Here is a 57,671-nt window from a genome sequence, read left to right as displayed (position 1 = left end):
GTTATATCCAGTAGATTTAGTATCGAGCGAGTTATCTTGTGGATCCAAGTATACGCCCAAACCATAAGTATCGTCAGTAGCAGTAGTTACGCGACTAACACCGTTACCAGCGCCAGCAAATTCAAAACCTTTTGGCAAAGTTACTGTGAAGGATGCGCCAGCAGCGATGGAAGCTTGGCTAATGCTAACTCTTGCTCTACCCAATGTAGCGTTAGATTGTGCACTAGAACTAATGCTAGGAGTGCTCAGAGCTTGGTAGCTAGAAGCAGCGTGGATTGCAGTTGGAGCAGTCAAAGCCGCGATTGGAGCTGCAACACCAGCAACCAATGTTGCTGTTGCCAGCACGTTGATCATTTTTTTGTTAAACTTTGTCATAACCTTTTTTTCTCCTCCTTGAATATAAACAGAAATATTATTTTTGTCTTTTTGTCGGATCTTGTCACTCATCAGTCGTTACACCTCCTTTCCGAGCTTTATGAGAACCCTTATAAAATGATATCTGTGACAATATCACAGAAGCTTGGAATCTAGTTGAAAGAAAGCGTCCATTTATGACGTACTCCAGTATTATACAATGTGATAACAATACCGTAAAGATATTTTTTAGCGAATTTTGTCTTTACGATTTGTACCCCTTTGTTTCATACTCACCCAATTAGACGTAGCATGGGTCAGAAAAGTTGCGTCCGTTTCAAAAAAAAAATTTATTTTTTTTGATTATGTATTCCGCCTTCGACAGTCATAATTATACTAATAAACCTGTTTCTCCGTCACCCTACAACTTTTACCTTCTCCACTTTGAATGTACAAGGATTATCCACATGCTTTAAAGCTCTTCTAATGGAGTATATTCATCGAGAAGTTCCCATAGAATATGCAAAGTATATAAAGGCCAAAGATACCCTTGACTCTTACACACTTTAAGTAGTAGGAAATGACGGAGTAACGGAATTTTTCGGATACATAACAAAAAACAAATTACTTCACTATATTAACCTTCGCACCATCTGTAAGCAGACTTATTCCTTTGACAGCAATAGTCTGCCCTTCGGTAAGACCTTTGGTAACTTCAACTTGTTTGGCACTCTCCTGGCCTGTCTGTACCTCTACCCGCTTGGCCGTGGATCCCTCAATCACATATGCATACTTTTTCCCCGCCTGCTCTGTAATTGCATCCTGCGTTACGAGAATATTGTGTGCAGCTTCTGTTTTCATATAGACATTCACAACCATACCGGATTTGAACTCTCCAGATGGATTGGGGACAGATACTTCGACAGGATATGCCTTAAGATCATTATCCATAACTGGATTGACCGCTGTCACTTTAGCCTCAATTCGCTTGCCTAACGAGTCAACCCCTACAGTTACCATGGATCCTACATTTAGCTTAATCAAATCCTCCTCAGAAACATTGATCTTGGCAAGAATCGGATTGGTATTTGCGATGGTAACAACAGCTGACTGAGGGCTGACCATTTGCCCTGTTGTACCTGCCACTACAGAAATAGTGCCTGACATAGGGGCTCTGACTACAGCGTTGACAAGCTGACTACGCGCCGTATCCAAAGCAGCCTTGGACTGATTCACCGAAGCACGCGCCACATCAATACCTGTTTTCTGCTGTGCAAGACGTAATGATTTTTGAGCATTGCTGTATGTTGTTTGAGCGCTCTCCTTGGAAGTTTGGGCATTATGAAGTGCAATTTGAGCATTTTCCAGCGCAGTTTGAGCTTTTCTATACGCTATTTGAGACTGTTCTAATTCAGATTGTGAAACAGCACCAGCACTAAAGAGTTGCTGATTCCGAGTTAGCGTGCTTTGAGCATCGCGTACAGAATTTTGAGCATCTACCAGCCCATTCTGAGCTTGTGTAATAGAGTTATCCTGCTGAACAAGTGCACTTTTAGCTTGGTCTACACTGGTCTCAGCCTGCTGCACCGATTGTGCTGCTCCAGACTCCGCCTGTTTTAAATTAGCCAGTGCTACCTGATAAGATTCTTGATTTTGTGTAATTGTATCCTGAAGGTCTTTTTGATCAATCGTAAACAAAATATCCCCTTTGTTTACCTTTTGCCCCACTGTCAAATTAATCTTCTCTATTTTCCCGCTTATTTTCGGAGAAACCTGAGTCGTATCTTTGGGCGCAAAGCTGCCTACAATTCCTGTTGAATCGGCTATACTGCCCTTAGCTACTTTCACTACCTGAATTGGAATTGCTTTTTCGACAGCAGGGGAAGCAGTGGGGGCCTTCCCCCCACCGCAGCCTGCCAACGCGACTGAAAGAAGCAATGTCGTGGCTATTAGAGCACTTTTTTTATTCATTATTTCTCTTCACCCCATTATTAAATGTGAACATTCTTTTGTTGCAGCTTTGTTTGTTTTTTAAGCTCTCTCTTCGCTTGTCTTTTCAACTTCCGTTCTTTACGCTTTTCTATTCTGTTATCCATGATAACGTAGACAACCGGAATAAGAATCAGTGTAATCAGAGCTGCAAAGGATAACCCGAACACGACAACAACAGCCATTGGCGCTTGTGTATCGGAACCCTCTCCTGTAGCGAATGCCATTGGAATCAAAGCAAGCACAGTAGCAAGCGTAGTCATCAAAATTGGGCGCAACCGTTCAGATGCACCATGAATAATGGCCTCATCCCGATCTTGACCTTCTTTTCGGAGCTGAATAATTAAATCAATCATGACGATGGCATTATTTACGACCAGGCCAACGAGCATAATATAACCAGTCAGAGCTGATACACTTAGGCTAGCTCCTGTTACAGCCAAACCAATAAGCACACCTATTAATGTAGGCGGAACCGAGAACATAATAACAAAAGGTGTAAGCAACGATTCAAATTGCCCTGCCATAACCATATAAATCAGCACTACAGATAGTAGGATAGCTATGGCCAGATTGGTAAAGGACTCCATCATTTGCTCATTTTGTCCGCCCCCGGTATCTACACTGTAGCCTTCAGGGAAATGAGTGTTTTTCAAAAGAGCGTCTATTTTTTGGTTAACTGTAAGGATGTCGCCTGTTCCGTCTATATCAGCAGTAATCTGCACTTGACGAGACTGATCTTGACGACTAACGGTGTCAGGAACGGCACGCTTATCTATGCTTGCCACCGACGACAAAGGTACGTCAATACCTTGTGCGGTTGTAATACGCAAAGATTGCAGGTAGGACAAGTCATGACGGTCCTGCTCCGGCAAGGATATTCTAACATCTATCTGATCTTCACCTGTGCGATAAGTTGTAGCGACAGACCCATTAAAGGAAGTGTTCACATTCGACAAAATTTGAGTTGCCGACAAACCATATCGGCTGGCAAGTTCCCGGTTAACGTTGATCTCGTATTCTTCACGCACTGCACTCAAGCTGCTTTTTACATTGACTACCCCTGGTATGCCTTTCACTTCGGTCACAATATTGTCTGAGAGTTCTCTTAGTACGTCAATATCGTCACCTTTCAGGTTAATCTGAACAGCAGACCCGCTTGAAAGGCCAGTTGCAGATTGAATTCTAATTTCAGCATCAGGAATGTTATCGAACTTCTTCCGCAGTTCAGCCACTACATCATCTGTTGGCTGAGTATGTCCATCCTTCAATGTGACGGATAGCTCCGCCGAGTTAGTTGGAGTCGCACCTGAGTAACCCGAATTGCCCCCGGCGCCAACAGTCACCGTCATTTTATCGAGTTCTGGGATTTTCATAATTTCTTTTTCTATCCCTTGAACAACCTTATTCGTTTCTTCCAAAGCTGTACCGTTAGGCATTTTCACCGAAAGTGAAAACTCACCTGTATCCGTTTCCGGAAAAAATTCGGCCTTAACCATAGGGATCAAGAAACCTGCTGCAATAAACATTAATAAAGTAATGACCAGCACAGATTTCCGATGGTTAATGCCCCATTTGAGCAAATGACGGTATCCGCCTCTAAGTTTCTCAAAACCAATGTTAAACCAGATAATCGGGTTAATTCCTTTATAAGTGCCCGAAAAATATATTGACTCATCTGGTACAGTAGGCAACCAGCGAGAACTCAGCATAGGTACAATCAAAAGCGATACTACCAAAGCGGCAATATGAGAGAAAATTACAGTTAAAGCCAGCGGCTTAAAGAGGACACCAGCAATTCCATCTACAAATACAACTGGCAAAAACACTACGATCTGAGCAAGAGCAGATGCCATTACCGCATTGCCCACTTGTTTGGAGCCATCAATAGCACCCTGTAGCATACTCTTGCCTTCATGTCGTTGCCTAAAAATATTCTCGAGAATAACGACGGCAAAATCGACAAAGGAACCTAGCCCCAGCAGCAAACCACTTAATGAGATGACGTTGATGGTTTGTCCGCTGAAATACATCATCATAAACGTCGCTACAAAAGAGATTGGAATCACGATAGAGGCAATAATGGTAGAACGCGCACTATTCAGGAATAGTAACAACACGATTGCAGCTATAACAAGTCCTAAGATAGCGTGTTCTACTAATGAATTTACTGATTCTCTAATAGGCTTGGAAGTATCCGAGACTAATACCAGTTGAGTTCCAGAAGGCAGTTCCTTCTGAATTGAAGCCAAACTGTCCTTCACGGAATTGGCGATTTCTAAGGTGTTTCCCCCTGTAGCTTTATTAACAGAGATATTAATACTAGGCTTTCCATTAAATGTAGAAATGGTCGTGGCTTCCTCCGAGGAGTCTTCAATTGTAGCAATATCTTTTAACTTCAGATTTCCCTTCCCTACAGGGATTGGTGTTTCACCCATTTCTGAAACAGCTTTATATTCTCCCTGAACCCGAAGTTGGATTTCTGTATTACCACGATATACAGAACCAGCAGAGCCAGCTACATTATTAGCTGCTAGCGCTTGGCTGATTTGGTCCAGCGTGATGCCATAGCTTTGGAGTTTAGCTTGATCTACCGTAATTTTTACGAGCCGGTCTTGCCCACCTGACATGTTGGCCGAGGCTACTCCAGAAATTCTTTCAAGACGTGGCTGAATAATATCTTTAGCAATAGACTTCAGCTCGTTAATATCCTGATCCCCTGTAAAAGCGAGAGTAACAACTGGCGTTGCGTTAAGATCGACTTTAAGTACGCGCGGTGCATTTGCTGCCTTTGGAAGAGACCCTCGAACCCCATCAACTTTATCCCGCATGTCCAGGGTTGCTTGGTTCATATCTACTCCCCAGTTAAATTGAATCATGACCATAGATGATCCTTCTGAGGATTCGGACATAATCTTGTCCACGTTCTCAATCGAAGCCAGACTCTTTTCAAGAGGTTTGGTCACCAATTCCTCAACCTCAGTAGGCGTTGCATTTGGAATACTGGTCACCACTGCAGCGTATGGCAGCTTCATATCCGGCATAAATTCGACAGGAAGCCTTAACGCAAAAATACCGCCCCCAATTAGCAAAGCAACAATTAACATAAATACTGTTACAGGACGGCGTATCGAAAACTGAGACATCTCATCACTCCCCACTCATTTCTCTATGTAATATTTAAGCACACTAATCCTCTACTACGAAGAAATAGACGTAAAGTTTCAGATAAATGTGTAAAAAAATATATAAGCAGATAATAAACGCATTTTGAGATAAATAGTTAAAAAAAAGATGTTAAATTAAATGCATTTGTAGTAATTCATAACGAAAATTACAGTAAACATTACCATTGGTTATCTGCTCATTGCTATTATGGCATAGGCCCTTAATCCCAGTCAAATAGCTGATTTATAAAAACATCCCTCGCATGTATATGAAAGGGAATTCCCATTTTCGCATGGAGGGATGTTTAATAAATTCAGCTTTTTTAAGGATTAGATTTTAGGAAGCAGCTTTTTATCCGCCATAACTTTACCAATAATAATGGCTGCATCGCCACGCAAGGTCAGTGATGTAGGGTTAAACATATTCCCTTTCTTCGGATCACTTGCATCAACAGGCGAACCTGTGATGAAGCCCTTGTTGGCAATAGCCAGCACAGATGCTTGTGCGTAATAATCAATCTTGTCTGCATCTTTGAAGGTTTTGGACAGACTCTTCATGATCTTGTCATGGTCTGTTTCCAGCTTCAAATCCAATGCCTTGGCGATAATGACCGCTGCATCTTGACGGGTGATTACATCTTCCGGCATAAAGATTCTCGGTTGCGAGCCTTTTATAATGCCGGCCCGTGCAGCCGTTTCAATATAACGATAATCATAAAGAGCATCTGCTGATATCGTATTTGGAATGGTCACGTCGTCAAAATGCTTGGCTCCGCTGAAATTAAGAGGAATTTGCAGGCCTTTAACAATCATGGCCGTGAATTCGCCTCTCTTGATATAGCTGTCAGGTCCAAAGCTATTAATCGGATCCATCGGATTCATGACACCTTTAGCCAGAATAGCCTCAATGTAGTCTCTGGCGTACTTGTGCTTAATGACATCACTATACGTTTCTCCAACCTTAGCGACGACATAATAACCGAAACGGTCAAACGGTACTTTAATGGTATGTTTCTTCGGATCTACCACACCACCGATGTTCTGCCAATCTTTAATATCAGAATCAAAGTAGAACACCGTCATTTGTTTCCCTGCATCCTGAGCGATACTATTATCATACGTCAGCGTTAATGTACCGCGCTTGGAAGGCACCAATTCGTTAGCTGGATCACGCCAGTAGAAATTTTTGATCTTACTGTCGTCATTTTGCGACTTATTAGCCAATTGGTAAGGATCCGCACCATAAGTTACCGGATCATACTTATCTGTTTTAATATCATCTGCTACACCTGGGTCAATCCAGAATACCGGACTCGACATGTTAAAGCGAGTTGGGAATTCTCTGTTAAAGTATTTACTTCCATCAGCAATCAGGCTCTTCATATCCGACAATGCTTTTTCAGTTTCAAATTCATGACGGTCCACTACACCATCTTCGCTATTTGCTATTGCAAAATACAAGGTATGGCCAGAGAACACCTGATTTTTGAACTGTTGAGGCTGATCGTAATCCCGGCGGATCAGACTGGTTCCTTTTGCAAAGGAAAGTGTCAGATTGCCATCAAACACTTTGTGTGATGTTTTCATGGCTTCCATGTACTGCTCGCCAGGGATATTCGTAGGCACATATTTAACAGTGATAGTCTGCTTCGTTTTTTCCTTACCTTTTGTGACCACCACGTCAATCTTAGTATCTTTATTGGCTTTTAGACCCGTAAAGATGGCTTTATAAGCTGAAGGGTAATCAACAGTGCCGTCATAATCAGAGTCAAATCCCTCTTGAACTGCTGTTTCCTTACCCACTGTAACACTATCCGCATTAGGTGCATTCACAATAACTTGTACAAAGTTTTGATTCACGATTCTCTTTTCAGGGAGCGGACGTAAAATATCAAAAGCTGTGGATTGACCGGATACTTGCAGTCGGAAAGTAGCAAATGGTCCGTTCTTGCCACTGTTGTACAAGGTAATATTATAAGCTACCGGTGTTCCATCTTGCGGAACGGTTTGGTTTTTCAACACAAAGCTGAAATACTTTTTATCCGGATGATAGTACACAAGCAGGTCCTTTAAATCTTTGCTTGTAAATTTATCAGTAGTAGCGCCGGAGTTGTACGCTGTCTTGGCATCTTCTGATGAGAAAAACTCATTATTCAGCGTCCAGTTCATCTCAGTGCCGTCCGAGCCCTTAATCTCCAGAATATATTGATCTTTATTCGCAATGTCACTTAATGAACCATTTACCTGATCTGCTTTACCCAAATCAGCTATACTGAAAGTACCAAATACATTGATGTTTTTCAGAGATGTTTTGTAGTTCGTGTCATCTACCTTAGTGAAATTAGCATCTTTTGCTTTCGGTGCAATCTCGCTATATTTTGGCGTACTGCTCAAGCCGGTAACTGGTGTAAAAGGGATAATTCCTTGTGTATTAGGCACCGGAATGACCGGGATATTCGTCTGTGTAAAGTTTACTTTTACTGTATTGGTGTACTCAATACCTGGCTTATACACAAACTTGATTTCATTATTCCCGTTCGCCAGCGCATTGGCTGCAGCTGCTTCCGAGGAAGACGCCAGCTTAAAGTTCACACCTGAGCCATCCAGATCAACCAGCACATTGTTGACATATAAGAATACATTGCGGTTAGCGCCAGTGTAATGAATATCTGCTGTGTTGCTTACATCAAGCAATTTACCTTTGAAGTAACCCAATTGAGTCAGTTTATAGGAATTCAGGTTTGCACTTGAAGTATTCAACGGAATTTGTTGCCCGTCATAGATAGTATCGTATTTCATAAAAGGACCCTGCAATAGGTTTACTGTTGCATTAACCAATTTGCCTGTGTCGCCATTCAGGTAGAAATTCAGTACGTTTTGCCCTTCTTTAGGCAGAGTATCTACATAAGCAACGATTTTTTTCACTTGTGTTGCCTTGCCATTGATTGTCCGGATCACATCTTGAGGCGAACCCACCGGATGAACGGATACACCGGAAAGTTCAGCAATCGAAGAAGGAGCGCCGTTAACAACGATAAACTCCATACCTATAGGCACTGAAGGAGCATCCGTAGTCTTGTTCTTCATAGAGCTTCCGGTCAATTTCATAGCTTCATCCAGGGCAGCTGCTTGATCAGACCCGCTACCCTTAATTCTGTTTAACAATTGATTATTAAAACCAGACAGATAATTCACATCATCAATGTAAGGCTGAGTACTGCTGCGCAATGTAAATTGGACAGCCGATGCACTTGAATTTGTGCCATCCGCAAAACCAACACTCAGGGCTGTTCGAATTAAGTGGTCCGTGACGATACCATCAGGTACGGTCACCTGGAATGGATAAACTTTATAGCCATTAGATGTAACAACGTTTGCAGTATCAATCGTTGCATCAATTCCATTGGTATCACCAATTGCACTGCCATTATTGCTTACATCCGTAAATCTGGCATTAATTTTACTGACTGTTGGATAAGAAGCACCGGATGGAGCGAGCACTTTACCCTTTAATACAATTCCACTCGTAGATGAAACGGTGAAGTCAGGCGAAGTGGCCAAATCGGCAGAAACATTTCCATCCTTGTTCAGACTCAAATCGGAAAATTCAGGTTTGCCCGTATAAATCGTAATTTCGCGCGTAACTGTAAGGGCCTGTGTTCCGTTGCCTACTTTAATAGTAACTATATTCTTACCTGGACTGAGTACGACACTACCTGTCAGTTTATAGCCGGTAAATGAAGTAATGTTATACGAATTACTGCTTTTTGTAGAAGTGAGCGTTACACTGTCAGCATTAGGCGCCGTACCTTGAATGACTACTTTAACGTCATCCGATCCGCTATTACGCGCGTCAGTCAGTACAGCTGTTTGATTTTCTATCAACTGCTCGGTTACACCATTCAGCGTAGCAGTCAAATCATACAGCTTCGGTCCATCTTGATACTCAATATAAATAGAGTCCTTCATGTCCGCCGAGTTTTGGCTGCTTTGGAATGTAATTCGGTTCAAGCCGGGAAACAGCTTAATGTCTGTAACATTCAGCGTCGAGCCACTGACTGTAATTCCGCCTTTTTGACTCTCATTCTTATTAACTACGTTAAGGTCCGTTCCATTTTTGGAGAGTTGGAATACACTATAAGATATCGTGCTTCCGTTCACTCCATTTATCGTACCGTTCACTGTAACACGGTCCGTGTTTACTACTCTGGCCGAATCAGCATCATATTTCTCATTCGGAAAAATAAAATAAGTTCCCGTTGCAGCATGAGCCGTACCTACCAGGGCCGCCGGCACCAAGCCAATGATGAGACCAACCGTCAGCAACATGGATAGCAATCGTTTCAAATCATTGTCCTCCTTTGATTCTGTCGCACCTTGGGGTACGTAATTGTTCAATACTTTTTTTATCGGTAGTGAACATACAAAAAATTAGTAAATCCTCAAAAAAGGAGGTAGTTTTTTATAGCAATCAACAAAAAAGCCCTCAAACCTGCGGTAAATCGCAAGCTTGAAGGCTCATTTTAAAATAAATTTTTATAATTTCGATCGTGTCTGAGAATCCGGCTTAGCTAATAACCGAATCAATGTATTAATAACCGGGCGCTTGGTTTTGCCTACCAAACCAATGATCTCTGCACCAATCTGTAGGAAAAACATCATAATACAAATCACAACAAAGGTAACCCAGTTCGCTTCATTTAGCGCAGCAGACGATTGAATCACGGCTAATATACCGAAAAATGCAGCAATACCATAGATAATCAATACGGTCTGCCTGTGGCTGAAACCTAGTTCGCGCAAACAATGATGCAGATGGCCTTTATCCGGTGAGAAAATCGGTTTTTTCTGTAGCTTGCGACGAATAATAGCAAAGAATGTATCTGATAAAGGTACACCGATAATGATCAAAGGCGTAATAAACGATACGATAGCAATCTGTTTGAAACCAAGCATGGATAACATAGCCAGACAGAAACCTAAAAACAATGACCCTGTATCACCCATGAATATTTTTGCAGGATGAAAGTTAAAAAATAAAAATCCGATAATACTGCCCAGCAGCACCAGGCACAGCATAGCTACCATGTAGTTGCCCATTAAAAGGGACATCACAGAAATGGTTCCAATCGCAATTCCTGAAACTCCCGCAGCCAGTCCATCCAGACCGTCAATTAAATTGATGGCATTCGTTACACCTACAATCCAGAAAATCGTAAGCGGAATGGAGATCCAGCCTTCCAAAGACGAGTATGCATCCTGAAAAGGTACATTCACAAAATCCACACGAATATCAAAAGCAAATACAACCATACAAGCAACGGCAATTTGAGCCAAAAATTTCAACTTTGCATTGAGATCAAAACGATCATCGAGAGCACCAATCAATGTAATCAGCGTTCCGCCAATCAAAAAGGCAGCGATAAAGTTAATATCCCGCGAGGACAGCATTCCGTCAGGTACAAACGGCAAAATCGCCAATAAAGACAATAGAAACGCCAAGAAAATCCCTAGTCCGCCAAGTCGAGGCATGATTCGGGTATGTACCTTTCGGGCATTCGGTACATCGACGGCTCCAACTTTCACAGCAAATTTCTTGACGAGCGGTGTTAACAATAGCGCAAGTCCTAATGCTATGATGAAACCAGTAATATAGATCAATAGCATTTGATCATTCGACCCCCAATTTTAAAGCAATCCCTTTTCAGATGTAACCGCATTGAATTATACTCTGATCAAAAATAAATACCAAGCTTCATATTCTGGCAAATTTGCTGGTTTTGAAGGCAGATTCAAGCTATTTATCACGCTTTTGTGACGTTTTCTTTTTCACGCATCACTTTCACGGCGAATTTCGGCAGTGCAAGCATTCTTTTGTACCGGCTCGGCTCTTTAATTAGCCTATACAGCCACTCAATTCTCAGCTTTTGGAACAATTCAGGAGCACGCTTGGTTCTGCCGGATATTACGTCAAAGCTGCCGCCAACCCCCATCATCACTGGTACGCCCAATTGCTCCTTATATTTACCAATCCATGGTTCCTGCGTGTCTGCTCCTCGTGCTACAAACAACAAATCAGGATTTGCTTCACGAATGGCTGCAATGACTCCCTCGTCCTCTTCCGGGCCAAAGAACCCATTGCGTTGGCCACAAACCGTAATTCCCGGATAAAGCTCTTGTACCCGTTGTGCAGTCGCTTGAATCACCTCGGATGTTGACCCGAGCAAATAAACTTTCCAATGATAGTTTTCTCCGGCTCTAAGCAATTCATGTAACAAGTCAAAACCAGCCACACGCTCAGGTACTGGATGTCCTACATAGTTTGCGGCCCAGACCACACCAGTTCCGTCTGGAACAATTAACTCCGCCTGCTTCATTACCGACATGTACTTAGGATCTTCCAATGCGGCCATAACCATAATCGGATTGGCAGTGATCACTTGATGGGGCCTGCGAGACTCCACTGCCTGGATTAGCACATTTAACGTTTCTTTCATATTAAGCCTTGATACCCGAACACCGAAAATCGGAACGGTAGGCACATTCGTAACCTTATCAGCTATCACTGTATCCATCATCCTTTGCGACACAAGTAGTTAATGATATGCTGTGCCGGCAAACGGGCCTCGCTCTTCAACAAAGCAATTGCCGCGCCCTGGCTCTCAATCCATTGATCCCGGTCATTCAGCAGTCGTATAGCCTCATCAGCCAACTTTCGTCCATTCAGGGCTTCTGCAGTGCCTACAGGCTGGCTACCAACACGGCTAAGGAAATGATCAATTTTGGGATCGTAGGATATTCCCAATGGAGGTACTTGATGGGACGCTGCATAGATCAGACTGTGCAGTCTCATCCCGATCATCAAGCTGCAACGGCTGACTTCCAAAAGCATCTGCTGAGGATCGGTAACCTGATTACACATACTGACACGGCTTCCTGTCCCCTTAATATCCCCTAACAAATCCATTACCATCTTTGAAGCCTGCTCATCGTCAGGTAAGTGGAAAGGCAAGAACCGCAGGTGTACACGACGCTCAGCAGCTAATTTTTTCAACCCGTCTGCGATAGACGTTAAATCGCGATGTTCCTTATCCCAGTAGCGTACGGACACACCGACAATCGGAAGTTCATCCTGATCAAGCTCAGCAAATGCTTTGTGCGCTTGCCCCGATTCGGAGGGTAATGGAAGTCCCATTACCGGATCCGGAACAACCTCGACAGATGGGTGCCTCAGCTTCATGTTATCCAATAGCGCGGCAGACTGCTTGTCTCTTACAGATACATATTCACAGCGTTGAAACACAGACCGGATCATGGGATAAAATATTTTTCGCTGCACTGGACCAATGCCCTGAGCATATACAAACGTCGGCTTTCCCGCCCATTGAGCCAGCTTTAGGATTGCGAGGTAATAAGGAATGCTTTTGGGACTTGTTGCGTCCTGAAGCAAGCTTCCGCCGCCACTGATTAATCCGTCACTGTTTTTAATCGCCTTTCTAACTTCTCCCAAACTCATGCGCGGGACGGCCGCTACTCCGTACATTTTCTCTGTCCATGCAGGGTCCGAAGACAGAACAACAGGCTTGACCGTAATCCCGGCCCGATGACTTTCCTCTTCTAATGCAGTCAAAATGGACTTGAGAACGGCCTCGTCTCCACTATTACGAAAGCCGTAATAACCCGAGATGATTATCGTTTGAGCTGTGGCGACCATTTCTTCCAACATCCTTCCAGCACTTGCCACACGACAATTGCGATAATTCCCAGAAGCAGACCCAGTCCTAATCCTAATAGCCCGCGACTAAGCGAAAGTGCTGCTGGAGAGTGAATGTGGGCAAAGGTATCCACCATCGAAGCTTGACCAATAGCAGCTATAATCAGTAAATAGATCGCGTTCCGGTACTTTAGAGCCAAGAATGTGCCTGCAATAAACAGTGGATGTGCCAGCAAAAATTCTTTATTACGCGGACGTACACCAAACGCATTTTCAAGGAAATTCCGGAAAGCCAGCTCCACACTCGACACGTTACCTGCGTTCCCTGTACGGCTCAAGTAATACATGCCGGCGACCCCGATAACAGCCAATACGATTATCCACAATACGGTAATCGGCGTACGTAGCAGCTTGGAAACTTCCTCACGTATAGAAACGCCACGATAAAAGAAAATATACACTGCAGCCAGAAAGATAGGCACTATGTGGAGCAAGCTTACGCCTCTAAACTGGTTTAGCACAAGGCTGTAAGCAATACTGTTCAACAGCGCAATGACAAAAGGTACCGCAGCCAGCGACAGAATCGCCGTCTGAACGTACAGAACGAGCGTTTGAGCCAAACGCTTGCCTGGAGAAAGCTCCTGTTCGCGTTTCATTCTAACCGTACGCACTGCAATGATCATGGCGATCGTAGGCCCGCTAATGGCTGCAAACAGCGCCAAAGTTTGCTCCATCAAGCTGGAGTTCAGAACATAAAGACCTGCGGAGCCGACCAAACCAAGGGCAAACGCCAGCAAGGTCAATGCCGGAACAAAATAAGATACCATAATGGAGATGAATGTAAGTGCACCCAGAACGACGACCATTTTGAGATAGCGCTGAATTGAAGAATCAACGACATGGAATGGCTCAGCCTGTCCGAGTTCAAATCCTTTTTTCTCCATCCGCTGAATAGCGTTCCCTGGCTCGTCCAAGGTGTGGATCAGATTTTCCACCGAATCCTTTACTTTAGCCTCAGCCACACTGCGCGTAGCGGAAGTATTGAGATACAGCATGCGAATATTGCGATCCTTGGTTGCCAATGCAAAACGATCAGCCAAGGTCTCAACATCAAGCGTTGAATCCTTGTCGCTCAAAGAATATAGGCGGACAACATTATAATGTATATCATAAGCAAGACTGTTGAAGCCGGCTTGTGGTTTTTTCAGGTTCTCAATAGTAGCCAGGCCAATATCATATTTATTTAGCAATTTAGCAAATGCTGCGAGGCTATGCTTTTTTTCGTTATCTGTAAAGCCTTTGACCGAATCCCCTTCAAACAAAATGCGTTTTACACCATTCTTTTGAAAGGAAGCCAGCATTTCTTCCGTCAACTCCTGGTTATAAGGAAGACTGTCACTCATCCGCGGAACAATAAAAAAACCTTTGTCCCGAAGCTGCTTCATGGCAATCGGGTCGGGCTGCATAGGCTTGAGATACGCATCCTCCGGGGATGTTTCCACAACCAACCCTTCCTGTCCCTGATAGCTCCACGGTCTTACATTGATGCCCAGGCTTGTAAACGTACGTACAATTAATGGCTTTAATGCCTCAGCATTTTCTTTGTCAGTGAAAACAACGTACGTAAAATTCTCATTGGCAGGTGAAAGCCGTTTTTCCAAATCAGCAACGTTCTGAGTCGTATAGGTTACGACGCGGCCCGTTTTACGGAAATCGTCCAACGTACTTTCGTACATTGCCATGCTGTTTACACCCGCCTGTTTTAAGCGGTCAAGCTGCTCGTTCAAATAGTCCTGCGGGTGAGCCTGATACGAAGCTGCCTCTGTCAAATCCCGATAATCGAAAACAATCTCCACTTTTTTACTTGATGATTCTGTCTTCACACGATCGGCGATGACTGGAATAGAGGCCAGCAAGCCAAGTGCGACCAAAATCCACAACCATTTGCGAGAAGCCGTGTTCCAATACTGCCATTTCTGATACACCAAAGAACCTCCTTAATATCCGTTGCCGAATAAACCTATTTTCCCAAAGCTTCTTCCAGATTATTCTGCAACGTAGAAATGACCCCCACGGCGTACTGCCCTTTGCCGTGAGAGGTCACCGATTACTTATTTCATATCCAATTGCCTTAACCTATTCTATTATAAATGGATTTTTCTCAAGCGTCTACGCGCGCCATAACAGCATCGGCCAGACGGCTGATTTTTTGCTCGGCATCGGTCAGCGAAGAACCGCGTACCGCGAAGTATACTTTAATTTTAGGCTCAGTCCCAGAAGGACGCAGACAGAACCAGGAGCCGTCTTCCAGTAAAAATTTGAGCACATTTTCTTGCGGAAGTCCGTCCAATCCCTGCGAATAGTCCAGTACCTTTTCTACCTTCACGCCTGCAATTTCTTTAGGTGCGTTGTTGCGCCAGTCCGTCATTTTCCCCTGAATCTGCACCACACCGTCCTTGCCCCTCAGTGTACGAGACTCCAGCTTCTCCAGGAAGAAACCAAATTGTTCATACAGCTCCTGTAAAACATCATATAGCGTTTTGCCTTGTGTACTGTAATAAGCAGCAGCTTCAGCGATCAGCATGGCTGCCAGAACGGCATCCTTGTCCCGAGCATAATTGCCTGCCAAATAGCCGTAGCTTTCTTCATAACCGAATAGATAGGTATAATCTCCGGCTTGGTCAAACTGGTTCATTTTTTCGCCAATATATTTGAAGCCGGTTAACGTATTGAACACAGTTGCACCAAAATGTTCGGCGATGACTGCACCCATTTCGCTGGTTACGATGGTTTTAACGACCGCCCCGTTATGCGGCAGCTTGCCTGTTTCCTTCAACTGGTTCAACAAGTAATAAACCATAATCGCACCAGACTGGTTCCCGGACAATACCACATATTCGCCGCCACGGTTTTTCACAACCGCTCCCATACGGTCAGCATCAGGGTCTGTTCCAATCAGCAAATCAGCACCAATTTTCTCACCCAGTTCAATCGCCAGCTTGAATGCATCCCGTTCTTCCGGATTCGGCGATTTGACAGTAGAGAATTCAGCGTTTGGCAGCTCTTGCTCAGGCACAATATGCACCTGCTCAAAGCCGATTTTCTCCAGCACACGACGAATTGGAATGTTTCCAGTACCATGGAGAGGTGTGAACACTACCTTGAAGTTTTTGCCTGGTCCAGCTGCAATCAGTTCACGGTTAACACTCACACTGGCTACCGTATCTACAAACGCTTCATCTTCCCTCTCTCCAAGCCAAACCAGCAGTCCTTGTGCCTCTGCTTCTTCACGGGTCAATCGGCGGATATCAGCAAAAGAAGACACCTCACGGATATAACCAATCACCTGCTCAGCCTGATCAGGAACAAGCTGGCCGCCTTCACTATTGTAAACTTTGTATCCATTATATTCAGGCGGGTTGTGACTCGCAGTTATGACAATTCCTCCACTGGCTTTCAAATGGCGCACGCTAAAGGAAAGCTGCGGCGTCGGGCGCAGGGATGGAAATAACTTAGCCACGATACCGTTACCTGCCAGCACCAAGGCTGCATCCAGAGCGAATTCTGGCGAGAAATGACGTGAATCATGTGCAATAACAACCGAAGGCTTGCCTTCTTTTCCAGCATGCTGCTCTAAAATGTAGCGAGCCAGCCCTTGAGTTGCACGTCCAATGACGTAACGGTTCATTCGGTTACTACCTGCCCCGATCACTCCACGCAGGCCGCCTGTACCGAATTCCAGCTCTTTGTAAAAGCGATCTTCCAGTTCATGATCATTGCCTTCCAATGCGCGCAATTCCTGTTTGGTTTCATCATCAATATAAGGGTCTTGCAGCCAGCTCTCAATGCCATCTAGTGCTATTTTACTCAACTGCGTCATGCGGAATTTCCCCTCTCCATTTTTGGTTTGTCAAAACAGGATCTCTATGTACACATGTACTCGGTTTAAACGTCGTGCTTATGTCAGCAGGACTTGCACTTACCGAAGCGGGTCTGACAAAGCAAACATGATCTCGCCCTCAGCAACAACCGTATCGCCCACTTTAGCCGTAGCTTTCCCTTTACCAAATGAGCCTTTGGAGCGAGTTATTTCCACTTCAAGCGTCAGCGTATCCCCAGGAACTACCTGTCCGCGGAAACGGAAGCCGTCCAGTCCTGCCAAAAAACCGATTTTACCTCGATTTTCCTCTAAATGCAGCAATGCGAAAGCTCCAACTTGAGCCAGCGCTTCAGTAATCAATACACCTGGCATAACCGGATATCCCGGAAAATGTCCGATGAAATGAGGCTCACTCATCGTTACATTCTTAATACCTACTGCTCTTTTCCCTTCCTCCAGCTCAATAATGCGGTCCACCAATAAAAATGGTGGCCGATGCGGAATGATCTCCTGAATTTGATTAACATCCAATTGCAACTTGTCCATTTGCTTTAATTACTCCTCCCGCTTGCAGATTCGGTTCTGAATTAGTCATGAATTGCTACAAGCATAATATTACCCATTGCTGCTGCATAAAAACAGTTCATTACGGCAACAATGTTAGATATCCTTCACCTACTGCAGAAGTGAAGGTTGAGATAAGGGGTCTTTTCCCGCCGGTTACGCAACCAGAGCGTGAAGAGACCCTTTTGCCTGTACATGGTCTTACCCCGCTTGTTATCAACTTCCCCATCATTATACAGTTATCAGATGCAAAAAGAAAATTACGCGGAAGTACCATATTGGTTGCTCTTATTATAGAGGAAGTGGGCTCTCAATTTGAGCCAAGGTGGACGGGCTGCAGGGATGGATCTTCTTCCGATCGCTGTTAACCTCGGATTTTTCAATGTATAAGAATTCAAGAATAAAATCCGAGGTTAAAGGCGAACGCTATCACTTCTTCAGAACGATTCCATCCCCTCCGCCGAGTTACTTTTGGCTCAAAAAAAAGCTCGCATCAATAATGTCCCCTTGTGGTGAAAGGCGAAACAAATCGAAGCACCCTACGGATGGCCTCTATTGGCTGCAAGCTGTCTGCACTACGCTAGGGCCCTGCCACTGGAGACATAACAAAACCCTGCGCCGCTGGCTCAGGGTTTTGTCTTACTACCCACACAAACTGCGGGTGGTTTATTTTAATAAAAGTGGCTCTGATGGCGGGTAGCAGCGGATCGAAGGATTTGGATCTGGAGAAGCGTGAGCGTTCGCCTTTGCAACGGTTTTTTTACAACTGATAACTTATAAAATAAGAAATCCCGTTGCAACAGCGATCGTAAGATCAAATCATTCGAGGAGCGGTCTTTTCCCGCCACCCACTGATTTAAAGGTAAAACTAAGGCGCAAATATAAGATCAATGACATGCTGCCAGGTTTTCCATTCAAATACGCCTGCAAGCCCTTGCTTACCCACAATCACGTAGCCTGTAATTAAACCACCTAACAGTGAAAACAGAAGCAGCAACGGAACAATGAGATAACGGGCAGAGCGCCAGCGGGACTTTATCTTTGCAGGAACCGGACGGGAATCGGATTGTTCTTCTTTCATTACCAAATCCCTAAGCCCTCAAATTGTTAGCCAGATTCATCATCGTATCACTGGACGTCAACGCTCGCGATGCCATTTGATACATCCGCTGAACTTGCATCATATCCGTCATTTCACCCGCTAAATCCACATTGGACTGTTCCAGATAGCCAGAGCGAACGGATGTATTCGGCGGAACAGCACCCGCTACACCTGTTGCACCAAATACATCGGCTTCTGTTACCCCATTCATTAATACGAACAGGTTATCAGCCCGCTGTTCCAATCCTTCCGGACGCTGAACATCCATCAGCTTGATTCGCTGCCCAACCGTTGGCGCGCTCGTCCCATTAACACGAATCAACAATTCACCGTTCTCGTTAATGGCCACCTTGGAACCCGCTGGCGCAGTCACCGGCATATCATTGTTATCCAGCACCGGGTAGCCTTCAGCCGTGGTTAGTAACATTGTCTTACTGTCATTCGGATCAGGAATAAAATGAAAGCTGCCGTCACGGGTCCATGCTTTTTGTCCATCCCCTTGCACTTCAAACATTGCATTCCCTTGAATCGCCAAATCAGTAGGAAGCCCTGTCTCCTTGAGAGAGCCTTGTTCCATGTTCTTCATAATCGAGGCTATCTTAACACCGTAGCCCAAATTATAACCGAGTGGCATAGCCCGCCCATTTTGGAGATAAGATGAAGGCTGTTGCTTTACATTGGCCAGCACATCTTCAAAGGAACTCTGCTTACTCTTATAACCAACTGTATTAACATTGGCGATATTATCAGCAATCATATCCAAACGCTGTTGCACACTGGCCATAGAGACCATTGCGCCGATCATGGAGTTATTCATCACTTACCCCCTGTTATACACGGCCTACTTCATTAACGGCCTTGTCCAAGCTTTTATCATAAAATTGAATAACCTTCTGATTCGCTTCATAAGCTCTTAACGCAGCCATCATATCCACCATCGACTGCGCAGCATCCACATTAGATACTTCCACATATCCCTGACGAACGGATACGATATCGTTAGCAGTCATCATTCTGGCTGTAGCACCATCTGTATCATTCAAGCGGAAATTCCCGTTGCCCTCACGAACGAGCTGGTACGGACGATCAATGACACTAATGCCAAGCGTCGTTCCGATCTGCTGGTTGGACTCTTTGTCCACCAATTCACCCCGCTCATTAACTTTAAGCGCTGTAACAGCCCCCGTCAATCGAATTGGATTACCATTCGTATCCAGAACCGCCGAGCCAGTCGACGACAGCAGTTCTCCCGCTCCATTTACCTGAAAATGCCCATCACGTGTGTAGCGTACATTTCCATTATTGTCACGAACCGTAAAAAACGCTTCTGGACGATAGGTAACTTCACCATTCGCATTGACAAATTTCCCCGCCTGGTCAAAGGCCATGGGCCGACCCGTTGCCGGATCGTTCACACTAATATTGGACTGTATTGCAAAATCCGTAGTTTTTCCGCTTTCCTGCAATGCCCCCTGAATGTACGGGGACAGACTTTCCTCGGCAAAAACGCCAGTATTGAGCTTGCCAACTGTACGATCCGGATTATCCGGATTACCACCCGTCATGGAAATAAGCATTTCGGGAAAAGAGCGTTGAACGCTGTTCTCCTGCTTGTATCCCGGCGTATTCATATTGGCAATATTTTGCGTCACAGTGTCATGACGACGTTGTTGTGTCATCATTCCGGCAGCCGCAGTATATAAACCTCTCAACATGTATCGCGCACCCCAATCCTGTACTCTGCTAGTCCATCATCTGCTCATACGAAGGCACAGAAGCCATCATACCAGACGACCTGACTGACCCCACACGAGTCTCTTATAGTCACTATCGGCAGATTAGAACTTTTTCTTAACCACATGATCCAAATTATCAAGCATAATTCCTGTGCCTTTAACGACACAATGCATCGGATCTTCGGCAACCAGTACCGGAACGCGCAATTCTTCAGCAAGCAGCTCATCCAACCCGCTCAGCAGCGCGCCACCGCCAGTCAGAATGACACCACGGTCAATAATATCGGCCGACAGCTCTGGCGGGGTCTGCTCCAATACAAACTTGGCCGCAGCAACAATTGCTGATACAGGATCTTTAAGTGCATCCTGCACTTCATCCGCGGAAATACTTAACGTTTTAGGCAATCCGGATACCATATCCCGTCCACGGATGTCCATCTCTGCATGTCGTCCACTCGGGTGCACGGTTCCGATAGCAATCTTGATATCCTCAGCCGTACGCTCCCCAATGAGAAGCTTATACTTTGTTTTCACGTATTTCATGATGGCTGAATCGAACTTGTCTCCTGCCATTTTAATAGAAGAAGATGTTACCACATCCCCCATAGAGAGAACAGCAACGTCCGTCGTTCCGCCCCCAATATCTACTACCATGTTGCCGCTAGGCTCAAAGATATCCATTCCTGCTCCAATGGCAGCTGCTTTGGGCTCTTCCTCCAAAAAAACTTCCTTTGCCCCGCTGCGCTCGGCCGCTTCACGAATCGCTTTTTGTTCCACTGAGGTAATGTTCGTCGGTGCACAAATCAAAATACGAGGGTGGCTGTACCAGCTTTTCCCCCCTACCCGGTTGATAAAATATTTCAACATCGCTTCCGTCACTTCAAAATCGGCGATGACACCATCACGCAACGGACGAATAGCTATGATATTACCAGGAGTCCGTCCAACCATACGACGTGCTTCCTCTCCAACAGCCAAAACCTTTTTTGTATCGCTTTCTATTGCGACAACGGAAGGTTCGTCAAGAACAACCCCCTTCCCTTTGACGTGAATAAGCACGTTGGCCGTACCAAGATCGATACCGATATCATTACTGAACATATTAAAGAGGCCCCCAAAGTGATATTTTTAAACTTAGATTCGACAAGAAGCGGCAAATATATGTATAAACCTACGGTTACATGTCATTTTTCGTCTTGTACCATCTTTTAACATATCATACTTCAGGGGGTTGATTCAATGGCTTTGCCAGCCAGTTCACTATATATTTTTAAGACTTGCCGGAAACGAGAATCTCCCTTCTTTTGCCACTGGTTTTTTTGTACTTGATTTTCGTCGCTTCCCCTCCCCGCAGATGGCGGATGGATTTATGGTATTCGAGGATGTGCTTCACTTGATCGGCAAGATCCGGGTTGATTTCAGGCAGCCGTTCGGTCAGATCTTTATGCACCGTGCTCTTGGAGACACCAAATTCCTTGGCTATCGTACGGACCGTATTCCTTGTTTCCACGATACAGCGACCGATTTTGATGGTCCGTTCCTTGATGTAATCGTGCACGCTCCCGCCTCCCTACTGTGGATAGTTTGGTACATTATATGAGGAGCGTGCCTATATATTCGCGGTTTGGCGGTAAGACATGCTTCAAAAGGCCTATTTAATTTGACAGCAGGTACATATGTGTTCACCTCTTGAACACATATGTACAATAAAAAAGCAGGGAATATGGATTCCCCGCTTTGCATGCAATGTTATGACTGATTTATTTTTTAGGAAGCAGACCTGTAGGATTCACCGGCTTGTCATCCTGGAACACTTCAAAATGCAAATGTGTTTTCAGATTCTTTTCAAGCTCGTTGCGGCCCGCGGAAGCAATCACATCGTTTTGCTTCACTTGATCGCCCTCTTTTACTTTCAGATCGCTCAAGCTTTGGTACACCGTTTTGAGATTGTTATCATGTGTAATTTCTACGACATTTCCCATCAATGGATGCTGTTCCACACGGGTTACTTTACCACTCAGGGCAGCTCTCACTTCAAACGTCTGATCGTCGGCCCGGGAAAGATCAATTCCGGTGTTCGCCGTAAAGGTTTTATCATACTCTACCATGGCTGCCGCCTGCTCATCAGCTGTCCCATTTTCGTCAAAAAATGGTTTTACAACCTGTACTGCAGCGGCATCTGTCACCGGCCATGCGAGATTTTCCGACTGGGCAACAACTTCCATACTTTCCGGCTGTTGTCCGTTGACATCTGTGTTGACTGCGCTTGTATTTTGTACCGACGGACTAGCTGGGTCAGGTTTGAAAGACTTCTGGCTGGCATCCTGATAGACCCACACTAAAGTTAATATAATGGCTGCTGCGGCAATGTAGGCTGCAGGATATGCCCACCTTTTGGACAACAGCTTTTTCCACGAAGACGGCTGTGAAGCTCTTCCACCCGGAAAGGTTTTGGGTGTATCTTCATGATTTTGGTTCTGGTTTTTATTTTGTTCACTCATTTGCTCATCACCTCAATAACCAGTGTTACCGGGTGCAACTCTTTTATACTTCAAAGTTTTGAAAAATTTACTAACTTAGAGTGCGAGAAGCCTGTGCAAAGGAAATACCAGTATAATAGTGAAGAAGAATTTGAGTAGCCGTGTACCCTTCCTTGGCCATTCCGTTAGCTCCCCACTGACTCATGCCGACGCCATGCCCATAGCCATAGGTCGTTATAGCAATCTTGTCTCCTTCGATTTTCCAGGTAAATTCAGCCGAACGCAGCCCCAGTTTGTTTCGAATTTCCGGGCCTGCAAAAACCATGCCCCCTATTTCAATCTTCTTGATGCGATGCCCTTCTGTCTTGGAGAGTACCCGCATCTCAGGCATCCCTCCTCCCCTCCCGGTAGCAGCTGTCATCGCAGCATGGCTCAATCCCAATCTATCGATCACACTCTGACGGCTCAGCGTGACGGTTTCTGCATATCGAGGAGCTAACTGCCTGTCCCATGGACTTGACACGCTCCTTAAGTAGGGAACTGCCTTGGCCCACACATCCTCTGAATTTTCGGTATAACCATTGCTGGTAGAGAAAAAAGAAGCAGTAATGGGTTTACCCTCATACACCATGATTGTATCCTTGGTATCGCGTACAGCCTGCCGAATTTTAGCCAGTTCATCTGCTTTGCCGGAATGTCCCCACTCTCTGGAAAGTTTGGCCTTAGAAATGTACGCCTGATGCTTAACAGTATCTGTCACATCCGCTCCCGCCGGGGCGCCACTGGTGTCGTCGGCCAGCAAACGGCGGGTAATGAAGGTGCGCGCGGCAATCGCCTGTGCCTTCAGCGCCTCGCTTTCGAAACTAGGCGGTATTTCGGCGGCAACTACGCCGACAATGTATTCCTCCAGCGGCAGCGTCTCTGTACGTCCCGTGGACGAGATATACACGCGTACGTCCGGCTCTGCCGCTGCCGGGACGCTATCCGCCGGAACAGCGGGAATTGCCGGGATGGGCGGGACACCCGGGAGGCGCGTAACGGGGGCATCCGGCTTCGCAGCCGCGGCAGGCACCTCGGGAGCCCCCTTTCGGACGCCCGGTGGCAGCGGCTTCGCCGTATGGCGAGGCCATGCCATTAGCGCAGGCACAGCCAGCGCAAGTGCCAGCAAGCCTGTGAGGCAAGCTGCTGGCAGCCAGGGGCGATGGCCACCCCAGCGAGGAGCGCGCCTGGCCGCTGGCCGCAGATATGGCGCCGTGCGCGGGTTTACGCCGCGTGTAGCGGGAACCGCCGCGTCAGTGGCAGGTAGCGACGCACCGGCGTGGGCGGCAGCGGGAGCCCCTGCTGCTACACGCCGGGCGGACCGTGCAGCAGCAGGCAATACGGCTCGGGTATCGGGCCGCTGCTGGGCAAGCTTGCTTGTCTGCGCCGAGGCAGCTATAAAGCCGGGTTCTTCTTCCGCAGGTAAAGTCCGGCGATGTTCGTTGGTAGGGTGAATCGGTATACGAATACGAACCTGTGAATCTTTCATAGGCTGAGACCTCCATCAAAAGCTGATTGTTCGTTGGAAGCAATGATCTGCTTCAGTAGATATGTTCAAGCATATGAGGTCGTCCACTTTGATAGAACCGTTTTAAGAGAACTGGAAGAACGAAAAGAGACAGGCTGAAAACACAAAAAAACCAAGTCCTTTCGGACTTGGTTCCTGGTTGTTCATCATATTCAAATACTGCGTTAGCCGCATACGCTCAAGCTTAAGCCAGCGAAGGCTGAATCTTCTTGAACAGATTTCCTGTCGTCTCTTCCGGCATCACTCGTTCCGCGCCGGCGGAACGATCCAGCTTGGGCTCTTCCACAGTCACTCGGTAAATATCCGCACCCAATCCAGTCAGCTTCTCAGCCAGATGGACGTAGCCGCGGTCGATGTGATGTACACCAGATACCTCCGTTGTCCCCTCCGCAATAAGACCGGCCAGAATTAGCGCAGCACCTGCACGCAAATCTGTCGAGGTCACTTTCGCACCTGTCAGCTTCGCATTGCCGGTTACAATTGCAGAACGGCCTTCGACTTTAATCTCCGCATTCATAAGATGAAATTCATCGACATGCATGAAGCGATTTTCAAAGACGGTTTCTGTAATAATGCTCGTTCCTTCAGCAGCGAGTTGAAGTGCCATCATTTGAGACTGCATATCCGTAGGGAAACCAGGATAAGGCAACGTTTTAACATCAACCGCCTTCAACGGTTTATTCGCGATGACACGAATTCCGTTTTCATCCGGCTGAATGATAACTCCCATTTCTTCCATCTTGGAAATCACAGGTCCCAAATGATCGGATATTGCACCTTCTACATATACGTTCCCGCCTGTGATCGCAGCAGCAACCATATAAGTACCTGCTTCTACACGGTCGGGAATGACCGCATGCTTCACTCCATGAAGTTTCTCGACACCTTCGATACGAATAACGCCTGTGCCTGCACCACGTACCTTGGCCCCCATGCCATTGAGGAAGTTCGCAAGATCAACGATCTCAGGCTCCTTAGCAGCATTTTCAATTGTGGTTACGCCCTCAGCAAGAGTAGCGGCCATCATAATATTTTCGGTTGCTCCTACGCTGGCTACATCCAAATAAACTTTGGCTCCGCGCAGACGCCCGTTACTTTTAGCTTCAATAAAACCCTGGCCTAAACTAATCTTGGCCCCCAACGCTTCAAAGCCCTTCAAATGCTGGTCAATTGGTCGTGTGCCAATTGCGCATCCACCCGGAAGCGAAATTCTTGTATGTCCCAAACGTGTAAGCAACGGCCCCATTACCAAAAATGATGCGCGCATTTTCCTAACCCACTCATAAGGGGCTTCACAGGAAACTATCTTCCGCGCGTCGACACGAATGACCTCATCTTGGTATGTAACGCCTGCTCCTAAGGACTCAAGTACTTTGTTAATGGTCATCACATCGTCTAGAGGAGGTGCATCAATAATAATACTTTCTCCTTCTTCTCCCAACAGAGAAGCAGCGATGATCGGCAGAACTGAGTTTTTGGCTCCGCTGACTTTGACACTCCCGGTCAATCTGTTGCCACCGCGGACGATAAATTTGCTCATCTATAATTCCCTCCGCGCGTCATTTCCCTTTTTCATCATGGAAAAAAAGAACATATTCCGCTATTTTCATGCCTTGCTTTTTCGTTACATAAAAAATAAGATTTCACTAACACCCTAACTGCCATCATACCATTGTTTAAAACAAGTATACAAGCGTTTTTTGTACTGGACAGCCACTGTACTCAACTGCTTCAGTCGGTTAAACGTATGTGGTTCTTTTGTTTACCATTGTTGACAATATAGCACGATGTTATTCGACAATTTCCGCAGTGACACAAGCCATAATGTCAGATAACCCGCCCACTTCGTTTAAAAACAAACACTTAGAGCATCTGGCTCCATGAGAAGTAGTTTAACAGGAAACCAGAAACCAGCTGCCCCACAATAATAGCAAGAAACAAATGCAGCAATCTGCCTTGCGGTCCTTTGGGATGCTTGATGAATACATCCAGCTTAAGACTCTGTAAAGCCCACCAAGCCAGCGCTATGCAGATGAGTGACACAATCATGGAGGTCAACGCAGTCATACTCGCTGATTGACTTAGCTGTTCAGCCAACTGCTGCTTTCCGTTCATCCGTAATCCCTCCCATCTGTTTCACAGACTTCTTTATAATACTCGTCGAACGCTTAATATGCTAGTCATATTTCTGTTTTCAGAACATTTATTTCGACAAAAAGTGAACAATTAGTTCTGTTTCGTGAATTTAAAAGGTACTATATACCTAGCTGAGAAGCAAGAAATAGGACCGCACACGAAATAACGATAGCTAAAAAAAAAGGGCCAGATCACAGTGATCGAAGGGAGTAAAGGTTTCCTTTTCCACCTGCCGGATATTCTCTGGCAGAAGTAATGAAGTGGTCGCCCTGTCATTCCATCCGTATACTATGCCGCACCCTTTTACAATTCCACTAAAACCTAATTTTTATTTCTTGCTGGTTCTAATACCCGTTACATTCAATCGGTTAAGCGCCCGTTGAAGAGCCACTTCCGCCCGATGCTGGTCTATCTGTTCCTGCTTGCTCTGGAGCCGCAACTCTGCCCGCTCCCTTGCCGCACGGGCACGCTCCACATCAATATCTTCAGAGCGTTCCGCACTCTCAGCCAAAACGACCACTTTATCCTTGCGGACTTCAATGAAGCCCCCATTGACCGCGATCACCTCGGTCTGACCACCGATTTTAATGTATATCGGCGCAATCTTCAAGGGAGTGACCAAGGGAAGGTGCCCGGGTAAAATACCAAGGTCGCCTTCCGAGCCGCGAACACTGATGCTGTTTACCTGTTCTGAATAGACCAGGCGCTCCGGCGTCACAATCTCTAATAAATAGGTGCTCACTTGAATCCCTCCTGAAAGCTGTCCGCGAACAGCTCACTTCGTAAGGCTAGGCTATTCGGTGCCTGTATGCTTACATGGTTTTGGCTTTTTCAACTGCTTCTTCGATGGCTCCTACAAAAAGGAAGGCCGCCTCTGGGAGGTGATCATACTTACCTTCCAAAATCTCCTTGAAGCTTCGTACTGTTTCTTTAACAGGTACGTATTTACCTGGGAAGCCGTTAAACGCTTCGGCAACGTGGAATGGCTGGGACAAGAAACGCTGGATTTTACGTGCACGTGCTACCAGCATTTTGTCTTCTTCACTCAACTCGTCCATACCCAGGATAGCAATGATATCCTGAAGCTCGTTGTAGCGGGCCAAAATTTGTTTTACCCCTTGTGCTACATTGTAGTGTTCCTCACCTACAACTTCTGGAGTCAGAATCCGAGAGCTCGATGCGAGTGGATCAACCGCAGGATAAATACCCATTTCAGAAATTTTACGTTCCAGGTTCGTCGTTGCATCCAAATGGGCAAACGTTGTAGCAGGAGCCGGGTCAGTGTAGTCATCCGCAGGCACATAAATCGCCTGAATGGAAGTAACAGAACCTTTTTTAGTTGAAGTAATACGCTCTTGCAATTGACCCATTTCAGTTGCCAGCGTAGGCTGGTAACCTACCGCGGAAGGCATACGTCCCAGAAGGGCGGAAACCTCAGAACCTGCTTGGGTAAAGCGGAAGATATTGTCGATAAAGAGCAGCACATCACGGCCTTCTTGATCGCGGAAATACTCCGCCATTGTCAGACCTGTGAGGGCAACACGCAAACGCGCACCCGGCGGCTCGTTCATTTGTCCAAATACCATCGCTGTTTTGTTAATAACGCCTGACTCTCTCATTTCATGATACAAGTCATTACCTTCACGTGTGCGTTCACCTACACCCGCAAATACAGAAATACCGCCATGCTCCTGCGCGATATTATTGATCAGCTCTTGGATCGTTACGGTTTTACCTACACCGGCACCACCAAACAATCCAACTTTACCGCCTTTGGCATAAGGAGCCAGCAGGTCGATAACTTTAATGCCTGTTTCAAGCATTTCTGCCTGAGTCGTCAATTCATCGAAAGAAGGTGCTTGACGGTGAATTGGATTTTTTTCTGCTGTACTAATGTCAGCACCATTATCAATTGGAGCGCCCAGTACGTTAAATACGCGTCCCAGAGTAGCCTCACCAACAGGTACCGAAATTGGTGCCCCCAGGTCTACCGCTTCAGCTCCGCGAACCAGACCGTCTGTGGAAGACATGGCGATACAACGTACACGATTATCGCCAAGATGCTTTGATGCTTCAAGCGTCAAATCCAGTTTGACTCCAGTCTCCAGCTCAGTCCCAATATGAATAGCATTTAGGATTTCCGGAAGCTGACCGCGTTCAAATTCAACGTCAACAACCGGACCCTGGATACTCACTACGCGTCCTTTGTTCATCTTTTGGTTTCCCTCCTACAAGCTTGCATAGCCGCAATCCGAACAACTCTGATTTGTTTTGCGCCCGCAAATGTTCATATTAATATAGGCTCTGCTATACAGCAGTTTGCAAAAGCTCCTTAAGACTGAGCATTTGCCCCTGCCACAATTTCCGTAATTTCCTGGGTAATAGCCGCTTGACGAGCACGGTTATAGGTTAGCGACAGTTCACCAATCAGCTTGGTAGCATTTTTGGTAGCAGCCCCCATCGCCGTCATTTTTGCTCCCAACTCACTTGCCTTGCCGTCCAGCAAAGCGCCGTAGATGAGCGTTTCTGCATAACGCGGCAACAGTACCTCCAGCACTCCTTCTGGCGAAGGCTCATACTCATAGTTTATCGAGGATGAAGCTGCAGCCGATTCTGGTGTTGCCATAGGCAACAAGCGGTCAACGGTAGGAATTTGAGTCAGTGCGTTAACAAAGCGGTTGTAGCATAGATACAGCTCATCAAATTCTTTGAGTTCAAAGCCCTGTACAGCCTTGCTTGCAATCGTTTTGATATCTGCAAAAGCAGGCGTATCCGACAAATCAGTTACTGTCTCTGCAATAGGAAACTCACGACGTCTGAAATAATCGCGTCCTTTTCGTCCGATGATGAAAATCACAAATTCATCGTGTGAACGGTGACGTTCGGCAATCGTCTGTGTAACCTGCCGCAAAATATTGGCGTTATAACCACCAGCCAGACCACGATCAGATGTGATAATCAGATAAGCCGTCTTCTTAACCGGACGTGTCTCCAGCATTGGATGCTTGACATTGTTCGATCCAGAAGCAATGCTGCTTACGACTTCCTTGAGCTTTTCCGCGTAAGGACGAGCCGACTCCGCTTTTTCCTGAGCTCTTCTCAGCTTGGATGCAGCGACCATTTCCATCGCTTTCGTAATTTGCTTCGTACTCTGCACACTTTTAATCTGACGTTTAATCTCGCGCATACCTTTTGCCATGATTTCACCACCTTCAAGCTTTGACCATGCCAAAGCTAACTTCGTAAGCAATTCCTATAGTTTTGAGAGATTCAAAGCTGTTTCTGTTTCGTAACATTCTAGTCCAGTCGGACATATGTTAAAGGGCCTGTTATGGAGGGTAAAACATGCCAAGGAAGCCAAAGCCCGAAGGCACGCTTCCTTAGAACATTTTTCGTCATAAACAGGCAAATTCACGTATTAAACCGATGTGGCAAACGACTTTTTGAATTTCTCGATAGCTTCCTTCAATGCAGCTTCGTTATCAGCCACCAAGTCCTTCGTATCGCGGATCGATTGAAGTACATCCTGGTGATCAGACAGCATGAAAGACAAGAAGTCCTTTTCAAAACGCTTTACATCCCCTACCGGAATATCATCCAGGTAGCCTTTAACAGCGGTATACAAGCTCACAACTTGTTGTTCAACAGGCAGTGGCTGATTTACACCCTGTTTCAAAATTTCCATCATGCGTGCACCCCGGTCAAGACGGGCCTTGGTGGATTTATCCAGATCGGAACCGAATTGGGAGAACGCTTGAAGCTCCCGATATTGAGCGAGATCCAGACGCAGGGAACCAGCAACTTTTTTCATCGCTTTAATCTGAGCGGAGCCGCCTACACGGGATACGGAGATACCTACGTTAATCGCCGGACGTTGACCCGCATAGAACAAGTCAGATTCCAAGAAAATCTGGCCATCTGTGATCGAAATTACGTTGGTCGGAATATACGCAGAAACGTCGGAAGCCTGTGTCTCAATGAATGGAAGCGCAGTAAGCGAGCCGCCGCCCAATTCATCATTCAGCTTCGCTGCACGTTCCAGCAAACGAGAATGCAGATAGAACACGTCACCCGGATAAGCCTCACGGCCCGGTGGACGACGCAGCAACAGGGAAAGCTCCCGGTATGCGGACGCTTGTTTGGTCAAGTCATCGTATACAACAAGAACATGCTCGCCTTTGTACATGAAGTACTCACCCATAGCGCAGCCGGAATAAGGCGCAATGTACAGCAAAGGTGATGGCTCAGAAGCAGATGCCGTAACCACAATTGTATATTCCAATGCACCGTGACGACGCAATGTTTCAACAACTTGAGCTACTGTAGATTGTTTTTGACCAATAGCAACATAAATACATTTCATGCCGTTGCCTTTTTGGTTGAGGATCGCATCAATCGCGATAGCCGTTTTACCGGTTTGGCGGTCACCGATGATCAGCTCACGTTGACCGCGGCCAATCGGAACCATAGCGTCAATGGCTTTAATCCCTGTTTGCATCGGCTCATGTACGGATTTACGGGCCATAACACCTGGAGCCTGACTTTCTACCGGGCGGAATTCCGTGGTAGCAATTGGACCTTTGCCATCGACTGGTTGTCCCAATGGATTAACTACACGTCCAATCAGCGCGTCCCCAACTGGGACCTGCATGATTTGGCCTGTACGTTTCACTTGGCCGCCTTCACGAATGTCGGAGTATGGTCCAAGAATAACGACACCGACATTGCTTTCTTCCACGTTGAGCGCCAAGCCGAATACGCCGGTATCGAATTCAACCAATTCACCGGCCATGACTTTTTCCAGTCCGTAGACGCGGGCAATACCGTCGCCGACTTCAACCACGGTGCCGACTTCAACGACCTCGATATCATTTTTATATTGTTCAATTTGACTTTTAATCAATGAACTGATTTCCTCAGGTTTGATACTCAAGTGTGTTCACCCCTATCTTCTATACTCGTCTGTTAAAGGATTTCTCAAGACGATCCAGTTTGCCGGCCAGACTGCCGTCGTACAGTGTATCGCCGATAACCACTTTTAATCCGCCCAGCAGACTTGGGTCCACTATATTTTCCACACGGATTGTTTTATGTTCACGGGCTCCGAATTCCTCGGCTACCGTTGCTTTTTCCTGCTCACTGAGCGCATAAGTGGAATACACCTTTGCATGCGCCAGCCCCAGCTTGTACTCCTGAATCTCAAGATATCCGGCAAGGAGAGCTTCCAACAAATCTGATCTGCTCCGCTGAATCAACAGCTTGATTGTGTTAATCAGCGGGGCAGATATCTTGCCTTCAAAACTGTTGGCCAGAACCTGAAGCTTGACCTCTTCCGTAATGTTAGGAGAATTAATGAACTTACGGATTTCAGCATCTCCCGAAACAGCCCCTACAAATGCACGCAGTTCCTGCTCGGTCTCCATAATGGTCTGCTCCCGCTCTGCCACTTCAAACAAAGCCTTCGCATACCGTTTGGCAACTACCGTATCCTGGCTCATGCTTTGCCTCCTACCTCTTTAAGGTACTGGTCGACAAGCTCTCCTTGGACTTGGTCTTCCTTGATTTCTTTTTGAAGCAATTTGGAAGCAATTTGTACCGAAGCTTTCCCCACTTCGCTGCGCAGTTCGGCAACTGCCTTATTGCGCTCGCTTGTGATTTCACGAACAGCTTCATCTTTCAGGCGAGCCGCTTCGTCTTTAGCTTGAATAATAATTTGCTCCGCTTGTTTGTTACCTGTTTGTTTCGATTGCTCTATGATATCGTAGGCTTCCTTACGCGCTTGCTGGAGAGCCTGTTTTTGCTCCTCAACAAAAGCCGCAGCCTGTTCACGGGTTTCTGCCGCTTCACTCATTTGCTTTAAAACAAGCTCACGCCGCTTCTCCATAACTGAAAAAAGAGGGCCGAATGCATAACGAGTCAGCAACCAGTACAAGATCAAAAATGCAATGATAGTAAACACGATACTTGTCCAATTTAAATGCAATTGAAGTCACTCCTTTCCGGTGAACGTCGGTTCTGGATCTTTCATGTTCAAACGAACAAAGAAGGCGCGGATGGCTGTGCCTTCCCCGCCAAACCTTGCTTCCATTCAATTAAGCGGCCGCATAGAAAATGAATGCCAGAACGACCCCGATGATTGGCAGGGCTTCAACCAGACCTACACCGATAAACATTACTGTTTGCAACGTGGCTTTGGCTTCAGGCTGACGAGCGATACCTTCAACTGTTTTACTTACGATCAGACCGTTACCAATACCAGCGCCCAGAGCGCCCAAACCTACTGCGATTGCAGCTGCGATATATGCCCAAACTCCCATTTTTAAAAATCCTCCTTAGTGATGTGTATTTGTGTTTTACATGTATTTGCAGTTAAGAGCGAAGCGAACTCCTGAACTTAACTTAAAAACCGGAAAATAAGATTACTAATGCTCTTCTTCATGTGTATCAATGGACTGGGAGATATATACGAACGTCAAAATAGTAAAGACGAACGCCTGAATGCTGCCGACAAAAATACTGAATCCTTGCCAGACAACGAGTCCCAAAACGGAAGCGATCCACCCTCCCACACCAAGTGCTGTCAATTTCAAAAGGACACTGATTAGAACCTCGCCTGCGAAAATATTACCGAACAGACGCATACCATGTGTCAACAGTTTTGAAAACTGCTCAATGATGTTAATTGGCAGGAAGAAAGGAAATGGCTGAACGTAATGCTTGAAGTATGCCTTGGTGTTACGGAAGATTCCCAGGAAGTGAACCAGGACAAAGATCATCAATGCTAGTCCGATAGACACCCCTGCATCTGCGGTAGGTGATTTCCACCAGTTGACACCTACATGAGCGGCTTCGCCCGGATGAGTCGCCTGTGCTTGCTCTAATGCTTCTTTGACCGTAACGATGTCATGTCCAAATACCTGTGCGCTTTGCACATTATCAAATTCAGTCACAATCCCGAACGGCAGCCCCAGCATATTCCCGACGAAAATGAACATGATCAGCGTCATCCCTAAAGAAAGAAATGGCTTCCCTTTTTTCAAATCCATCGTACTGGATATGAGTCCTTGAACGAACTCGACAACCCATTCCAAAAAGTTTTGCAGCTTGCCCGGATTCTCAACAGACAAATTACGCGTTGCGGCAAAAGCCAGTCCAAACACAATGGCGCAGGTCACAACCAGCATAATAATGACGGACAAGTCAATGTTCAACCCGCCCAATTGGATAATCGGTGATTCATGCAACATGTTTTCTCACCCCTTTCTCAGCTGAGCCATCATTTTTCCTGAAGCGCGAATATGATGCCTATGATTAAAAGAAGAAATTGCCCGGTCACCAGGCTCGCCATTACAGCGATCACATGGAAATAGGCCGGAAATTTTATGGCCAGTAGCACTGCCAAAATAGAGGTTCCCAATCGAACGCCAAAGCCAATGCCTACGACTCTCTTCTTTCTTTCGCCGGCGGCCGCACTTGCAACCTGTCGAATTTTGTAGACCATATATATTACATTTAGACAGCTTACTCCTGTTCCCAGAATGATTCCGTGAACAATGTCACGATGTTGGGGCATGAAGGCGGAGACCAGGAAACACAGAGCCATAATTATAAGCGCTACGATCCATAACATTTTTTGCATACGGGTCATCTCATTCATGGTTATCCCTCAATACCTTTCCGATCACAAGGGCAATACTTAATGCGCCTACAACCAAGCCTGCGAGAACGCTTACGCCAGTCCATATTCCGGAGCCACCAAGTTTGGCGTCCAGCCATTTTCCGGCATAGAAACCACCCAGTGTGCATACCGTCAAATCAATGCCGATAGCGCTCACCAGTCCTATTGCCTTAAAGGCATTTCTGGTGTTATTTCGGTCGTTATTTTGCTTGGAAGGTTTGGCCACTTTTCCATGTCACCCCTGTAATTCCAGTCCATTTTACTTAAATATAAGATGCTTTGTCAATTGAGAGATTTTAGTGTTCTAAAGTATAAAAATCAGTCGACAAAGCACCTGAAAATGCTGTATCCCTTGGTAACCGTACAGTTTAACTGTATGCTTGCCTTTTAGAAGATAATTATATTGTACGAACACCTTTTGTGAACATTGTGTGAAATTCCTCAGGACGTTCAGATTTTACCCCATAATGGTGCAAAATCGCATTGACAATTCTTACCGACGCTTGTCCATCACCGTAAGGATTCGCCGCTTGACTCATAGATTCATACAATGCGGAATCGGTCAAGAGCGCCTTTGTACGATTATAGACATTTTCTTCACCTGTACCCACCAATTCCAATGTGCCCGCCTCAATGCCTTCCGGTCTTTCGGTCGTATCACGCAGTACCAGTACAGGTACTCCGAACGAAGGCGCTTCTTCCTGAAGGCCGCCGGAATCCGTAAGAATCAGATGCGTGTGCGGATAAAAATTGTGCAGATCCACAACGTCCAGCGGATCAATCAGCTGAATGCGTGGATGATTGCCTAAAATCTCAAATGCAGGCTCCTTTACAGCCGGACTTGGATGAACCGGATACACGATGGCGATATCCTCAAACTCGTCCGCGATCCGTTTGATCGCGTTAAAAATTTGACGATGCGGCTCTCCCTGGGACTCCCGGCGGTGTGCTGTCATTAGAATCAAGCGTTTGCCTTGAGCCCAATCGAGTACCGGGTGCTCGTAATCCTGGCGGACCGTATACTGAAATACATCCGTCACCGTATTGCCTGTTACATATATTCGCGATTCCGGCTTATTTTCCTTTCTCAAATTCCCAGCCGATAAAGAAGTCGGCGAGAAATGCAGGTCAGATAGCACGCCTGTGAGCTGACGGTTCATTTCCTCAGGGTATGGAGAAAGCTTATTCCATGTCCGCAGGCCGGCTTCCACATGTCCTACTTCAATTTGCTGCATAAAGGCTGCATAGCTGGCCAGGAAGGTAGTCAGCGTATCGCCGTGAACCAGTACGATATCGGGCTTGGCCTCGCGCAGTACAGGTTCCAGCCCCTGAAGTACACGTATGGAAATTTCGTTGAGTGTCTGACGGTCTTTCATCACGTCCAGATCATAGTCTGGCTGAATATTAAAGACTTCCAGAACCTGATCAAGCATTTGGCGATGCTGAGCTGTAACGCATACCACGGATTCGATATGCTCCGGATGACGCTGAAGCTCCAGAATGAGAGGAGCCATTTTAATCGCTTCCGGACGTACACCAAAAATGGTCATTACTTTGATTTTGGACATTTTGTGTTGAACTCCTTTTCATAATAAACGTCCGGCTCACAGATCTCCCTTATACGAAAACGATGTGCCCGCAACGTCCGTTAATTTCGCTGAAACGCCAAAGGCGGTCTACTTGGTTCCGTACAAGCGGTCTCCCGCATCACCAAGCCCTGGAACGATATAGCCATGCTCATCCAGACGCTCGTCCAGTGCAGCCACATAAATGTCTACATCAGGATGCGCATCTTGTACAGCTTTGACTCCTTCAGGAGCAGCAATCAGATTCATCATTTTAATTTGCGTACAACCTCTCTTTTTCAACACATCAATAGCCGCAATCGCAGATCCCCCTGTAGCCAGCATAGGGTCAATGACAATCAACTCACGTTCAGTCACATCTGTAGGCAGCTTCGTGTAGTATTCCACAGGTTGCAATGTTTTAGGGTCACGGAATAGCCCTACATGGCCTACCTTTGCGGCTGGCAGCAGCTTTACGACACCATCTAGCATACCCAAACCTGCGCGTAAAATCGGAATGAGTCCCAGCATACGTCCAGAAATTACTTTACCTTCTGTTTCAGCAACCGGTGTTTGCACCGTAATGCTTTCGAGTGGGATATCCCGTGTAATTTCATAAGCCATCAAAGTTGCGACTTCATCCACGAGCTCGCGAAAATCCTTGGTGTTGGTCCGCACATCGCGGATAAATGTAAGTTTGTGTTGGATCAAAGGGTGATCACAAACCACCAGTTTTGCCATGATATACTCCCTCCGGTATTATCGTCACGTTCTTCCACCAAGAATATCGAACATTCTGAATGGAAAGGATCTATGTAGCCTATTTGTACAAGCCAAATAAGTACAGATGCAGTGCGTGCCTGTAAATCCTGTTTATTATAACATCCCCTTGGTTGATTTAACACCTGCCACCGTAACCTTTTGTCAAGGGAAAGACATGTAAAGTAAAATACATATTTCTCCCCTTTCACAAGTGACCTTAGTCATAGTAGAAATAGAAATAGCCATTAAAAAAGGCTTTGGCGGTCCCCAAACCAAGACGATTATTTGTAAACGCTTCATTATATATATATCCAAATATGTCCAACGATACGGACTCGAGCGACTTGAATGGTCCCCCTTTGTCAAAACAGCAAACCGCCAATCATATTAGGCATAAAAATGCATTGTTTGCAATGTATGACGAAAATCCGGCTCACCTCTGAAAATATGGGTGCTATTCCCATCTGAGCCCTTATTATCCTGAATATAAGTTTTCGAGTCGTAAAAAAAGCTGTTTTCCCTCCGGCTTACGGAAGGAAGACAGCCTTATCCTAACATAGGTGATTAATTGAATTAGTATTGAATGCCAGGATAGATCGGGAATTTTTCAGTCAGCTCGCCAACCGCTTGGCTTGCTTTCGACAATACCGTACTATCCTTCGGATTCTTGAGCGTTTCGGCAATGATTTTACCGATTTTGACCATAGCCTCTTCATCCATACCACGGGAAGTCGCAGCAGGGGTACCAATACGAATACCACTGGTAATAAACGGACTGGTCGGGTCGAAAGGAATCGCGTTTTTATTCACCGTGATGCCCACGGAATCCAATACATGCTCCGCTTCTTTGCCCGTGATGTTCAAGCTGCGCGTATCCAGCAGCATCAGGTGATTATCTGTACCACCAGACACAATGTTGATCCCTTCCGCCAGCAATGTTTCAGCCAGCACCTGTGCATTGCGAACTACTTGTTGGGCATAGGTTTTGAAGGAAGGCTGGAGCGCTTCACCCAAGGCAACAGCTTTGGACGCGATCACATGCATTAGCGGACCGCCCTGAATGCCCGGGAAAATCGCCTTGTCAATCGCTTGCGCCCACACCTTGCGAGTCAGAATCAATCCTCCGCGCGGACCGCGCAGCGTTTTATGCGTTGTTGTTGTCACAAACTGAGCGTGCGGAACCGGGTTAGGATGAATACCCGCAGCTACCAGGCCCGCGATATGTGCCATATCTACCATAAATAGAGCACCCACATCGCTGGCGATGGAAGCAAAGGCTTCAAAATCAATGGTACGCGGATATGCGCTCGCTCCGGCTACAATCAGACGAGGGCGATGCTTGAAGGCTGCCTTGCGCACTTCATCATAATCAATACGGAAGTTGTCTTCGCGTACACCATAGGCAACAAAGTTATACAACAAGCCGGAGGCGTTAACGGGACTTCCGTGCGTCAAATGGCCGCCATGCGCCAAATTCATACCCAGTACGGTATCGCCGGATTTGAGTGCTGCCAAATACACGGCCATATTGGCTTGTGCTCCGGAGTGAGCCTGCACGTTGGCATGCTCGGCACCGAACAGTTCTTTAGCACGGTCACGCGCAATGTCTTCAACGATATCTACATGCTCACAACCACCGTAGTAGCGTTTGCCCGGATAACCTTCAGCGTATTTATTCGTCAGTACGGAGCCCATCGCTTCCATAACCGCTTCGCTGACGATGTTCTCGGATGCAATCAGCTCAATATTGTGGCGTTGCCGTTTCAGTTCAAGTCCCATTGCTTCCAGTACTGCCGGGTCACTTTTACGCAGATGTTCCATCATGATTGATTACTCCCTCTCCATAGTCAATTGTTAGGTATACAAGCAAGCGCTTGCTCCTCTGTTGGGTACCTCATCACCCATGCAAAAAAAGCCTAGTACAAAACAAACAATCCATGTCAACTGCTAGTCACAGCTTCCGCCTTCTTCTTGCTCAAGGGTGTATACCGCCCGTTGTCCGCCAATCAGCGGCGGGCGCGTGAATGCAGCCGTCACACGTGCCTCGCCAATCCAGCGAAGGCCTGGACGAAACGGAACAGCTACCGGGCGCAGATGCATGCCAATTAGCGTTTCACCAATGTCTATCCCGGCATGTGCCTGCACTTTCGCCGCCAAGCACGCGTCGTCCAGTGAACGATAGGCAGCCGCAGCCATAGAACCACCTGCCGTGCGTACAGGAACGGCTGCTACTTCCATCAATCCCAGCCGCTCCAGTACAGCCCTCTCAACGACCAGCGCACGGTTCAGATGCTCACAGCATTGAAACGCCACGTCAAAGCCATACTCTCTGCGTACGGATTCTACTCCAGCCAGCAGTTGCTGGGCCACATCGAGCGCTCCCGCTGTGCCAATCCGGCTTCCAGCCACTTCACTCGTGCTCACACCAACAACCAGCAGATGGCCAGCCTTCAGACTGGCCTCCTCTGCGAGTTCCCGCACGACAGAAGCAGTCTGTGCTTCAAGTGAAATCTCACGATCCAATTGTCCTGCCATTGGAACCTCCCTTGGTTGAACAGTCCCCCAGAGACCAGACACGGTCACATGCCTCAAGTTCAACACACTCTCTCCCGATATCACAACCTGACTATATTATAGCCGATGATTCAGGTTTCGAGCAGAAAAAATAGAAGCACACAGAAGGTGGCAGAAGAACCGGAATAGTTTATATACGAAAAAAGAGCAGTCCACACCTATGTGGAATTGCTCTTTGCCCAGGCGACCGGCCGTATATCCGATGCTCCATCGTGGTTAATCCCACTTTTGTCGCCAGTTACACCGGACTCTCATTTTTCCACCTTATCTTAACGGATTAACTGCCGAAAATCAACAGATTCCGTACAAATTAGATGAGTGGTACTCATTTTATTCGGAAGAAGCCTTGAGCTTGTCCAGCAACTTATGCAGCGCCGTGCGAATTTCCGCAGCCGTAACATCATAGTCTTCCCTCGAGCCGCCGAATGGATCAGAAATATCAGCGCTCGGAATCCGCTGATGCAGTTCAATCATCCGCTCACGCTCCTGCGTCGACAGCTCTTGTCCGAGTGCAGCCATCAACTGCTGCGAAGCGTACAGGCCATCTAGCTCCTGAACATCCTTCAGCACTGCATCCCGATCCTCCACATATTCCTTGAGCGTAAATACTTTGCCTGCTGTATGTGGTAACCGCTGAATGACGTGCTGCTTGTGCCCCTGCGTCAAGGTTAAAATCAGATGGGCCCACTCGGCGAGTTCGTTGCTCAAAGGAGTCGAAGTCATCCGGTCCAGAATATCCTGTTCCCGAAGAACCGCCTCTGCATGCCGGGATATTGGCGCGCCTTCCATCGCGGCCACTCCGGCAGAACGTACTTCCAGCTCCAACCCGCGTTCAATAGCCAGCTTACGCAGCATCCCTTCAGCCATCGGACTACGACAGGTGTTCCCTGTGCATACAAATAAAATATGCTTCAACGTTTTCACCCCCCGTATGTTAACAATATATAAACAGAGGATTACTAAAATCCTGTATTTATTTTACACTGACTGCACTAAAATCAAAACATAAACATAAAACCAAACGCCAGCAATATAGCCCCGCCCACGGCCTCTCCATAATCCCCTAGATTACGGCTGACCTTGCGGCCCAGCAGCAACCCCAGCATCGCCATCGTTCCACCGCAAAAGCCGAAAGCCAGAACGCTCAGCACCAGATCGCTCTGAAACATCCCCAGCGACACTCCTACAGAAAATGAGTCCATGCTTACTCCCAGTGCAAACAATAAAAGTCCCAAAGGCGAACGATGATCCAGTGCTTGTACGCCATCCCCTTTGAAGGAATTATATACCATATGGCCACCTAAAAGGGTGAGCAAGCCCCCTGCGAAATAGGTTGTCACATGGCCCAGCAAAGAACTCATATAGTGGCCTGTAAACATCCCCAGCAATGGCATCAGAATGTGGAAAAAGCCAATTATCGTGCTAATACGCAGCACTTCCCGCAGGCGTATCCCCTTCATACCGATTCCTACGCCCAGCGATAACGCATCCATCCCCAGCGCTACTGCCATGATCAGAATCGTTACAACCTGCCCGGCATGGGCAGAGGTTGGTAGCATACTCCATCCCTCCATTGTCCGTCCCTTCTTGTACACGTTATGCGGACAAGGAGCAAAACAGTACAAGCATACAAGGATGAGACAGTACGAGGACGAGGAGAGAAAAAGATTTTATAAGAGTGGTTACGATAAGACGGGAACCATTTTTGTTCTCCAGCAAGGTGTGTGATTCTTGCTAAAGACGAATGATTCGATGGCCTGCTGCTTTCAGCAGGCGATTCATGACGGCGTCTCCCAGCCCACTGGAGGGACAGGCTTCCGACAAAATATAGGTGACGCCGTCTTCATCGCAGCGGCGCAGCACGCCGTACAGGCGCTGCGCCGCCTCATGGAGCGCGTCCCGCTTGCCCAGCGAATAGACGCGCTCTCCGGCATAGCTGGCGGCATGCTCATCAAACGCGAGCACAGCCGTGCGCTCCCCCCGCGCGCGCGCCTCCGCCAGCGCGGCGCGAATCCAGCCCGCCACCCCAGCGGGCGACGGGCCCTGCACCACGCTCAAGCGGCCCCGCGGCGCGTAGTGCGTGTACTTCATGCCCGGCGAACGTGGTGCCGGGCTGTTGGCGTCCTCGCCAGGCGAAGCGGCGGCCAGCGCCGGATCGAGCGTGACGGCGCGAGCCACCGCAGCGAGCTGCTCGGCCGTCACACCGCCGGGGCGCAGAATGGTGACGGTTCCGTCGTCACCAGCCTGTACCACCGTGGACTCCAGCCCCACACCTGTAGGGCCTCCGTCCAGAATGCCGCCAATGCGGCCCTCCAGGTCCTCCTGCACATGCTGTGCAAGGGTCGGGCTGGGCCTGCCCGAGCGGTTCGCGCTGGGAGCAGCCAGCGGACAACCGGACTCCGTGATCAGGCGCAGCGCTATCGGATGATCCGGCATACGTACGCCGACCGTGTCCAGCCCCGCCGTTACACGGGGTGATAACGCCTGCGGCACCGCCGGCAGCACCAGCGTCAGCGGTCCCGGCCAGAACGCATCCATCAGTACCCGGGCCGTATCGTTTATTTTGGCAACCATGCCGTTTAATTGGACAGGATCGGAAATATGGACAATGAGCGGATTGTCGGAAGGACGTCCTTTGGCAGCAAATACCGCCTCCACCGCTTTGGTGCTGCGTGCATCGGCACCCAGGCCATACACGGTTTCCGTAGGGAAAGCCACCGTCTCCCCCGCTCGGAGCAGCACGGCGGCCTCACGGATCCCCTTTTCCGCCATAATCCGAACCGATTCATCCCCTATTTCGCTGAAGGCGTCCACTTCAGTCTCATGAACAGCAACCGTAGCATCAGCTTCTTTTAGGCTAGCAGACACCCTTTTAGCCGTTGTAGCCATGTCCGTTTCGGGAACGAAGCCTCTTACATCCCACCATTTTGTATGCGAAGCCCCCAACACCTGCTTGAACGTATGAATTTGCTGTTCATTCACTTCCCGCTCGGGCTTCTCCTTCCGTGCCAACTCTCCGTCCACATCTTGCATTTGATTCAATTTATCGCTCATATCTAATCATCCCGTATTTTATTGTCAAAGCTCGATTCATCCCGCTTGAGCCCCAAAGAAGTCAATTTGAATACGTGGTTGAACCGGCTCTGCCGTGCGCGTACCTACTGTACATCCCATTATAGCATATGGGAACTGCCCCGTTCTTCACGGCCATCGTATTTACTGCTTGCAACAAAGAACGCAAACGATCCATCCCTTTTCCTTAACTCATGGGACTTAGGCAAATAAACCGCTCACCCATCCCAACAGTCCCGTAAGGGCGTCCCACAGAAAAAAACGCACTTCCGGTTTCTTGTCATTCGCGTTTGTCCGGCTGTCTCTGTGATTCGCTTTTGCCGATACCGTTTGTGCCGCCGCTTCTCCGCTGCCTGCATCAATAAAACACAGGGGCGGAAACAGCACGCACCACCAGTTTTGCCCTTTGCCTTCTCCCAGCGTGACCCGAAGTGCCTCATAATTCCCCGCAGGATAGACAAGACCACCATACATTTTCGTCGGAAAAGGTACGCTCGCCAGCTCCACCTGATGATCATACGCAATACCTCGCCGAGCCAGCTCAGCACCTACCAAACGATCAATTTCAGGCAAATGAGCAGTAATCAGCACTCTCGCCTGATTCAGGCTTTGCGGATTTTCAAGCTTCCCTACCCATGCATTCATCTGCTGTACGATAGTGTCCCGTATTTCGCGCTTGATCAACTGATCCTGTGGGCGATCCGAATTGGCCAAAATGCGCAGGCGAATGGAATCATGCGGAATCACTCTCGCCCCTGTTGTTGTCATTCCTGACATTATAGGGCCTTTGGCTCCTGTCGACACAGCAGCATCCATTTTTTGACCTTCCCAGGACATCATTAAGATCGAAATACAAAATAATATCATTGCAACTTGCTTTACCCAGTTTCTCATCTTGCTCCCCCCAAAACCAAACTCTATGATGTCTATCAGTCTGTCCGGTTTGCGAGAATCTAAACCTATGAATCTCGTAAAATCAGTTCAAGGTCACTTTACAACACTTGACCAAACTAACATACGCATTAACCCCGCCGCAAAAAGCTTGATCACAGCCTGTGAATATGAAAAAGGTCCAGATTTTACAATCTGGACCTTCCATTCCGAACCTTTCACGGCATCATTTTAAATTTATTCGAAATATCAACTTGTCTCTATCTACAAGTCTCTACTTACAATCCGTTCATCAAGTTTTTTTCGCTTTCGTCAAGCTCGCTCTGGAGGGATGCGGCAAATCATCTTCCATCTCCTGGCCGTGTACCTTAATACTCATAACCAGGCCAATACTAGCCATGTTAATGAGCAAAGACGTACCCCCATAGCTTATGAACGGAAGCGTAATCCCCGTAAGCGGCATAATGCCTATAAATGCACCGATATTCTCAAAAATCTGATATAGCAGCATGGACACAATACCCACGATAAGATACGGTCCGGCACGATCGCGACATTCCAGCGAGATCAGGATCATCCGGTGGATCAGAATAAAATAAAGCAACAGCAGCACCGACGAGCCCACAAAGCCGAATTCCTCCGCTACAACTACAAAAATAGAGTCTGCGTACGTATAAGGCACACGTCCGGACTGTACCGAGGTCCCCTGCAAAAAGCCTTTACCCATCATCCCGCCGGAGGCAATCGCCAGCTTGGCATTTTTGGTATGGTAAGATGCCTTCGCGGTCGCTTTTTCCGGTACAAGCCAAGGGTCCAGACGCTCTACCCAGTGACTGCGCCCAATCCCCTTCATAAAGGTGTCTATCTCATCGTGAAATGAAATATAGGCCTTGATCCCGCCGCCCACGGCGACTAAAAATATGATAAATCCAATTAACGCATGGGATGCCTTCACATTCCCAATCCACAGCATGCCGATGACAATGACGATGTACCCGAGCGCATTACCCAAGTCATTTTGTGCCATTACCATGGCAAACGGAACAAAGCTCACCAGCGCAACCGGCAGCACATCCTGGATAAAATACAACTTGCTCTTGCGCTTTTTGATCAGCATATATGTCAGAAAAATGATAAGAACCAGCTTGAATACCTCAGCAGGCTGAAGGTTCAAGCCGCCAATTTTCAAGAAGCCCTGAGAGTTGTTAACCGTCCCGCCAAAAAAGCCGAGAATGAGCAGGAATATCCCGCCTCCGTATACATACAGTGCCTTTTTAATAAATATCCGAAAATCGACCACCGCTATACCCAAGATCGCCACAAAACCCAATATATAGTATCCGATCATCTTCTGGTAGTCATTGCCGTGCTCCGCCAGGTTTGTAGGGCCTCTGCCCGCACTATATACCGTGATGACGCTGATTGCCATGAGCAAAACTAGAATAAAGATAACCGGACCATCCATTTTTTTTAATTTCTGAAGCATGATTTCCCCCTGAGCCGTTTCTCGGTCATACTCCTCTTATTCTAAAGGAAAGACTCGCAAAAAGAAAATACAGCACTACTCCAAGACGCCTAGGACATGTCGTTCAATCCCTGCAAGGTCCGGCACGATTAATATCGTGCTCCAATGACCTGCCTGTTCCAGCAGGGCGGCCACGTCTCTGGCCTGCCCCATCCCCAGCTCAAATCCGATGAGCCGGGGTGGGGCCTCAAGGAGCCCAAGCTGCTCCAATATCGCCCGATACGGGCCAAGTCCGTCAGGTCCGCCGTCCAGAGCCATACGCGGCTCATGGTCGCGCACCTCCGGTTGTAAGCCGGCGATATCCGCAGCCGGAATATACGGCGGGTTGGACACGAGAATGTCCACCGCCGCTCCCGCAAACGGCGTCAGCAGATCGCCCTCGCGAAATTCCACGGCGACACCGTTCGCGGCGGCGTTGCGGGCTGCCATTTCCAGCGCAGCGCCGGAAATATCCCCGGCCGCCATGCGCCAGTTCGGCCGCTCCGCCGCCAGTGTCACGGCAATCGCACCGCTGCCTGTGCCGATATCGAGCGCCTGCGGAGCGCCGTTCGGCCACAAACGATCGCCGTGCTGAAGTATCGCCTCGACGAGCAGTTCTGTCTCGGGACGCGGGATTAGCACCGACGGCGAAACCGCGAACGGGCGGCCATAAAATTCCTGCCGACCGATAATATATTGCGCCGGCTCACCCGCTGCTTTACGGGTTACGACCGCTTCCCACGCTTCCTTGCCAGAGGCAGGGAACGGATCGCCCAGCGCGGCGTAGAAGGCCGTACCTTCCAGCCCGAGCACATGCTCCAGCAGCAGGCGTGCGTTATGCTGCGGCTCCAGTACACCGCAGCTTCCTAAAAAAGAAGAAGCCTCAATCAAGGCTTCTCTGATACTCATGCTACGCTCCGGTGACATCCGATACACTTGATCACGTTCGTGTCCCAAAGCTTAAACTCCTTGTTCCATCAAATCAGCCTGCTCTGCAATCGTGAGTGCCGATACGATTTCTTCAATATCCCCGTTCATTACCTGATCCAGCTTGTGCACGGTCAAGCCGATACGGTGATCCGTTACACGGCTTTGCGGGAAGTTATAGGTACGAATGCGCTCACTGCGATCTCCGGTACCTACTTTGCTCTTGCGCTCGCCTGCATATTTGGCTTCCTCTTCCTGGCGCATCATGTCCGAAATCCGGGCACGTAAAACTTGCAACGCCTTCTCCTTATTGGAGTTCTGCGATTTGCCGTCCTGACAGGTTGCCACGATGCCTGTTGGCATATGCGTTACACGCACTGCGGATTTTGTCGTATTGACAGATTGACCGCCTGCACCACTGGAACAGAACGTATCCACACGGATATCCTTGTCCAGAATTTCAATATCCACTTCTTCTGCCTCAGGCATGACGGACACCGTGGAAGTAGACGTATGAATACGTCCACCCGATTCCGTCGTTGGAATCCGCTGTACACGGTGTGCGCCGCTTTCGAATTTCATTTTACTATATGCACCGCGTCCGTTGATCATGAAAATAACCTCTTTAAAGCCTCCAAGGTCATTCATGTTCGCGTCCATCAATTCCACACGCCAGCCTTGAGTATCTGCATAGCGGGTATACATCCGGTACAAGTCCGCTGCAAATAGTGCCGCTTCATCGCCACCCGCTGCCCCGCGAATTTCGATAATAACGTTCTTATCATCGTTCGGGTCCTTCGGCAACAGCAAAATGCGGATTTTCTCGTCCAGCTCCTGTTTGCGGGCACTCAGTTCTTCAATCTCCATTTTAACCATTTCACGCATTTCGTCGTCCAGCTTTTCTCCCTGCATCGCTTTGGCAGCGTCCAGCTCTTCAACGACAGTTTTATATTCGGTATATGCTTCATAAGCAGGCTGTAAATCAGACTGTTCTTTGGAATAATCTCTAAGTTTTTTGCTATCGTTCGCCACATCCGGATCGCAGAGCAGTTCGCTCAGTTTATCGTAGCGGTCCGCTAATGATTGCAATCGGTCCAACAAGCGATTCACCTCTTCAGTCAATTTAATATGAAAACCAGCTTCAAATTCACTGGCTACAGCTCTTTATTATAACAACTAATCAGTTAATTAGCTACAAATAAATACTTGCTAATTTAGGATTTTGCAAAAATCCGCAAATCTAATGGAGTCGAATACACAAAATCCTGAATGAATTGAATGATCGATAAGAGCTGAAGAGGAAAAAGGCTTATTGCTCTTGGAGTTCCCAAAGCAAAAGCCTTCTATCATTTTTCCTTTTTAACTCAACGGCTAAATTCTTTTTCGAAAATGGCTTGATTAGCGATGATAGGTTCTGGACCGACCGCATTGATGTTCGTCACCAAAATATCCTTCCCGCCTAAGGTACCACCCGCTAGCGTTTCAAACCCATGAATGCCGCCGCCATGTCCCCAATAGGTCTTTCCGTTCGGCAGAGTCACCTTATAAATTCCAAGTCCATATTTGCCATAAGGTGAGTCCACACCTGTTGTCATCTGCTTCATCATCTTGTCATTTAATAATTTCCCACCCAAAAGCGCACTAAAAAAGGTGGTCAAATCTTTCCCTGTCGAAATCATTTCCCCCGCAGCATTCGCGAATGAAGGATTATACTCTGTGAAATCAAACAGTTTCCCTGCCCGATTCATACTATAGCCTGTGGCATGCTGGCCCGGGATTTTCGGATTACTACCACTAAAGGATGTATCTGTCATCTGAAGCGGGCCAAGGATACGTTTCTTAATCTGAACATCGTACTTTTCTCCTGTCACCTTCTGAATAACAAGACCAGCTAGTACGGTATTTGTATTCGAATAGTCCCAGCCTGCCCCTGGTTTAAATACTGGCGGCTTAGCCAGTCCCATACGTACAAGGTCAACAACGGTATATTGAGGAAATGAGGTAGCATACCGCATGTCTTTACTCGTATAGCTTGCAATCCCGCTCGTTTGGTTCAATAACTGACGAATCGTGATTTTGTTGCCGTCATACCCATTGCCCTTTACCACACCTGGGAGCCATTTTTCTACCGAGTCATCCAGATTCAGCTTTTTCTCCTGAGCCAACTGTAAGACAAGGGTAGCAACAAAAGCCTTTGTGACACTGCCAATACGGAAAGTAAAGTCCGGCTCCATCGGATTTTTATGATCGAGGTTGGCTACACCCGCTGCATAAGACCAGTATTCTCCGTCTCTTAACCCAGCAGCAACTATGCCAGGGATATCCTTGCTTTTTGCTTTCTCATCAATGAAGTGTTTCAATTCTTCCCCATGTTTTTGAGCTGCTTGATCCGGGGTGGAAGGTTGCTTGGCTTGTCCCGAGAACTCAGTCATCTGGATGTTCTCAATATGAGATACAGCACCTTCCCCTAATACGTTAATACTCATCGCGATCACATGCTCGCCGTCTTTTGTTCCACCTGCGAAGTTGGTGAATCCAGGAATGCCACCTTGATGACCCCATATGGTAGTGCCATTCGGCAATGTTACTTTCTGAATACCGAGTCCGAATTTCCCGTGTGGAGTATCAACAGTGGTTAACATTTCTTTCTGAATCTTAGGTGTTAACAATTTTCCGCCCAATAAAGCACTAAAGAATGTTGTTAAATCTTTCGCAGTCGAGATCATTCCCCCTGCTGCGTCTGCAAACGAAGGGTTAAGGTCAGTCATATCCATTAATGTACCGGCATTGTTAAAGTATCCATTCGGGCTGTTTTTCGGAATGGATTGCGAGTTTTCTGGTAAAAACGTTTCTTTTAGTTGAAGCGGCTCAATAATTCGTTTCTTGATTTGTTCGGCATATGTTTCTCCTGTGACCTTTTGGATAATGAGTTTCATCAGCACTGTATTCGTATTCGAATAGTCACCTGTGGTTGGTGTATGCTTTAATGCGCGAGAAATGAGTTGTTCTGCTGTAAACGTTTGAGTGGAGTTCTGGAGTATACTTTCCTTGAGTTCATCATCTAAGTAGTCTGCCACTCCACTCGTATGATTTAATAACTGACGAATCGTAATTTTGTTACCGTCATATCCGTTTCCTTGTACGACACCTGGGAGCCATTTTTCTACCGAGTCATCGAGGCTTAGCTTCTTTTCCTCAGCTAGTTGCAGGGCCACTACACCGACGAACGATTTCGTTATACTCCCGATTCGAAATGAATAGTCAGCTTGCATCGGTTTCTTACTTTCTACATTCGCTTCGCCGGAAGCATACGACCAGAAATCCTTTCCCTTCTTTACTGCAAAGATGACACCTGGAATGTTTTCGCTGGCAGCAGCTTTATCAATCGCTTCTTTTGTTTTGGCATGAACCGTTTCCTTTTGTTGCGTGATTGCCTGGTCCACACCTGCCTCCGCACAACCGTAAGTAGGTAGTATCAGCGTTCCTATCAATAATGCAGATAACGTAAGGGACGCTCCTTTTTTCATGTGGAATGGTTTCATTTCTCATCATCTCCTGTAAGTTGAATTGTGTTGTCTCACACATCCACCTTATCTTCAGGGCTGTAAAATCACATAGTGACAAAACCGTTCTTTCTATAAATGACATCATGCCAACCCATCATGTTTGCGACATGATAGAATGTCATAGAGGCTGTATGACATGGCGCATTTTGCTTGACGAATCGGGAATTGGTGAGGCATGATGAGTCAGAGACATTCGGGAATTTTCTTACCATTCAAATGAGCAGGAGTAATATGACAAATGTTATCCATGATAAAAAAATGGTTTTGGTACAATTGGGTGATTTTTGCTTTACGAACGATTTGGCTAGGCATCATCGTCATAGCAGATGTTATGTATCCGGCAATGATAGCCGTTCCGTTCGGAGTCATCATCCTTATTGCCTTTTTGGTTTATGCCATTCCATTGATCGTTCAATATCGAAAAGAAAATTGGTATCTGGCAGTCGAAGTCTTAATGACAGGCTTTTTTTATCTATTTGTGGCCTATGTAGCGCCTGCTTTGACTTGGTCTTTCGTTTTATTGGTGATCATTATTGGTGTAGCCAGCAGTCGCAGAACATATATGTGGACGGGAATCTCTAGTGGGATTATTTTTCCGGCTTTGAACGGGTTGATTACCAATCGTCTCCCGTACGAGTTCATGTTTAGTTGCAGCTTTGGTTTTGCGATCGGTATGGCTTTTAGCATATTAATTGAGTCTCATAAGCAAGGCCGCATCATTCAAGAACAGAAGCAATTATTGGAGCAGCATATTAAGCAAATCGAGGAGCTTACACTGATCGAGGAACGTAATCGGCTGTCATATGAGTTGCATGACACAATTGGGCATTCGCTAACCTCGCTGATTGTGGGCGTTGAATCACTCCGATCCTCGGTTCCTGATTCACAAATCGAACGAGTCGACAAACTTGTCTCAATAGCACAAGGCAGCTTGGATGATATCAGAAAGCATTTTCATCAGCCCTCTGATGCGCGCTTGAACCAATCGTTAAGTGAGGCACTACTGGAACTGACAGAAGAATTTATAAAGTCAACAGGTGTAACGGTCAACTTCCGTGTGATCGGCAGTGAGACGCTCGTTATGCAAAAAATGAGCTTTTGTCTATATCGTTGCCTGCAAGAATCGCTCACAAATGCGGTTCGTCACGGCCAAGCAAGTGAGATATCTGTTGATCTGTATTTCGAAAGTCAGCAACTCCGTTTACAAATCGAAGATAATGGCAACGGACTAGAATCGACCGAATTCGGCTTAGAACTAAAGGGAATAAAAGAACGGCTTGAGCAACTGCAAGGTACGCTGTCCGTTCATTCACAATCAGGGCAAGGAACCGTTGTCATTTGTAATGTTCCCATAAAGGTAGAAGCTGGACAGGGAAGTATCCGCCTACTTATTGTTGACGATCAGGTGATGATTGCCGACAGCTTACAGCAAATCTTAAGCCAGCAGGACAACTTTATCGTTGGTGGTACAGCTAGTGATGGGCAAGAAGCATTAGAACAATGTGAGCGGCACCAGCCGGATATCGTGTTAATGGACGTGCACATGCAAGGGATGAACGGACTGGAGACCTTCCTTCAAATGAAAGAACGCTGGCCGAACATGAAGATTGTGATCATGACAACGTTTGAGGATTCGGTACAGGCAGCAACAGCACTGGAGCATGGGGCGGAAGGATATATGCTGAAGTCAACTCGTCCTAAAGAGATGATGGAAGCGATGAAGCTCATCTATAGCGGGGGAACGTGGCTTGATCAGTCGATCGCCACACGCGTATTCGAAGAGATGAAGCGCCAACGTGAGCAGTTAGAGAAGTACAGCCCGAATGATCCGTATGGGTTGACGAAACGGGAAAGGGAAATTTTACAGCTTTTATCGGATGGGCTTCGTTACAAATCGATTGCCACCAAACTATATTTATCGGAGGGAACGGTACGGAATTACTGTTCCACCCTTTACTCGAAGCTAGGTGTCAGCAACCGGGAAGAAGCGATTGAACTGGCGAGAAACGAGAGTATTCTATAGAAGACAAAAAGACGGGAGAAATCCTTGTGTTAAACTGTTCAACTAACGGGGATCGTTAGTTGAACAACAATAGCGGCAGTCTAAGACTTTATTATCAGGGTCTTAAACTACCGCTTTTTCTTGCTATGGATCAGACTGTTACTTATTTTTCAGAGGTTGCCGAATACTCAGGAAAAAAACGTGTTAGATGAACACTTCCAGTCTATAACAATATCATCATCCGACAGTGGATTCTTTTTCTGGACGAAGAAAGACTGCCAAGTTTCTCGACTGCCTTATAATGGGGTACTTCTTTTCTTCGCAGTTATTTATCTATCAGCTCAATAATCATTTTTAAGAATTCATTAACGTTTAATCGGCAGAGAATAGTAGCCAAACGCTAAATCAAGCAAGGCACTTGCTTCCTGGCGCTTCAGTAAAGCTTTTGCACGGAATGTGAAAGAGCCATCAGCGCTTACCTTCGTATCAGGATCGACGATGCCTTGTGAAACAAGTGCAGTGATCGCATCTTTTGCCCATGCATCGGCTGTATCTTTCAGCTTCGTTTTGGTGCTTGCCACAGGTTCAAGCTGCTTTAAATTTTGGATCATGGCAGCAGCGACTTGTCTTTTGATTGGTGCCGATGGGTTCAAATTAGGGATGCCCGCGGCTAATTGCTGTCTAAGCCCGTCTTCACTCCCGGCCATTACGTAATGGCCTTCTGCTTTGATCAGGGCGTCAGTAAATTCGCCTTGTGTCATAGTCCCTGTAGGATCAAATTTACTTCCTGATTTCGCCCCCATAATGGAAAAGGCGCTGAGGTTGTTGATATGGGTCTTATAGCTGCTAGAGTTAGGGACGTCTGAGTAGGTCTTTTTCATTTCCATTTTTTGTGAATCAGCAACAAGGCTCAAGCCTTTTATCGTTGTATAATAGAAGTATTTGATGTTACCGCTTTTGTCTTCCTTGAACGCGACTTTTTCTCCTGCCTCATCTACAAATAGCAATGGGTGAATCATTCGCAGCTTTTGTTTTCCGGTTGCCTCACCCTCAAGCACGAGTGATCCATTCTCATAGGTAATAGAAGTGCGTGTCCAATAGGCACGCGTATTTTGATACAGCCCGAAATATTTTTGCGCATCCGCTTCACTCAAGGACAAGTATACAGGCTCAGCTTTTTTTTCTGTTTCTGGGAAATAATGATCCATGAATTCTTTGTAAATATCAGCGCTAACCATTGAATCATTGTTGTAGGACATGAAAAAGCCGGTTTTTTGTTCCGGGATCAATACCATCAGGGAACAATGGCCTGGCAAGTTTCCGCCCTTCAAAACAACGTGCTGACCATTTGCATACTCTGGAAAATAGTTTTCAAAGCCTACGGTAGTGATTGGGATGTCCTTTTCCGCGAAAACCTGGTAAGAATGCATCAATTCCATGCTTTTCTGGCTGACGATTTCCTTACCGTCAAATTTTCCGTTTTGCAGCTGCATGATCATGTACTTTGCCATGTCTTCTGCTGTTGATAGAATGCTTCCCTGCGGACCATCAGTTGGAGCGTGTCCTTCTAGCGGACGTGGCTCGCCATTAAGATCGTAATGGGCAGCCATTCTCTTCAAGAGCTCAGGCTTGAAACGTACACTGGTCGAGGCCATTCCGAGAGGCTTGAACACTTTTTCATCCATATACTGGGCAAAGGGGATTCCACTTGCTTTTTCCACGGCGTAGCCAGCGAGTAAGAATCCTGTATTATCATACGTATAGGCTTCGCCAGGTGGTCGGATGACGGTCGGCATGTGCTTTGGAAGGAATTCATCCATAGAGATGTCCTGCCCGATGTATTGTGGACCGGTAAAGGTAGTTTCGTCAGGCAATTCGAAGCCGGGTGTGTAGGTGAGCAAGTCGTACATGGTGACTGGTTTTCCTGTTTTATTAGGAATTTTTAGCCCACCGAGATATTCCTCTATATTGCCATGCAGGTCAATTTTACCCGCATCGACTTGCTGCATGGCAGCCAAGGCGGTAAAGGTTTTCGATACTGAGGCAATTTGGAACACCGTGTCTTTATCAACAGGGATTTTCTTTTCCTTGTCAGCAAAGCCGTAGCCTTTGCTTACGATGACTTTGCCATCACGGACGACAACGAAGCTGGAACCAGCCACATTATATTCTTTCATTTTTTCTGCAAACAGTGGATTGGCAAACGCTTCTATTTCTTTGGCATCCATCGGTCCTTGGGCAGCATTGGAAGCAGTCTGAGTGGATTCTACAGCACCGAGCGACTGCGTGCATGCGGAAATCAAGGTTGTGGAGAGAAGAAAAACGACGAAACTCATTTTTTGTATCACTTTTTTCATGTCCGATTCTCCTTTTTGTTTTGACGCACCGACTCTGAAAGTGAGTGCTTGAGCACAGTATGGCAAAGCTCGCGTCATACTCGGTAGTTACTTCTTGTCATCACTTTTCCGATTTACGAAATAGCTGCTGTCACTGTGATGAAATGACATGACCTGTCATATGACATTTTGATACTGGCTCATGTGACACGCAGTAGAGTACGATAAGGGCAGGCCGTCATCATCGTGTCGGGAAAAGGTATAGATAGGAGAGAATTAGCTTAGATGAAAAGAGCGATCATGCTACACGTTCAAAATGTTATCTTTTTGCTGTATACATTTGTCTCGGGAGTATTTTATTTATGTTTTTACTTGGTCAGTATCGTGCTTGGCTTGGCCTTGTCATTTACCGTAGTGGGAATTCCGTTGCTCACCAATGTGTTGCGTACAACCCAAAACTTGGTCCAGCATGAACGTATTCAGACGAAGATTTATACCGATATTTCCATAGAACCGTTGGCAATGAGACCAAGAGCGAAGGGAAATCAATGGATGCAGGCAAAGACGGAATTAATGAATGTAAGAAACTGGATATCCATTTATTGGCTGATGCAAAAATTTGTCCTAGGGTGCATCTCCCTGGTGATCGGAGTGCTCATCTACATTGCACCCGTATGCTTTGCGTTCATACCGTTGCTCTATCCTTTCGTGGAGCTACATTTTTTCGGGAGCGTAGTGGATTCAGGGCTGAAGGCATTGCAAATTATGAGTTTAGGAATCATACTCATGATCGGTTGCTCCAAGCTCGGGAATGGTCTGGTACTATTAATTGGTGGGTACACCCGCTTGATGTTCAAAGCAATTAGGAGATGATGGTTTGTTAGATATCGTGAAACAATGGGCCTGGTATGACTGGGTGATGTTTTTTTTACGTCTGATCGTTTGCTTTTCACTCACCGTTACGACTGTAAAATTTGGAGATTATCTCACGCTGCCCTTATGGATGGTTATACTTTGGGAAACGCTGGTTTTTTCCGTTCCGTGGATTTGTTTAATGCTGAGCTATCGTTACTATCTGATAGCAGAAATGCTCTTGTTTGGCGGATTATCGATTTATCTCACGTCTATGTTTCCGGAGGCGTACCTTTCTTTTTTGATGCCAGCTTTTTTGATTGCCGCCAATAGTGCGGAGAAATCGTTTCGCTGGTCGGCTCCCATTACGATTGTTTTTATCCCACTGTTGATTATGTTTTTTTCTCGTGCAATTGATGTGTTCGAGATTTTTCCGCAAGTCGGTCTTGCTTATGTGATAGGGTTTGCCTTTCATTTGCTCATCGTCAATCATCGGCAAAATGAAATTATTCGCAAGCAAAACAGTGTGCTGGAGCAATACCTCACCCAAATCGAGAGAGTGACTCTGCTGGAGGAGCGGGACCGACTCTCCAAGGACCTGCATGATACGATGGGGCATTCCTATGTCTCGATCATCATGGGGCTGGAAACCTTGCGTCAGGATGTAGCGTCGCAGGAAGGGTCGCAAAAGCTCGAATCCCTCTTGCAGCATGCGCGAAAAGGCATGAAGGAAGTGCGAGGGTACTTGCATCAGATGGGTGCACCGCAAGAGACGCTTCCCTTGGTTCATTCGCTGAGGCAGCTTGCGGAGGAGTTTCAGACACATGCAAAAGTGAATGTGCGGTTTCGTGCGATTGGAGAAGAGCATCCGGTCGGTAAACAGGTGAAAATGACCTTGTTTCGCTGCTTGCAGGAATCTTTGACGAATGCCGTACGTCACGGACACGCTACAGACATCGTCGTTTCCTTGCATTTTGAGCAGCAACAGACGAGGCTGGAAGTACAGGATAACGGTCACGGGGTGGATAATTGGGAGGATGGCTTCGGGATCACGACGATGAAAGAGCGGGCCGCTCTTCTGCAAGGAAGAGTATCCGTATACTCAGAGCGGGGAGAAGGAACGCTCGTTACTTGTTTGGTGCCGAGGATGGTAGAGAGCGCCGATGAAATCATTCGTTTGTTTATCGTCGATGATCACTCGTTTATTCGGGAAAGCTTGCGCACCATACTCGAAGGACAGCGGGAGCTGCAGGTAGTCGGGATGGCCGAGGATGGGGCCCAGGCACTTAAGCTGTGCGAGGAGCTAGAACCAGATCTAGTTCTGATGGACTTGGAGATGCCGAATATGGACGGGATTACTGCGACAAAACGGATGAAGGAAAAATGGCCCGATATTCGTGTTCTTGTCCTGTCCACGTTTCAGGATACTGAAAAAGCCAAAGTAATCATGCGCAGTGGTGCAGACGGCTATCTTTTGAAGTCGATTGAATCACGCGAGCTTGTGGAAACGATTCGTCTTGTCTATCGCGGCGGTACGATGATCGCACAGGACCTGTTTCATAAAATGCTGGATGCACAGCAAGTAAACGAACAGGATGATTTCCTCGTTGCACCGAAAATAAGAGAAAATGGCTTAACGAAGCGGGAGCTGGAGATTTTGCAGATGCTTTCTCAAGGCATGCGCTATAAAATGATCGCTTCCAAGCTGTATTTGTCAGACGGGACAGTGCGTAACTATGCGTCTACTTTGTATGACAAGCTCGGTGTACGGAATCGGGATGAAGCGGTACAAAAAGGGCAAAAGGAAGGGCTTCTGTAACGTATGATAGCCAGGGAGAGCAGGCCCTGGTTTTTTGCTTTTCCTGTCCTTTTCACGCTAACACTGAAACAGCTAAATGGATAATCTGTGGAAAATCAAAAGAGACCCGTAGGAGATCGTGGAATTCACTGGTTTCCCCATAAGAGCGGAAGAATCGCCTACAGCAATATAAAGGTCATTTCCGATATTGGCATGATCCATAATTGGTTCATCAAATAACTTGCGTCCATAACTATGTAATGACTCAATATCCTTGATTACCGGTTCCCCGTCTGGCAAAATTTCCACAAATGTTTTTAGCCCCTTATAATTTGTCCTTAATTCAGCAAACGTGAAGTAGGAGCTTGCTCTTTCTTTTGCCCCCACTCAGAACCTTTATAATTACCGTATAAACCATAGTAAAAAAGAAGACATGCTTTACAAAGAGATTCCATCCAATTCCCCGTCATAATTGTAACATAAGCTTCTAATTTCTGAATCCTTAATACTACAGTAGCGGCTAACCTGGTTAGGAGCATCGCCACAATTAATGAGGGCAACAGAGTCAAAGACATGACTAGCAAATTCCCATAGATTGATTGCGGCCAGCGGATCAGAAGAATAGCTTCGATAACGTCCTAGTTCACCTTTGATATCATTAGTAGAAGTAATAGCCATAATGACATCAGTAATCTCTTCATCTAGTCCCATTCCCGGCTTCATAGACATAATATGACTTGCTGTGACGAAGGCAAAAGGGAAAAAAATGCTTTCAATCCAAAAGAACCGGCGGCTGCCGGTTCTCTCCTTCCTTCCTGATCTACTTACAAGCCTGTACGCTCCGTGGGTTGCGTGAAACGATGGACAGGAAGTAGAGCGCCTGAGTAGCGGCCCAGCGGTGCGTACTGGCTCTTAGGTGGCGGCTGCCGCCTTAGAGCCAGTAGCATGAGCCATGTTTTCGCTGTTTTTATCTGAAGAAAACAAGTATTAGACTGAAAAATAAAGTTGCAGACTGGTTCACCGGCTTCTACCAGGCTTGATGGTAAAGAAAAATAAAAAGAGCCGTCCCAAGAAAGTACGACTCTAACTACAAAATACACCCTTGCTCTTTTGTAAGGTGAAAATGTTCCAATCCACTCATAAACTTGCCTAAATATGTATAGTATTGTTTTGGGAATATCATGTAATTATTGACATGTAATCTATTATTATTCAATAGGAGGAATAATCTTTGAAGAAGAAACACTTTATTGCATCAGCATTATCTGTAGGTTTGCTAGGAGGAGCCATTGCCATACCCAGTGCAATTTTTGCGGATTCATGCTGTAACTGATTCTGCCAATACATCCACTGCGGTGACCCAAGATGCTGGTAAAAAAACTACTGGTAACCATGTAGTAATTCCTCAAAGCGTGGGAAATTCCTTTAACTTTACTGTAGGGGGAAGTGCAACTG

Annotated in this window: 47 protein-coding genes and 1 riboswitch (2 of these 48 cut by a window edge); of the genes, 4 read left to right on the top strand and 43 right to left on the bottom strand. The window is 46.7% G+C overall.

Translation table 11 applies throughout. The annotated features are described in order from the left end of the window. The 41 genes from JO375_RS08210 to JO375_RS08005 form a co-directional block, all read right to left on the bottom strand. A protein-coding gene (locus tag JO375_RS08210; RefSeq protein WP_229523997.1) for a copper amine oxidase N-terminal domain-containing protein crosses the window boundary here: on the bottom strand, nt 1-447 show its beginning. It extends 1,908 nt beyond the left edge of the window; only the first 447 of its 2,355 coding nucleotides appear in the window; the start codon lies at nt 445-447; the stop codon falls past the left edge of the window. A 531-nt stretch (nt 448-978) separates the two neighbouring features. Further along, entirely contained in the window at nt 979-2,325 is a 1,347-nt protein-coding gene (locus JO375_RS08205) for an efflux RND transporter periplasmic adaptor subunit (RefSeq protein ID WP_229523996.1), read from the bottom strand. Between the two features lie 20 nt (nt 2,326-2,345). After that, complete coding sequence (locus JO375_RS08200; RefSeq protein ID WP_229523995.1) at nt 2,346-5,489, bottom strand: efflux RND transporter permease subunit; 3,144 nt, start codon at nt 5,487-5,489, stop codon at nt 2,346-2,348. Between the two features lie 351 nt (nt 5,490-5,840). Then, a complete protein-coding gene (locus JO375_RS08195) occupies nt 5,841-9,857 on the bottom strand; it encodes an S-layer homology domain-containing protein (protein WP_229523994.1) in 4,017 nt (1,338 codons plus the stop codon). A gap of 189 nt (nt 9,858-10,046) precedes the next feature. After that, complete coding sequence (locus tag JO375_RS08190) at nt 10,047-11,177, bottom strand: glycosyltransferase family 4 protein (RefSeq protein WP_229523993.1); 1,131 nt, start codon at nt 11,175-11,177, stop codon at nt 10,047-10,049. Nucleotides 11,178-11,314: 137 nt separating this feature from the next. Continuing rightward, nucleotides 11,315-12,076, bottom strand: coding sequence for a WecB/TagA/CpsF family glycosyltransferase (locus JO375_RS08185; RefSeq protein ID WP_229523992.1), 762 nt, complete (start codon nt 12,074-12,076; stop codon nt 11,315-11,317). 8 nt (nt 12,077-12,084) lie between these two features. Continuing rightward, nucleotides 12,085-13,224 carry a polysaccharide pyruvyl transferase CsaB gene (gene csaB / locus JO375_RS08180; protein WP_229524076.1) on the bottom strand — a complete coding sequence of 380 codons (1,140 nt, stop codon included), beginning with the start codon at nt 13,222-13,224 and terminating at the stop codon, nt 12,085-12,087. Continuing rightward, complete coding sequence (locus JO375_RS08175; protein ID WP_229523991.1) at nt 13,200-15,209, bottom strand: DUF5693 family protein; 2,010 nt, start codon at nt 15,207-15,209, stop codon at nt 13,200-13,202. Before JO375_RS08175 ends, csaB begins: the two co-directional genes overlap by 25 nt. A 176-nt stretch (nt 15,210-15,385) precedes the next feature. After that, nucleotides 15,386-17,104 carry a phospho-sugar mutase gene (locus JO375_RS08170; protein ID WP_229523990.1) on the bottom strand — a complete coding sequence of 573 codons (1,719 nt, stop codon included), beginning with the start codon at nt 17,102-17,104 and terminating at the stop codon, nt 15,386-15,388. A 99-nt stretch (nt 17,105-17,203) separates the two neighbouring features. Continuing rightward, on the bottom strand, nt 17,204-17,650 hold the full coding sequence (gene fabZ, locus JO375_RS08165; protein WP_229523989.1) for a 3-hydroxyacyl-ACP dehydratase FabZ: 447 nt from the start codon (nt 17,648-17,650) through the stop codon (nt 17,204-17,206). A gap of 886 nt (nt 17,651-18,536) precedes the next feature. Beyond that, complete coding sequence (locus JO375_RS08160; protein WP_229523988.1) at nt 18,537-18,749, bottom strand: DNA-directed RNA polymerase subunit beta; 213 nt, start codon at nt 18,747-18,749, stop codon at nt 18,537-18,539. A gap of 10 nt (nt 18,750-18,759) precedes the next feature. After that, complete coding sequence (locus JO375_RS08155; RefSeq protein ID WP_229523987.1) at nt 18,760-19,587, bottom strand: flagellar hook-basal body protein; 828 nt, start codon at nt 19,585-19,587, stop codon at nt 18,760-18,762. Nucleotides 19,588-19,600: 13 nt separating this feature from the next. Next, the gene (locus JO375_RS08150) at nt 19,601-20,485 is read right to left on the bottom strand and encodes a flagellar hook-basal body protein (protein ID WP_229523986.1); all 885 of its coding nucleotides are present in this window, start codon (nt 20,483-20,485) and stop codon (nt 19,601-19,603) included. 123 nt (nt 20,486-20,608) lie between these two features. Further along, nucleotides 20,609-21,607, bottom strand: coding sequence for a rod shape-determining protein (gene mreB / locus JO375_RS08145; RefSeq protein ID WP_229523985.1), 999 nt, complete (start codon nt 21,605-21,607; stop codon nt 20,609-20,611). Between the two features lie 169 nt (nt 21,608-21,776). Continuing rightward, nucleotides 21,777-22,064 (bottom strand): sporulation transcriptional regulator SpoIIID, encoded by a 288-nt coding sequence (gene spoIIID / locus JO375_RS08140; protein ID WP_007432737.1) that lies wholly within the window; start codon nt 22,062-22,064, stop codon nt 21,777-21,779. A 202-nt stretch (nt 22,065-22,266) separates the two neighbouring features. Next, nucleotides 22,267-23,007 carry a M23 family metallopeptidase gene (locus JO375_RS08135; protein WP_229523984.1) on the bottom strand — a complete coding sequence of 247 codons (741 nt, stop codon included), beginning with the start codon at nt 23,005-23,007 and terminating at the stop codon, nt 22,267-22,269. 70 nt (nt 23,008-23,077) lie between these two features. Beyond that, nucleotides 23,078-24,514, bottom strand: a complete 1,437-nt coding sequence (gene spoIID, locus JO375_RS08130) for a stage II sporulation protein D (protein ID WP_229523983.1) — start codon at nt 24,512-24,514, stop codon at nt 23,078-23,080. Between the two features lie 223 nt (nt 24,515-24,737). After that, entirely contained in the window at nt 24,738-26,093 is a 1,356-nt protein-coding gene (gene murA, locus JO375_RS08125) for a UDP-N-acetylglucosamine 1-carboxyvinyltransferase (RefSeq protein WP_229523982.1), read from the bottom strand. Nucleotides 26,094-26,416: 323 nt separating this feature from the next. After that, nucleotides 26,417-26,668, bottom strand: a complete 252-nt coding sequence (locus JO375_RS08120) for a DUF1146 family protein (RefSeq protein ID WP_229523981.1) — start codon at nt 26,666-26,668, stop codon at nt 26,417-26,419. A gap of 349 nt (nt 26,669-27,017) precedes the next feature. Continuing rightward, nucleotides 27,018-27,431, bottom strand: coding sequence for a F0F1 ATP synthase subunit epsilon (locus tag JO375_RS08115; protein ID WP_229523980.1), 414 nt, complete (start codon nt 27,429-27,431; stop codon nt 27,018-27,020). A 70-nt stretch (nt 27,432-27,501) separates the two neighbouring features. Next, complete coding sequence (atpD, locus tag JO375_RS08110; protein ID WP_229523979.1) at nt 27,502-28,902, bottom strand: F0F1 ATP synthase subunit beta; 1,401 nt, start codon at nt 28,900-28,902, stop codon at nt 27,502-27,504. A gap of 119 nt (nt 28,903-29,021) precedes the next feature. Beyond that, nucleotides 29,022-29,888 carry an ATP synthase F1 subunit gamma gene (gene atpG / locus JO375_RS08105; protein ID WP_229523978.1) on the bottom strand — a complete coding sequence of 289 codons (867 nt, stop codon included), beginning with the start codon at nt 29,886-29,888 and terminating at the stop codon, nt 29,022-29,024. Between the two features lie 219 nt (nt 29,889-30,107). Beyond that, entirely contained in the window at nt 30,108-31,622 is a 1,515-nt protein-coding gene (atpA, locus tag JO375_RS08100; RefSeq protein ID WP_229523977.1) for a F0F1 ATP synthase subunit alpha, read from the bottom strand. Between the two features lie 19 nt (nt 31,623-31,641). Further along, nucleotides 31,642-32,187, bottom strand: a complete 546-nt coding sequence (locus tag JO375_RS08095) for a F0F1 ATP synthase subunit delta (RefSeq protein WP_229523976.1) — start codon at nt 32,185-32,187, stop codon at nt 31,642-31,644. Beyond that, nucleotides 32,184-32,672 (bottom strand): F0F1 ATP synthase subunit B, encoded by a 489-nt coding sequence (gene atpF, locus JO375_RS08090; RefSeq protein WP_229523975.1) that lies wholly within the window; start codon nt 32,670-32,672, stop codon nt 32,184-32,186. The genes JO375_RS08095 and atpF overlap by 4 nt, the downstream gene beginning before the upstream one ends. Before the next feature lie 109 nt (nt 32,673-32,781). Further along, nucleotides 32,782-33,006 carry a F0F1 ATP synthase subunit C gene (gene atpE, locus JO375_RS08085; protein ID WP_229523974.1) on the bottom strand — a complete coding sequence of 75 codons (225 nt, stop codon included), beginning with the start codon at nt 33,004-33,006 and terminating at the stop codon, nt 32,782-32,784. Between the two features lie 105 nt (nt 33,007-33,111). Further along, on the bottom strand, nt 33,112-33,936 hold the full coding sequence (gene atpB / locus JO375_RS08080; protein WP_229523973.1) for a F0F1 ATP synthase subunit A: 825 nt from the start codon (nt 33,934-33,936) through the stop codon (nt 33,112-33,114). A 29-nt stretch (nt 33,937-33,965) separates the two neighbouring features. Further along, nucleotides 33,966-34,346 (bottom strand): ATP synthase subunit I, encoded by a 381-nt coding sequence (locus JO375_RS08075; protein ID WP_322098713.1) that lies wholly within the window; start codon nt 34,344-34,346, stop codon nt 33,966-33,968. Continuing rightward, nucleotides 34,339-34,593: an AtpZ/AtpI family protein gene (locus tag JO375_RS08070; RefSeq protein ID WP_229523971.1), complete on the bottom strand. Its 255-nt coding sequence runs from the start codon at nt 34,591-34,593 to the stop codon at nt 34,339-34,341. Before JO375_RS08070 ends, JO375_RS08075 begins: the two co-directional genes overlap by 8 nt. Before the next feature lie 172 nt (nt 34,594-34,765). Continuing rightward, a complete protein-coding gene (gene wecB, locus JO375_RS08065) occupies nt 34,766-35,935 on the bottom strand; it encodes a non-hydrolyzing UDP-N-acetylglucosamine 2-epimerase (RefSeq protein ID WP_229523970.1) in 1,170 nt (389 codons plus the stop codon). A 108-nt stretch (nt 35,936-36,043) separates the two neighbouring features. Further along, nucleotides 36,044-36,673 (bottom strand): uracil phosphoribosyltransferase, encoded by a 630-nt coding sequence (upp, locus tag JO375_RS08060; RefSeq protein ID WP_229523969.1) that lies wholly within the window; start codon nt 36,671-36,673, stop codon nt 36,044-36,046. Nucleotides 36,674-37,267: 594 nt separating this feature from the next. Further along, nucleotides 37,268-38,518 carry a serine hydroxymethyltransferase gene (locus tag JO375_RS08050; protein WP_322098712.1) on the bottom strand — a complete coding sequence of 417 codons (1,251 nt, stop codon included), beginning with the start codon at nt 38,516-38,518 and terminating at the stop codon, nt 37,268-37,270. Nucleotides 38,519-38,641: 123 nt separating this feature from the next. Then, the gene (locus tag JO375_RS08045; protein ID WP_229523968.1) at nt 38,642-39,229 is read right to left on the bottom strand and encodes a TIGR01440 family protein; all 588 of its coding nucleotides are present in this window, start codon (nt 39,227-39,229) and stop codon (nt 38,642-38,644) included. A gap of 209 nt (nt 39,230-39,438) precedes the next feature. After that, nucleotides 39,439-39,520: riboswitch (ZMP/ZTP riboswitch) on the bottom strand. 78 nt (nt 39,521-39,598) lie between these two features. After that, nucleotides 39,599-40,183, bottom strand: coding sequence for a low molecular weight protein arginine phosphatase (locus tag JO375_RS08040; RefSeq protein WP_229523967.1), 585 nt, complete (start codon nt 40,181-40,183; stop codon nt 39,599-39,601). Between the two features lie 83 nt (nt 40,184-40,266). Then, on the bottom strand, nt 40,267-40,827 hold the full coding sequence (locus JO375_RS08035) for a manganese efflux pump MntP (RefSeq protein ID WP_229523966.1): 561 nt from the start codon (nt 40,825-40,827) through the stop codon (nt 40,267-40,269). A gap of 175 nt (nt 40,828-41,002) precedes the next feature. Further along, entirely contained in the window at nt 41,003-42,040 is a 1,038-nt protein-coding gene (locus JO375_RS08030) for an L-threonylcarbamoyladenylate synthase (RefSeq protein WP_377570492.1), read from the bottom strand. Nucleotides 42,041-42,541: 501 nt separating this feature from the next. Beyond that, nucleotides 42,542-43,234, bottom strand: coding sequence for a stage II sporulation protein R (gene spoIIR, locus JO375_RS08025; RefSeq protein ID WP_229523964.1), 693 nt, complete (start codon nt 43,232-43,234; stop codon nt 42,542-42,544). Nucleotides 43,235-43,523: 289 nt separating this feature from the next. After that, complete coding sequence (locus JO375_RS08020) at nt 43,524-44,717, bottom strand: FtsW/RodA/SpoVE family cell cycle protein (RefSeq protein ID WP_229523963.1); 1,194 nt, start codon at nt 44,715-44,717, stop codon at nt 43,524-43,526. Nucleotides 44,718-44,792: 75 nt separating this feature from the next. Further along, nucleotides 44,793-45,692: a peptide chain release factor N(5)-glutamine methyltransferase gene (gene prmC, locus JO375_RS08015; RefSeq protein ID WP_229523962.1), complete on the bottom strand. Its 900-nt coding sequence runs from the start codon at nt 45,690-45,692 to the stop codon at nt 44,793-44,795. 3 nt (nt 45,693-45,695) lie between these two features. Next, on the bottom strand, nt 45,696-46,763 hold the full coding sequence (prfA, locus tag JO375_RS08010; RefSeq protein WP_229523961.1) for a peptide chain release factor 1: 1,068 nt from the start codon (nt 46,761-46,763) through the stop codon (nt 45,696-45,698). Between the two features lie 263 nt (nt 46,764-47,026). Beyond that, nucleotides 47,027-49,204 carry a serine hydrolase domain-containing protein gene (locus tag JO375_RS08005; RefSeq protein WP_229523960.1) on the bottom strand — a complete coding sequence of 726 codons (2,178 nt, stop codon included), beginning with the start codon at nt 49,202-49,204 and terminating at the stop codon, nt 47,027-47,029. Nucleotides 49,205-49,466: 262 nt separating this feature from the next. Here JO375_RS08005 and JO375_RS08000 point away from each other — a divergent pair, with 262 nt between their 5' ends. Next, nucleotides 49,467-51,251, top strand: coding sequence for a helix-turn-helix transcriptional regulator (locus JO375_RS08000; protein WP_229523959.1), 1,785 nt, complete (start codon nt 49,467-49,469; stop codon nt 51,249-51,251). Nucleotides 51,252-51,595: 344 nt separating this feature from the next. Here JO375_RS08000 and JO375_RS07995 read toward each other — a convergent pair whose 3' ends face one another. Next, nucleotides 51,596-53,587: a serine hydrolase gene (locus tag JO375_RS07995; protein WP_229523958.1), complete on the bottom strand. Its 1,992-nt coding sequence runs from the start codon at nt 53,585-53,587 to the stop codon at nt 51,596-51,598. Nucleotides 53,588-53,851: 264 nt separating this feature from the next. Between JO375_RS07995 and JO375_RS07990 the strand changes: the two genes are divergently transcribed. Beyond that, a complete protein-coding gene (locus tag JO375_RS07990; protein WP_229523957.1) occupies nt 53,852-54,439 on the top strand; it encodes a sensor domain-containing protein in 588 nt (195 codons plus the stop codon). 4 nt (nt 54,440-54,443) lie between these two features. After that, the gene (locus tag JO375_RS07985; RefSeq protein ID WP_229523956.1) at nt 54,444-56,237 is read left to right on the top strand and encodes a helix-turn-helix transcriptional regulator; all 1,794 of its coding nucleotides are present in this window, start codon (nt 54,444-54,446) and stop codon (nt 56,235-56,237) included. A 417-nt stretch (nt 56,238-56,654) separates the two neighbouring features. On the opposite strand, the gene JO375_RS07980 is transcribed toward JO375_RS07985, so the two are convergent. Next, nucleotides 56,655-56,945: a hypothetical protein gene (locus tag JO375_RS07980; protein ID WP_229523955.1), complete on the bottom strand. Its 291-nt coding sequence runs from the start codon at nt 56,943-56,945 to the stop codon at nt 56,655-56,657. Nucleotides 56,946-57,505: 560 nt separating this feature from the next. Here JO375_RS07980 and JO375_RS07975 point away from each other — a divergent pair. Further along, nucleotides 57,506-57,671, top strand: partial view of a hypothetical protein gene (locus JO375_RS07975; RefSeq protein ID WP_229523954.1) — the 5' portion only. 89 nt of this gene lie beyond the right edge of the window; 166 of the gene's 255 nt are visible here — the first part of the coding sequence; it begins with the start codon at nt 57,506-57,508; the stop codon falls past the right edge of the window.

It is taken from the genome of Paenibacillus farraposensis, assembly GCF_020736845.1.
In the GTDB taxonomy this organism is placed as follows: Bacteria; Bacillota; Bacilli; order Paenibacillales; family Paenibacillaceae; genus Paenibacillus; species Paenibacillus farraposensis.
This window is presented reverse-complemented; position numbering and strand designations above follow the sequence as displayed.

What these genes read in the sequence shown, in the direction of transcription:
- JO375_RS08205 (WP_229523996.1), bottom strand. Translation starts at nt 2,325, where the DNA reads ATGAATAAAAAAAGTGCTCTAATAGCCACGACATTGCTTCTTTCAGTC.
- JO375_RS08200 (WP_229523995.1), bottom strand. Translation starts at nt 5,489, where the DNA reads ATGTCTCAGTTTTCGATACGCCGTCCTGTAACAGTATTTATGTTAATT.
- JO375_RS08190 (WP_229523993.1), bottom strand. Translation starts at nt 11,177, where the DNA reads ATGCTATTGATCTATATTACTGGTTTCATCATAGCATTAGGACTTGCG.
- csaB (WP_229524076.1), bottom strand. Translation starts at nt 13,224, where the DNA reads ATGGTCGCCACAGCTCAAACGATAATCATCTCGGGTTATTACGGCTTT.
- JO375_RS08170 (WP_229523990.1), bottom strand. Translation starts at nt 17,104, where the DNA reads ATGACGCAGTTGAGTAAAATAGCACTAGATGGCATTGAGAGCTGGCTG.
- fabZ (WP_229523989.1), bottom strand. Translation starts at nt 17,650, where the DNA reads ATGGACAAGTTGCAATTGGATGTTAATCAAATTCAGGAGATCATTCCG.
- JO375_RS08160 (WP_229523988.1), bottom strand. Translation starts at nt 18,749, where the DNA reads ATGAAAGAAGAACAATCCGATTCCCGTCCGGTTCCTGCAAAGATAAAG.
- JO375_RS08155 (WP_229523987.1), bottom strand. Translation starts at nt 19,587, where the DNA reads ATGAATAACTCCATGATCGGCGCAATGGTCTCTATGGCCAGTGTGCAA.
- JO375_RS08150 (WP_229523986.1), bottom strand. Translation starts at nt 20,485, where the DNA reads ATGTTGAGAGGTTTATATACTGCGGCTGCCGGAATGATGACACAACAA.
- mreB (WP_229523985.1), bottom strand. Translation starts at nt 21,607, where the DNA reads ATGTTCAGTAATGATATCGGTATCGATCTTGGTACGGCCAACGTGCTT.
- JO375_RS08135 (WP_229523984.1), bottom strand. Translation starts at nt 23,007, where the DNA reads ATGAGTGAACAAAATAAAAACCAGAACCAAAATCATGAAGATACACCC.
- spoIID (WP_229523983.1), bottom strand. Translation starts at nt 24,514, where the DNA reads ATGAAAGATTCACAGGTTCGTATTCGTATACCGATTCACCCTACCAAC.
- murA (WP_229523982.1), bottom strand. Translation starts at nt 26,093, where the DNA reads ATGAGCAAATTTATCGTCCGCGGTGGCAACAGATTGACCGGGAGTGTC.
- JO375_RS08120 (WP_229523981.1), bottom strand. Translation starts at nt 26,668, where the DNA reads ATGAACGGAAAGCAGCAGTTGGCTGAACAGCTAAGTCAATCAGCGAGT.
- atpD (WP_229523979.1), bottom strand. Translation starts at nt 28,902, where the DNA reads ATGAACAAAGGACGCGTAGTGAGTATCCAGGGTCCGGTTGTTGACGTT.
- atpG (WP_229523978.1), bottom strand. Translation starts at nt 29,888, where the DNA reads ATGGCAAAAGGTATGCGCGAGATTAAACGTCAGATTAAAAGTGTGCAG.
- JO375_RS08095 (WP_229523976.1), bottom strand. Translation starts at nt 32,187, where the DNA reads ATGAGCCAGGATACGGTAGTTGCCAAACGGTATGCGAAGGCTTTGTTT.
- atpE (WP_229523974.1), bottom strand. Translation starts at nt 33,006, where the DNA reads ATGGGAGTTTGGGCATATATCGCAGCTGCAATCGCAGTAGGTTTGGGC.
- atpB (WP_229523973.1), bottom strand. Translation starts at nt 33,936, where the DNA reads ATGTTGCATGAATCACCGATTATCCAATTGGGCGGGTTGAACATTGAC.
- JO375_RS08075 (WP_322098713.1), bottom strand. Translation starts at nt 34,346, where the DNA reads ATGAATGAGATGACCCGTATGCAAAAAATGTTATGGATCGTAGCGCTT.
- wecB (WP_229523970.1), bottom strand. Translation starts at nt 35,935, where the DNA reads ATGTCCAAAATCAAAGTAATGACCATTTTTGGTGTACGTCCGGAAGCG.
- upp (WP_229523969.1), bottom strand. Translation starts at nt 36,673, where the DNA reads ATGGCAAAACTGGTGGTTTGTGATCACCCTTTGATCCAACACAAACTT.
- JO375_RS08050 (WP_322098712.1), bottom strand. Translation starts at nt 38,518, where the DNA reads ATGATGGAACATCTGCGTAAAAGTGACCCGGCAGTACTGGAAGCAATG.
- JO375_RS08045 (WP_229523968.1), bottom strand. Translation starts at nt 39,229, where the DNA reads ATGGCAGGACAATTGGATCGTGAGATTTCACTTGAAGCACAGACTGCT.
- JO375_RS08035 (WP_229523966.1), bottom strand. Translation starts at nt 40,827, where the DNA reads ATGCTACCAACCTCTGCCCATGCCGGGCAGGTTGTAACGATTCTGATC.
- JO375_RS08030 (WP_377570492.1), bottom strand. Translation starts at nt 42,040, where the DNA reads ATGGCGGAAAAGGGGATCCGTGAGGCCGCCGTGCTGCTCCGAGCGGGG.
- spoIIR (WP_229523964.1), bottom strand. Translation starts at nt 43,234, where the DNA reads ATGAGAAACTGGGTAAAGCAAGTTGCAATGATATTATTTTGTATTTCG.
- JO375_RS08020 (WP_229523963.1), bottom strand. Translation starts at nt 44,717, where the DNA reads ATGCTTCAGAAATTAAAAAAAATGGATGGTCCGGTTATCTTTATTCTA.
- JO375_RS08005 (WP_229523960.1), bottom strand. Translation starts at nt 49,204, where the DNA reads ATGAAACCATTCCACATGAAAAAAGGAGCGTCCCTTACGTTATCTGCA.
- JO375_RS08000 (WP_229523959.1), top strand. Translation starts at nt 49,467, where the DNA reads ATGTTATCCATGATAAAAAAATGGTTTTGGTACAATTGGGTGATTTTT.
- JO375_RS07995 (WP_229523958.1), bottom strand. Translation starts at nt 53,587, where the DNA reads ATGAAAAAAGTGATACAAAAAATGAGTTTCGTCGTTTTTCTTCTCTCC.
- JO375_RS07990 (WP_229523957.1), top strand. Translation starts at nt 53,852, where the DNA reads ATGAAAAGAGCGATCATGCTACACGTTCAAAATGTTATCTTTTTGCTG.
- JO375_RS07980 (WP_229523955.1), bottom strand. Translation starts at nt 56,945, where the DNA reads ATGTCTATGAAGCCGGGAATGGGACTAGATGAAGAGATTACTGATGTC.